Here is a 57,671-nt window from a genome sequence, read left to right as displayed (position 1 = left end):
CTGCGGAATTGTCTGCTAAATATATTAATGATCGGTTCTTGCCGGATAAAGCGATTGATGTCGTTGACGAGGCAGGGGCATACCAAAACCTTCTTACAGCCAACAAACGCAGAAAAATTATCAGTGTTACTGAAATTGAGAATGTGGTTGCGAAAATTGCCCGTATTCCGGTGAAAAAAGTTTCTGCAAGAGATAAAGATACTTTGCGAAATCTCGAGCGTGATCTCAAATTACTGGTTTATGGTCAGGATATTGCAATTACCGCTCTGGCTTCTGCAATCAAACTGGCGCGCTCTGGCTTAAGAGAGCCGCAAAAACCAGTAGGCTGTTTCCTTTTTGCAGGACCTACCGGAGTAGGTAAAACCGAGGTGACTCGCCAGTTGGCTAATGTACTGGGTATTGAGCTCTTACGTTTCGATATGTCTGAATACATGGAGAAGCATACTGTATCTCGCTTAATTGGAGCACCTCCTGGATATGTAGGCTATGATCAAGGCGGATTATTAACTGAAACAGTGACTAAAAATCCTCATTCGGTACTGCTGCTTGATGAAATTGAAAAAGCGCACCCTGATGTATTCAACCTGCTGCTTCAAATCATGGATCATGGCACGCTGACCGATACCAATGGACGTCAGGCTGATTTCCGTCATGTGATTATGGTGATGACCAGTAATGCCGGTGCTACTGAAATTTCTCGAAGCTCTATCGGCTTTGCCATGCAGGACAATAGTCTGGATGGACTCGATGCCATCAAGCGTCAATTTAGTCCGGAGTTCAGAAACCGTCTGGATGCTATCATTAACTTCGCACCATTGGATAATGTCACTATTGGTTTGGTAGTTGATAAATTTATCATGGAGCTGGATGAGCAATTAAGTGCCAAGGGAGTGACCTTTAAGGTGGATAAGGCGGCCCGAGAGTGGTTGATTGAACATGGCTATGATAAGGCAATGGGTGCAAGACCAATGGCCCGTCTGATTCAGGAAAATGTCAAGAAGCCTTTAGCGGATGAGCTGCTGTTTGGTAAATTAACGAATGGCGGTCATGTGATTCTGAAAGTCAAGGAAGGCAAGCTGCATTTTGAAAGCCATGATTACCGCGAAGGCGTTTTCTAGCCAGAGGTTGATAGTCAAATCCTGGAAAATCCCGCTTAGGCGGGATTTTTTATTCTAGGCTACGATTGAATGCGTTTCTGGAGTTTCCTGAGGAACTATCAAATTCATATTCAAGTTAATTTCAACTGATTTGGCTAAACTTTCACCCTCTGTATTTCCACTGTAAACTGCATCCATCATTTTCTTACGCTCCATCGCTAAGGATTTTCTATCGATATTATCCACAGCAGCATTGCTAAAGAGACGTAATTTGTAAAAGTTATGGGTATAACTCATATTGGGCAAAACATGAAAGCGAGATTCTTTTTTATCAACATGGATTAATTCGCAATATCCTTTAATCACTACCGCACGTGTTATGTGCGGATTTGCTTTAATGCTCTCCATAACTTCCTTCAACAATGAAGTTCGTAGCTTGAAAAATGCTTCTGTTTCTGAAATGGTGAATCCACGAAGGAAAGGCAGATTGCTTTTGTGCACTTTATAATTTGCATGAGATTTACTAAAGGGACTCCGGCCTGATAATTCCTCCAGCAGTTCGAGTTCAGCCACTCTAAGCGGGTTCTTTTTATTTTTCAATGTCGCTATATTCAAGCCTTTTCCAAAGGCTGTATTTAAATCATTTTTGCGCGTAAACTGATTTTGCAAAAGAGTAACGTTATCCTTCGATAGAAATGCAGATGTCTGAGCATTCCCTGTGTCGATATTGCTTTTTGACAGGTAGAGCAATTTATATTGATACCCTTCATTCGTCTGGTGCTGAACAATAACATAAGTTTCATCAAGCCCTGATGCACGTAAAAGTTTGGCATAATTTTCTACAGAAGCTGATTTGGATATGGCAGCGATTAATCCGCAAGCGGGAGTAGTTTGTGGCTTTTTTTCGGCTTTGGCTTTTTGAATAATAGCTTTTTCCTCTTCCAGCTTCTCGATTTGAGCGCTTTTACAGCCAAATAAAGTGACCTTGGTAAGACAAGAATATTTTTCCACTATTTCGGTGATTTGACTGGCATCCAGGCCCGCGATTTTCTTAACAAAGGAGTTAGCATGTCCAAGAATCATCAGGTGAATGCCTTTCAGATCAAGCGACTGTAAATCCTTCATCAGATGATCCATGTGATCAGTAGTCACACAGGTGACTCGTTCCTCACGTGACTGTTTACGTTTATAAACCTCCATTACATCCACGAGTTCCTGATCATAGAGATCTTGCTTATTAATCAAAATGACATGCTGTATTTGCTTTAGAAATTCTTTAACAAAACTGGCTTTATCTCCAGGAAAATACTGGTGAGACATGTAATTTCTTTCGAGATAGACACGTCGGTTCTGGGTGCATAGCAATTTACGAATCGTTTCATCGACAAATTCCATTGCGTAGATGTTTTGATCGATGGCAGTTTTACACACATCGTAATTGTCCTGCGCTTCAAAAATATATTCCAGGGCTAACCCATTGATTGACACGGCAGCAAGGTAGAGCGCTTTTTTAATGTCTTCTGGTAAGGATCTTGGTACAAATTGTACGCTTTCCGGATTTTTCTGTATTGCTTGAAAGCAAATTGAAACATAGTCTTCAACTTCTTTTGGCACATGCTCCAGCAGGAAACCATCGGCGGCAACCGCTTTAATATAGAACTGCGTATCATCAGGATAAATTTCCTCAACGTAGGTTAGTGCAAACGGATCATAACTTATCGCTTTGGCGTAAAAAGTTTTCCTGTACCCTGGTTGAGAGAGAGAAGCATTATCTATAGAGTTCTGCAGTGCTTTTTTTAACAACAAGTCATCATTATTTGTAATGGCTCGATATAACTGAGTAATTTCTTCGGCTGTGAAAATGTCACCTAGCCTTTCCGTTATTTCTTCCAGTGAAAGATTTGAGTTGATAATCTTTTTAACAAGAATGCATGCATTTGTAATAATCATATCAATATGGGTTTATATTGTACAGAAAATGCAATTTTATTAAATTATTCTTATGAGAAAATTAAGACACTCTGAAAAAAAGGAATTATTTTGATTAATCCAGCCATTTTTACTCACAAACAGGCCCCGTCCCCCGTCATCTCGAACGTAGTGAGAGATCTCCCAAATCCTGGTTTGTGCCAGCATTAGGAGATCTCTCACTACGTTCGAGATGACGGGGTATGTCATAGTTTTGATTTCATATTATTCTCACTGTATAATAGTTCATCATTTTGTGGGTTGTTTGTTTTTGGTGATTCATGCAAGAGAAGAAAGAAAATCGTCCGGTACGTTGGAAACGTGTATTTATAGACAGGGCCGCATTAGCCAAGTATACGAAGGGTCCTAAGCTAGTGAAGAACCTGGCGCAAAAGCTGCTGAATAGTCCCGGCTCAGCCGGCTATGAGAAGTTATTCGGTGAGAAATTATTACTCGATGAGTTGGCGAGCGGTCGTATAACCGGAGCTGATCGAGCGCTGATTATTGATTTTGAAGTGGACGGCGAATGGACTGCCGTGATAGCGGACATTGCAGAAAATCATGATTATAACAAATCCCCTCTTTACTCAGATAAGCACGGGGTCGAAAAGTATCGCGCCAAGTATGGTCCCTCGATAATCCAGCGTATCCGCGAACAAATGGCAGAGGAGCGTGCCGCTGCTGCCCGTCAGGCAGCCGGGGAGGCAATTGTTCCGCCCCATCCGGTGGTTACGCTGGATTATTACAACCAGAATTTCATTCGCTTGAATAGCCAGCAGGAGTCGGTATTGGAGACAAGGCTTCCTGCCTTGATCAGTGGAGCGCCTGGTTCTGGAAAATCCTGTGTGGCGATATCGCTGATTACAGAGTTGCTAAGCCGCCTGTCGGATAATCCTGAGACGCACATCCTCTATGTGACCAAATCCCCTGAATTAATCGAGGCGATGCAAGCGATCTGGGATGCGCTGTTACTTCCTGAGGAGCTGAAAAATCGAGTTGAGTTTAAAACCTATGAAACGGTAGCCCGCGAACAGCAAGGACAAGCCTTTGTTGGGAAAGAGCTTGCTCAGAAGGCTGATTTTGAGTTGTGGTTAAAGAAGTACCGAAAAACTGGTTTTTTAGAGGATGCAGCTCAGATTTATGAAGAGTTTCGACTGCGATCGGGTTATTCCCCAAGTGAATACCTGGGGCTCGGAGAAAAGCAAAGCCTGTACCCCAATAAAGAGGATAAGCAATGGATCTTAAGGGCGTACCAGTCCTATCTGGCCTATCTGGATAATCAGCACAAGGTAGCTATCGATTTTCTTGATCTGAAACAGCAGGGCAAATATGACCTGGTTCTGAGCGATGAGGCCCAGGATCTGTCGGGTCAGGAACTGGTAAATCTGCTGAATCTTGCTAAAAATGGGCAGATTTGCTTTTGCATGGATTCGCATCAAAGTCTTTTTGATAGTAAATCCAAGCGTCCATTTATTTTTGAAATGATGAACCGCATAGAGTTAAAGCTTGAGTATATTGAATTGCCGCATTCTTACCGTTGCCCTGCCGATGTGGTGCATTTCGCGAACACAGTGATTAGTATAAAAAACAGAGTGGTGGGCGGCAGTTCAGACAAACTGGAAAAGCCTGAAATAAAGATGTCTCCTGAACAGGCGAATACGCCGGGCATGGTCCATTGGTTAACGCAGGATGAAAAAGAACTGGCCAAGTTAAGGGAGATGGCCAAGCAAAGTAATTTTGCCATTATCACCCTGCCTCAGTATGTAAAGGAAGCCCGGGAAAAATACCCCGAGGCGGTAATGATATTTACTCCGGAGCAGATCAAAGGTCTGGAGTATGAGAATGTGATCCTGTATCGGATGCTGGATGATCCACTTTGCCATGAGGCGAGCCGTGAACTGGATCCGAATGCAAAAGTGCCTGTTAACCAGGCCAGAAGGGGTTGCAGCAAAGATCGCCTGGGTCCGCCCTTAAATAAATTTTTCACGAGTTGTACACGTGCTACGCGCCGCTTATTTATTGACCAGGGTAAAGGTCATCCATTAACCAGGCTTTGCAATGAGCTGGAGAAAGGAATAACAACTCCGGACACGGCCTTCTTAAACGAGGTGATTCTTAAGCAAACCAAGGAAGAATCTCTCGCGGGATGGCAGGCAGAAACCTGCAGGTTGTATCGGAATGGCAAGAAAGACATGGCAGAGAATGCTTTTAATCGCTGGCTTAAGGGGAAGTTGCCTCACGCTGACTATACCAGCTTCCTGTTGGCCAATGAGCTAATTAAGATAGAAGAGCCAGTTAAGTCAAGTGAAACAGCTCCTAATCAAGAGCCGGAAAAGCTACTGGAAGCTGCTTCTTCTGCAAATGAAAAGGAAGACACTGCGCCTGATTTAAATACAGTAAGAGGAAAACGAAATTCTAATAAAGGAAGACGAGGCAGACAGCGTATGAACCCCGCTGGAGGGAAACCTCCCGCAGCCATAACTACCGCGAGTCTCTCAAAAAATACTGTTTCGGGCGGTTTGGCAGGGCTGTTGCCTAATTTTTTTAACAGTAACCAGAAAAGTCAAGAGAAGTTGCCGATCAGCACTGGTGGTAATTTAGGCGTATCCAGGCTGATAGATACAATTAAAACGGATCTTTCCATCAATGAGCAGACTAAGTTGATGAGTTTATTTGAAGCAGCGCCGCTTCCGTCGGTTGCATCTTCAGTGCAGTCTTCAACTCCTTTAACAAAAGAGGAGAAAGTTCAGTCGGATTTGAATGGATGGTTCGCGCTTTTTTCCGATGACTGGCTTGAGCGTCTAGGCGTAGAGAAACCACAGCCAGAGGTAATTCTTGAATTACTATTGCTTATCAAGAATGCGGGTTATGACAGTTTCCTAAGCAGGTTAAAATCCGATAATGATAAGTGGATGGCGCTTAAACGTTCTTTTACTAAAAACCCCCAACTGACCGAATTCTATTTTTCATTAAATGAATTAATCAAAAAAGAACCTGTGAGTGGAAAAAGCTATTTTGAAATTCTATGCCGGAAACAGCATGGCCTTGATTTTTTGAAGGAGGTCCTGGAATCACTCCCAGTCCCTGAAATGCTTGATAAAGGTCCTCTCCTTGTATTGTCGGTTATTTTTTTTGGTGCGACCGCAAACACTGAGTGGGATAAGCTTTGCGATGAGAACAATTTGTTAATGTTCCTGCTAAACAGTCCAACAGGCCGCCAGATATTTAAGCTTCTTTTCACCAGCCAATTGTTTTCAGGCTTAGTCTGGAAAGACAAAGCAAATGAGACACTTTTGCATTGGGCGGTCAGAAACCAGCGCATCAATGTGATTGTTTTAATCATGGCTGCAAGGGACAGCGTATTGCGTGATGGTCTTTTAAAGCCTGAATGCGATGTATGGAGCATAAAAAATAAGGATGGGCTTACGCCTTTCGAATTGGCTAAAAAGGATAATCTAAGTAATGTAATCAAAGCGCTTGACCCTGCTCTTTATGCAAGATCTTCCGCTAAAAAGGCTGCCTCCACCTCGCATGAACCAGATAATAGTGAGGAGTCTCTTATGAAAAGGATGAAAAACGTTGTTGGAACAAGAGGGGCTTTTCTTCTTCCTGACGCTAGGAAACTGAGAAATGAAATTAATGAGTTGAAGCAGGAGGTTGCCACCATACGAAATAAAATAGCATCGGCCAAATTGCAAATGCAAAAGAGCAAAGAAAGGAAAATCCTGCTTCAATTGAAAACAAAGGAGCAACGTGTCGTTGCAAAACAGGACGCGCTCGATGAACTCTGTAACAAGGCTAAAATTAATGCACTTTTCGACTTATTGACTACTACACTGCACTCAGAAGAAATCTATGCTAATTTTGATCTATTGATGATAGGCACAGTTCCGAGTTTATTGTACTCGTTTCTAGCGAGCCCCTTGGAAGACATGCCGTCCCTGCTTAAGTATTTATATGAAAAGAATCTTAAAACCGGAGAGGAGGAAAACCTCTGGCGTTGTCTTGAAAATTATTTGGCAGAGAATCCTGAGCTGGTCAATTTCAGTTTCTCCTTAAAAGAGTTGTTCAAGCCCTTTGAAGAAACTAGTAAATCCTGCTTTGAAAAGCTGGCTCGTACAGAAGAAGGTCTTGAGTTTCTGGTATTAATTTTCAAAAATCTGGCTATATCCGATACTATAAAATCAGATCTGGAAGATGCTATCGGATTAAGTTTTTATCATGATATAACAAGAAAAAGCTGGGATGGATTGACGGAATCTGATTCTCTCTTGCTTTATTTACTCAATCGTCCGCAGGGTCGTTATCTGCTTTCAAGGTTGCCTGTAAATATTTTTTACAATTTAATTAGGCAACAGGATTCGCAATCGAATAGTTTTTTGCACTGGGCTGCTGCTACGCAGCGAACGGATCTGATCTCTATGGTACTTGAGCTTCAACCAAGACTTAAGGATGGCGCTACAATACAAGTGTTTGCCGGCATAAAAAACAAAGAGGGGCAGACTGCACTGGATATCGCAAAAGCGAATCAGTTTGAAGACGGGATCGATTTATTCACCCAGCTGGAAGCAAATCAGACCGTTCAACCTGGACTGGCGGCGTTTTCCTCCCTGTTTCATCCTGCAGAGAGGCTATCCGCAGAAACGGAAAGCAGGGACGGCCCAGCATTAACCCTTCCATTCGGCTCTCCCAGTCAAAGAAGTTAAAGCTGGCGTCAGGGCAGGCTAGGGTACAAAAAAAGTCTTTGCGAGCCTTGGCGAAGCAATCCAGATCGAGGCTCTTGTCGGGCACTGCTCTGGATTGCTTCACTTTGTTCGCAAAGAAGGCTGGTACGATACTAAAAATGAATCACAAACCGGACTACGCCCACTTTGGCCTGCGCTCTGTTCCTTGCATCCTGTTCTGCATAATAGTTAAGGAAGAGAAAATGGTTTTTTGTAATGTTATATAATAAACCGGGCCCAATGGACCAGAGTTTTTCACGCCTTCCCTGTACATCCGCTCCGTTCACTTTGGTATCGGTGAACTGGTTGAACCAATAGCCATTGATACCCGCAAAGAACTTGTCTGTAAACTGATAGCTGCCAGCAAAATTGGCATAAACCGCCTGACCTGCCTGTGTGGTTCTTGCGTATGGGCCAAAGGCGACATTGGGATCATGATTTTTAGCGTTCCATAAATAATGGAGGCGAAATGAGGCCGCTATTTTGGGGGTAAACCAAAATGTTCCTGCCCAGTAAGGGTTAATTGACCAGAAATTGCTTCCCGGGTTAATCGCATAGTTGCGGTTATACTCACCAGTGGGGACGACAATATCAAGATCAAGACGATGTACCCACAGGGGACCTTGTCCGTCTTTTCGAATTACCGGGTCAAACTGCAGGGCAGGGCCAATGAATAAATCCCCTTGCCCCACCTGACCATATAGGGCTGTGTTGCTCAAGCCATCATCCACACTGGTGTTGACTACCCAAGGGAGTAAAGCAGACATTCCCAGACTGGCGCCGAGAACTCTAATTTTCGAAAGATAAATCAATTGAGTAATATTGACGGTGACATCAACATCTGTTTTTGGCAGAGGCAGACGATCCCCATTTTTATCTTTTAGCTGATCGGTAGTGAAATATTGGAAATAATCCTGAAAATACACTCCTGGTCCAGCAGGCGGCCCGCCATCGAAGAAGCTTGTAAATCCCAGATTGACATAAGGTTCATCATAGGCAAGTGCTGTGGAAAAATTTAACAGTAATAATAAACCTGCAATATAAATCCTTTTCATTTTACTCCTGATAAGATCTGGGTTTGAATAGACAATCTGCTATATTATGCTCTTTTGCCGGCCTAGGAAAGAGGCAAAAAATAAATGCTGCAAAAATGGTCCAACAGCTTGTGATTTTCAAAACTGTGCCATACTTAATTTATCAGGATGTAAGATCTGCTTTGCAATTCCCGTAGTAAACCGAAAGGTTTTACATCGCGTGAACTTCATTGTGTTTAATTGCTGCTCATTATTGTGAATGGGGAATTGTTATGTTTATATATACGGCTAAGATTTACGTCGGAGCACAAGAAGTTCTAAATAATACAAGCGATGATCTTGAGCAACTGTTCATTTGGATGTTAACCCAGGTGCAAGGTAAAACGGGTGATTATCATGGTCATATTGTTAATAACTCCACCAATGAAATCATAAGAAACTTTCGTAAATGTCATGATGAATAATTTTACTTATGCCAGACATAAGTCCGCTCGCTATCAAACTGTGTCATGCCATGTCATGTCATCTCGAACGCAGTGAGAGATCTCTGGATGCTGGCACAAACCAGGATTTAGGAGATCTCTCACTGCGTTCGAGATGACGGCATGCCCATGAGTAATGACACAGTTTAATAAACACTCTCAATTTACTTCTTTAAAATATCTCTTCTTAGTTACAAGCTCAGGCATTCTCGTTAAAATAAGGCCAAGTTAACTATCGGGTCAATTTAATGCTCAGTGTTATTATTATTACCAAAAATGAAGAAGCGAATATAAAAAGATGTCTAGACTCGATTGATTGGGCCGATGAGATTATTGTACTCGATTCCGGAAGTACCGATAAAACGGTTTCCATTGCTCAGGAATACACAGAGCATGTGTATATCAGCGATGATTGGCAGGGCTACGGTATTCAGAAGCAGCGCGCACTGGCATTGGCCTCAGGAGACTGGGTTTTAAATCTGGATGCGGATGAGTCGGTTAGTGACGATTTAAAATCAGAAATCGAGTCTGCCATGCAGTCGGGAAAAGCCCAGGCTTTCCGTGTTCCTATTCGCATGAATTTTTATGGGAAAGTATTACGCTATTCTGCCAGCCCCAAGCGTCATATTCGCTTGTTTAAGCGAGACGGAGCTCGATATAGTGATGATATAGTTCATGAGAAAATCATTCTTCCCGATAATCGTGTTATAGGTAAGATCTCTAACCCGATTATGCATCATTCCTTTCTCGATGTGACGCATGCCCTCGCTAAAATTAATCGTTATTCGTCTTACAGCGCAAGAGTCCGCATTAAACAAGGTAAAGCGCCTTCGTTTCTGTCGGTAATAATGAGTACCGGCTGGATGTTTTTCCGCTGTCTGATTTTGCAGCGTGGTATATTAGATGGTAAGGCTGGTGTCCTAATGGCAGCTTTCAGCGCTCAGGGAACCTTCTACAGAGGAGTGAAGCAGATTTATCCCGACAGGCAATTGCATAAATTGCCTGAGAGTAAAAATACGGAGTGAGAAGTAAGGTGCTTCTAAACCCCTCTCTCTAGCTCTCTCCCCAAAGGGGCGAGAGGACTTTGAGGAAGACTCCTTCAGAAAAGTCCCCTCTCCCAAGCTGGGAGAGGGCTAGGGAGAGGGTTGATTACTAAAACGCCAGCTTAAGCTGTTCCCAGTACTGGTTATATATTAACAGGGTATCTTCTCCCACATCTCTTTGAAAATGTCCTTGCTTCAAAACATCCGCCGGCGGGTAAATCAGCGTGTTTTCCTGAAGTGAGGGAGGCAGTAATTTTCGTCCTGACAAATTGGTGATTGCATGGCCTTCTTTTAATGCAATCTGGCTGGCGACGTCGGGGCGTAGAATGAAGTTGATAAAAGCATAGGCTTCTTCGGGGTGGGGTGGATTGAGCGGCATTGCCAGACAGTCCACCCAAATCACAAAACCATCCCGCGGAAAGTTAAAACGGATGTTTGTATTTTCCGCCTGCGCCTTAAATGCATCACCATTCCAGGTGCTTCCGAGCGAGGCATCTTCATCAATCATGATGGCCTGAATACTGTCGCTGGCAAAGAGTTTGATATTGGGAACCAGCTTTAAAAGATGTTCATAAGCTAACTGAATATGTTTTACATCCGTATCATTGGGATCAAAGCCGAGACTCATCAGGGCAATCGCAAACACTTCCCGGGAATCATCAAGAAGCATTAACTGGTTTTTCCATTGCTTTCCCCAAAGTTCTGCCCAGCTTAGGGGTGGATTTTTTATGTTGCTCTGATTGTAAAAAATACCGGTTAATCCCCAAATCATAGGAACGCTGAACTGATTACCCGGATCGAAGGCATTATTGGTGAAAACAGGATCAAGATTTTTAAGATTAGGTAGTTTTTGCGGATCGATAGGATGAAGCATATTCTGTTTTTTCATTCGTTCAACAAAATAGCCTGAAGGTAGAATTACATCATAAATGGTTCTGCTGCTTGCCTTTAATTTGGCATACATGGTTTCATTGCTGTCATAGGTGGAAAAATTCACCTTAATCCCTGTTTCACTTTCAAATTGCTGAACAACTGATTTGGGAATTTCACCGCCCCAGACATAGACATTCACTACAGCAGAAAACCCGGTTACTGAATAGAATACAAACCAGAATACAAGCATCAGCCTTTTCATAGTGAACGCCTGGATAATAAATGAGAAATGATGACCAGAATCATCGAAAAGCCAAATGTGATAGAACAAAGCGCATTGAGCTCAGGAGTAACTCCTGCGCGAACGAGCGAATAGATGGTCAGAGGAAGAATATTGAAATCAGGCCCGGCCACAAAATAACTGATAATCACATCATCGAGAGACAGGGTAAAGCAAAGCAGAAAGGCGCTAAGAACGGCAGGCCAAAGCAGGGGCAGCAAGATTTTTCTTAATGCGGTAAAACGGCTAGCCCCTAAGTCCAGCGCACTGAAATAGATATTGGGATTTAGGGTATTGATGCGTGCATTAATCGTTAAAATAACAAAAGGCAGGCAAAAGGTAATGTGTGCAATCAAGAGACTAAAAAATCCCAGGGGTAGTCCCGTGATATTAAAGAATATTAATAATGAAACGCCTAAGACCAAATCGGGAATAATCACCAGCAATAAAAGCATTACAGCCAGAACTTGTCGATGTCTTGTTTTGAAGAGGAAGAGGTGTACGGCAGTTAATAAACCCATAACCGTAGCGATTAATGCCGAACTGACTCCTAATATTAATGAGTTGCTAAATGCGGCCCACAATCCGCGATCATGGAAAAGTTCAGTGTACCATTTTATTGAAAAACCATGCCATTGCAGGGAAAACTTGGCATTATTAACTGAGTAAAGCACCAGAATGAGAATAGGAAAATATAGGAGAGTGTAAACAAAGAAAAGAAAAAAACGCTGAGCGAATTGTTTCATGCGCTCACCTCAGTATTCTGACGTCGATAAAACATAAGAATTAAAAGCAATAGCAAAGTAAGCACAATACTGGTCGCTGAGCCCTGTGGCCAATTCTCAAGAACTAAAAACTGATTCTGAATTAAATTACCAAGAAGAATGGAACGCGCCCCTCCCAATACGTTAGGAATATAAAACAGGGTCATAGCCGGAAGCATGACTAAAAGAGAGCCTGCAATGATACCCGGGGCTGTGTTGGGCAGAAAAACACGATTGAATATCGCCCATTTACTTGCCCCCAAATCTCTGGCCGCCTCAATTAAGCGAAAATCAAAGCGCTCCATATTATTGAAAATAGGCAATACCATAAAGGGAAAAAGATTATAGACAAGGCCGATAATGACTGCGAAATTGGAGTAAAGCAGAGATAAAGGTTCATGAATAATATGAAGCTTTAAAAGTACAGCGTTGATAATACCTTTATATTTCAGCATGGCTATGAGGGAATAGGTTCGTACCAGCGAGCTGGTCCAAAAGGGTATGATAATCAGGAGAATCAAAATGGATTGATGACGAGACTTCACCAGCAGATAGCTGAATGGATAGGCAATTAAGAGACATAGGAAGGTCGTAATCGCCGCAATCAGCAATGAGCGAAAGAAGATTTTTATAAATACCCAGTTTAACAGAGCTGAATAATTTTCAAGCGTAAAGGGCAGAGCCATCAGATTTACGGGATCCCTGGAGAGAAAACTGGTTATCAGCACAAAGCAAAGCGGCAGGAAACTGAAGATAATCAGCCAGCTGTAAAGAAAATAAAGTGAGAGTGCCTTAGCTTTCATCGCGTAAAAGCACCTCCCATCCTGATAACCATTCTACCCAGACTGTTTCATTCGCATTGTATTCCAGCTTGTCATCATCCTCATCAAAAAATTCAGATGCATTAATTATTTTTCCTGAGTCAAGACTGACTTTTAAATCAACGGTCGAGCCTTTATAAACAATTTCATTAATTTGTCCTGGCAGCATATCGTGGCTGTCTTTTACCTCGTGCAAATCCCACACACGAATATCTTCAGGCCGTACAATCAGATGAACCTTCTCTCCAGGTTTGAAATTGGAGGTGTTTTTGCAGGTGAGCTCCACTCCCTCAATCTCAACAGTCAGATTCTGTTCCCTGACTTCCTTAATTGTGGTTTGAAAGATATTGGCTTCGCCGATAAAACTGGCTACATGCAAATTCACCGGGGTTTCATAGACTTCACGTGGAGTGCCAATCTGCTCAATCTGGCCGTGATTAAAAATGACGATTCGATCAGACATTGACAAAGCTTCTTCCTGATCATGGGTGACAAAGACGAAGGTCATATTTAATTTTTGCTGCAGCTGCTTCAATTCAGATTGCATGGCCTTTCTCAGACGATAATCCAATGAGCTTAGCGGCTCGTCGAGTAGCAAAACCTGGGGGCGGTTAATTATTGCTCTGGCAATAGCAACCCGCTGTTGCTGGCCCCCGCTCAACTGCTTGATATTACGCTCGGCGAAGGGTTCCAGCTGCACAAGCCGTAATGCATCCAAAACCCGCTCTCGAATCTCCTCTTCTCTGATTTTGCGGCAGCGTAGTGCAAAAGCCACATTTTCAAATACAGTCAGATGAGGGAATAATGCATAGCTTTGAAATACTGTATGCACATCGCGTTTTTGCGGAGGCAAATTATTTACACAGATACCGTTAATAAAAATTTCCCCCTTCGTCGGCTGTTCAAAACCGGAAATCAGACGAAGAAGCGTCGTCTTTCCGCAACCCGAGGGGCCAAGTAATGTTAAAAACTCGCCATCAAGGACAGATAGGGAAATATCGGTCAGAATTTCATTCTGGCCATAGGATTTAAAAACGTTTTTAATTTCTATCAGAGGTGTCGTCATTGATTTTTGCTGAGCAAAACCTTAATTATGATTGTTGCAGGGAAAGTTGTCCAGTAATAGATTTTTTTTATGACAGAATGCTCGGTTATAAGCACCGAGCAAACTCTGTAAATTAGAACTGGATTACCAGGTTACTATATTCTGAGTAATATCAAGGCTGCATGATTCTGAAACCTGGCCGCTATTGCAAATGACCGCGCCAGTAATGTCGTCCACTTTTAAAACGCCTCCCTGCCAAAGGCAGCAACCCTGGATTTTCTGCAGATCCATAATCGCATGACGGGTACAATAACAGGCGGAATAGTAGCCGTTGTTACATACGAAGCGTCCAGCCGATGAGTCGCAGTATGAAATACCGCCCATATTGCCACAGCACTGATCACAGCAAGTTGGACAGGCTGTGGAAGTATTTCCTAAACAGCGTCCGGCATGTGCCAGAGACAGACTGAATAACAGAAATGTAAACAGGACGAGACGCGAAACATTATACATGAGTAGTTCCCTCAGAGCTGATTAAGTCAGCATATCAAATTGCGGGTTTGAAAAGAAGTTCTTTGAACTCAATCGTTTATTCCGTTGATTCCTCGGTGATCAGCAAATCAACCGATTCAATGCGCTGGAAACGCTGGGTGATTTTTCTTGCTGAAGTAGAGACTTCGTCGACATCCTGATGCGCCTGATCGATATGCTTCGACAATTTATCCATCCTTTTTTCAAAGCGCTGGAAGTCATCCGCCAGAGCATGTAAATGTTTTTGAATGATATGAACCTGTTTGCGAGTCGCGTCATCTTTAAGTACCGCCTTCGCCGTAGTCAAAACAGCCATCAGTGTAGAGGGGGAAACCAGCCACACTTTGAGTCGTTGTGATAAGGCAACCACCTCCGGGTAATTGGCATGAATTTCAGCGAAAATAGCTTCAGCCGGTATAAACATCATCGCACCATCGCTGGTTTCACCTGCAATAATATACTTTTCCGCAATATCTTTAATATGCTTGCTGACATCCTGACGAAATTGCTGCTGTAGTATTTTTTTATCTGTCAATGAGCAGTTGCTGTTAATCAGTTTTTGATAGGTTTCCAGCGGAAATTTAGCATCGATGACCACTTGTCCAGTAGGTTCGGGGAGAAATAGTATACAATCAGCACGTTTTTGATTACTTAAGGTGTATTGCATTTGATAGTGGGTGGAGGGAAGCATATTGGCGATTAAGGCATTTAACTGGACTTCACCAAAGGCGCCTCTTGAGCGTTTATCCTGCAGTACATCCTGAAGGCTGACGACATGAGTGGAAAGCTCGGTTATTTTTTTCTGTGCTTCATCGATAATAGTCAGGCGCCTGACCACATCCGTAAAGGTGCTGGAGGTTTTTTCAAAGCCTTCGGCCAGCTTATGATTGACTTGTTGAGTAAGTTGTTGCAGGTGATTGCGGATTTCCTCTGTCAAAGAGTGGAGATGAGAGGTGAGCCCATTAGCATGCTGTTTAAAACTGAAGTTGATTTGCTCTCTGATATCCGTCATTTGCTGTTGTATATTTTTAGTAATCATCTCCTGACCGCTTAACTGGTTTTGGATGATCAGTTCATAAAGGCGTTGCTGGCTGTTTGAAGCATTTTCACTGATCAGCATTTCCAACTGATGAATCTGCTCTATAAACAGCTCTCTTAACTCAGTGATTTCCAAAGAGGCGCTTCTCTGTAATTTTCCCCGTTGGGCAATCAGCAGAAAGAGAAACAGCAACTGCAGCAGGTTGGTGTAAACCAACCCCTGCAGCGAAAAAAGATAGGATAAATCAGGCATTAAATAAATTTTAAGAAATGAGAATAGGGTTATTGTACTCAAAAACTGACTTGATTTGACCATAGTCAATCAATTGAATAGCGGTTAAATAAAAAGGTCCGCTATAACGGCTGGCTAAATCAGGAGAAAAACTAATAGTTAAGCTTGTTTTTCCAGCGTCCAGCCAGTTTGCAGATTGTGCTGTTTCCACTGGAATCTTATGGCCTTGTTTATCTGTGGCCAACAAGACTGCCTGCAAGGCATAACGGCTTGACATGGCGACATTTAATCTGGCGCTATATTCAAAAGCCTGTTTGCCGGATGGCTTTATCTCAAGCAGGGCCGCCGAGGGCAGTGAATAGGAGAATGCTGTGTGAGCCTGGTACTTAAGCTCCTGACTTCCTAAAAGAATGCATTCCTCGGCTTCCACATACCAATTTTCACCCAGAGAATTGATCTCTTCTGTTAACCGGGTTTTTCCCTGGTAAACGCCTTCACTGATTTCTTTAAGGGTAAGAAGATATTGCGTACCGCCAGGACTAAACAGGGTTGCTTCAATCCGATCCGCGTTATAGTCAGTTGTACGAATGGTGGCAATCAGCATGTCTCCATAGCGATAGCTGCTTTTATCCGTGCCTACACTGAAATAGGCACTGGAGCCTATATCGTTCACATGAATAATGAATTCATCTGAAGGAGAATTATTTCCTGATGCGGCTGTCAGCAAAAACATGCCGCTGCCCAGTGAGGGGCTGAGTTGCATCACCACTCCATTCCTGGGAAAGGGGGTATCGATAAGGGCCTCATCTTTCGCCATCAGCTCAGCCGCCTCTTTCAATGTGTATTGAAGCCTGTCTTTTTGAATCAATAACTGCGGCATTTCAGGAAGAGCGGAGGATTTTTTTTGAACAGGGTTTATTCTAAGAATCGCACCGGCTGCCTTTGTCGGCAGCTGGATCCCTTTCTGCAACTGCGCAAAACTCACCTTGATGTGGTAAGACTTTGTCTGCTGTTCGCGCAGAGGGCTTGTTTTTTTCAGCAGGCGGCTATCGGTAAATGCCCAGTGAGTGCTAAGCGCTGCACGAGGCAATGAGGCGCAATTCTCACAGGGATAAGTGTGAACGGCCTGTTCCGGAAATGTAGCTGCTATAGCCTGTGAGGCGCCAAGCGCCAGAAGAATACTGTATTTTGCTCTCATGGCTATACTCCTTGTTGCGCCAGATCGGTAATGAGAATTTGTTCCAGACCGAAACAACTGTGTCTGCTTTGGCTATGACTTAAAGGCGTCTTATCGATTGTTTTCTCTGTATCAAAAAACCAAAGGCTTCCGGCAATGACCTGTGAGCTGCAATTAAGGAAACCGTCTGAGCATCGTTCCAGGTATAGTTTGGTTAGCTTTAAACCGGTGCTAAGTAAATAGCCATTGCAATAGCTTGCGCTGGAAAAAGGGGACGCGGTGACATCTGTACCTACTACCACTCTGAACGGTACGGGCAGGTTGCTTCTTCCTGCACTTCCCAGGAGAAGTTCATTATTAAACAGGGCCATATCCCCGACACGCTGTTGTTTGACTGAATTATTTCGATAGCCAAGCAGCCATCCCACTGATTCTGTAAAAATATTTCCGCTGATCACTTCATCAGCAAGCGGAGTTCCGCCGCTTGAAGGGGCAAGTGCGACGACCCGGCGAATGATTTTACCTAATTTGAAGAATCGCTCGTCATATGTGGGGTGCGACAAGATCCAGCGCATGACGTTTGCACCATTGGAATGAGTATATACTACCAGCTTGTCAATATTCTTATTCGTTACAAAATCCAGAATCTGATCGGCTGTGCAGCCAGAGGCCTCTTCTTCCCACATGTATTTACTGTAGTCACAGGCTATAACCAGAGCATTGCCAGGTTTAGGCAGACTTTGGCTCATCTGGCTGATAAAATCCTTTTTCCAGTAACCGCCATCAGCGTCATCCCGGTGATCATTGGTACCATGAATAAAAATAATACCCAGATTGTCTGCGGCCGTTGAAGAATAGGCTATCGTTGAAACAATAATCAAAAAAAGACTAAGTATTAAGCGGGAAAAGTCCATTTCTTTTAAGTCCTGTTTAAAAGTCTAGCAGTATCTATATCACAGGTTATGAGAGAACGACAAGCGGGTCTTTAAAAAAATAAAATCCTGCCGGCTATAATAATCCCGCGGTTTTGATTATGATTGATCACAAAATTATTGCATTATCCAGGGTTAAAAATGAGTCTCGAAGCAGTCAGAATAAGACTTGAGTCATTGCGTGAAACAATCAGATTGTATGATTATCAGTATTACGTCCTGGATAATCCCAGCGTTCCTGATGTTGAATACGATCGCTGTTTTCGAGATTTGCAGGCTCTTGAAAGAGAATACCCGGAATTAATGACGGTGGACTCTCCCACACAAAGAGTCTCAGGAAGTGCGGCGCATGTCTTTGAGCCGGTGAGGCACCGCCAGCCCATGTTATCACTTTCCAATGTGTTTAGTCCTGAAGAGCTGCAGGCTTTTATCAAGCGGGTGGCGGATAGACTCGACACTGCTGACGACGAGTTATTATTTAGCTGCGAGCCCAAGCTGGATGGTCTGGCGGTTAGTCTTACTTATGAAAACGGCATCCTGGTAACGGCTGCCACGCGTGGGGATGGAAGCGTTGGGGAAAATATTACTGCTAACATTAAAACAATTGCCGCGGTTCCTTTAAAACTGATGCTTGATACTCCACCTTCCTTAATCGAGATTCGTGGCGAAGTGTATATGCCAAAAGCCGGATTTGAAGCTTTAAACCAGCGGGCAATTGAGCGCGGTGAGAAAACCTATGTGAATCCTCGCAATGCGGCTGCGGGAAGCTTAAGACAGCTTAACCCGCAGATAACGGCTACCCGTCCTTTGGCTATTTTTTGCTATGGTGTTGGGGCTCGTGAAGGTGTTGAGCTGCCTGACAGTCATTTTCAGCAATTGCAATGGCTTCGTCAGTGGGGATTTAGGGTGTTTGCCGACAATCGTCAGGTTCGCGGGTTAAGCGGGTGTCTCGATTACTACCATGAAATGCAAAAAAGGCGAGACAGTCTGCCTTTTGAAATCGATGGGGTAGTCTATAAGCTGGATAGTATTGCTTTGCAGAATGAGCTGGGTTTTGTAGCACGTGCACCGCGCTTTGCCTGTGCGCATAAATACCCTGCAAGTGAAGAAATGACAGAAATATATGCTGTTGATTTTCAGGTTGGCCGCACCGGCGCTTTAACTCCTGTCGCACGTCTGAAACCTGTTTTTGTAGGCGGAGTCACGGTCAGCAATGCGACCTTGCATAATATGGATGAAATCAGACGCAAGGGGATCTTGATTGGCGATACTGTGGTGGTACGCCGGGCTGGTGATGTGATTCCTGAAGTAGTGAGTGTGGTGCTTGAAAAAAGGCCTGAGACAGCCAGGGAAATCACCTTGCCTTCTACCTGTCCGGTTTGTGATGCGGAGGTCGTGCACGAAGAGGGTGAGGCTGTGGCACGCTGTATGGGAGGATTATTCTGTCAGGCTCAGTTGAAAGGAATGATTTGGCATTTTGCCTCACGCCGGGCCATGTCCATTGATGGATTGGGTGATGTATTAATTGAACAGTTAGTGAATCAGCAGTTAGTAAAGGATGTTGCGGATCTTTATGCTGTAACTCTGGATCAATTGATGGCCTTGCCGCGTATGGGCAGGAAATCGGCCGAAAATTTATTGAATGCAATAGAACAGAGTAAGAAAACAACCTTCAAACGCTTTTTATATGCTTTGGGGATCCGTGAAGTTGGAGAGGTCAGCGCAGGCGTTTTAGCTGATCATTTTAAGGATTTGGTCGAGCTTAAAAACGCCAGTATCGAGCAGTTGATGGAGCTGAAGGACATTGGGCCTGTCGCTTCGCATTATATTGTTCATTTTTTCTCTCAGGATCATAATTGTGAAGTCATTAATAAACTGGTGCTTTATGGGGTTCACTGGCCGCAGGTAGAAAAAAAACAAATCGACACAACAAACCCTTTTTATAATAAAACGCTGGTCCTAACGGGTACTTTGAACACGATGGGCAGGGATGTGGCGAAAGCCAGACTGGAGGCGCTTGGTGCCAAGGTAACTGGCAGTGTTTCAAGTAAAACCGATTTTTTAATCGCAGGTACCGAGGCTGGCTCGAAGTTAGAAAAAGCAGCTAAGTTAAAAGTAATGATTTTAGATGAAGAACAGTTTCTTCAAATGCTGGATCAGTAAGTCAGGATGTCATTTTGAAACTAACAGGGAATATTCAATTACGAGTTGCAGTGCTGCTGCTAGCCAGCAACTCGAGCTATGGTCTGGTTTTAAATGATCCTTATCCTGAAAGCGATTCTGGAAAAAAAATCTACTATTCCTCATTTAACGAGCAACCCAAAACACTGGATCCGGCTCGTTCATATTCCAGTAATGAATATGTTTTTATCATGCAAATTTATGAGCCCTTATTGCAATATGATTATTATAAGCGGCCTTATGAACTGGAACCTTTAATTGCGGCGAGCATGCCGCAGGTGACTTATCTCGACAAATCACTGCTGCCTCTGCCTGATTCTCTTTCAGAAAACGTGGCATTCAGTCTTTACAGAATTGATATCAAACCTGGAATTCTGTATCAACCTCACCCGGCATTTGCTATGGATCATGAGGGAAAATATCGCTATTTACCTCTTCCGGATAACTATCTTGAAGACAATGATATTAATCAGCTGGCAGATTTTAAATTTACCGGAACCCGGGAACTGGTCGCTGATGATTTTATTTATCAAATCAAACGCCTGGCTGATCCGGATGTCAGTTCACCAATCAGAGAATTAATGAGTGAACACATCGTGGGTTTCAGAGAGTTTGCCAATCAGTTGCCTCCAATAAGAACGCATCATTTTGTGGATCTGAGACAATATCCCCTAAGTGGTGTCAAAAAGTTAGACGATTACAGTTTTGAAATTCTGGTGAAAGGTTCCTATTCACAGTTTCTTTTTTGGCTGGCAATGCCTTTTTTTGCACCAGTTCCCTGGGAAGTCGACCAGTTTTATTCACAGCCTGATATGGATGATAAAAATTTAAGCTTTGACTGGTATCCCGTTGGAACGGGGCCTTTTATGCTGAGTGAAAATAATCCTAACCGAAAAATGATTCTGTTGAAAAATCCCAATTACCGTCAGGATTTTTATCCGGATTCTACAGATCCGGAGGATATGAAAAAAGGATATACCATCAATGCGGGGAAACGACTACCTCTGATTGATGAGGCTTATTTTACTTTGGAAAAAGAGTCAATCCCGCGCTGGAATAAATTTTTGCAGGGCTATTATGATGCCTCTGCGATCAGTAATGAGAATTTCGATCAGACTATCCGTCTGGATACAAAAGGCGTGCCTCATTTGAGTGGCGAAATGAAAGCACGAAATTTACAGTTGCAACAAACAACCGATCCTTCAATTTATTATCTAGGCTTTAATATGCTTGATCCAGTGGTCGGAGGAAACAGTAAGCGTGCCCGGAAACTTCGTCAGGCGATTTCTATCGCTGTGAATTATGATGAGTTTATTACTATTTTTTTTAATGGCAGAGGCCAGTCTGCCCAAGGTCCGATACCGCCAGGCATATTTGGCTACAAAGAGGGCAAGGCTGGAATAAATCCCATTGTGTATCGCTGGAACGCTGCTGATAGTAAAATGCTGCGCCGAGATATTAATGAAGCACGGAAACTTATGGCAGAAGCAGGTTATCCCAGGGGACGAGACCCTTCAACTGGCAAAGCCCTGATATTGCATTACGACAGCGCTGTAACGGGCGGCCCTGATGACAAGGCGCAATTGGATTGGATGAGAAAACAATTTGCCCGAATTGGCATTGATTTGAATATCCGGGCGACCCAATACAATCGGTTTCAGGAAAAAATGCGGGCGGGCAATACGCAAATTTTTTATTGGGGATGGAATGCGGATTATCCAGATCCGGAAAACTTTCTTTTTCAGCTTTATGGCATTAACGGGAAAGTTCGCTATGGCGGCGAGAATGCCGCCAATTACAATAATCCTCTCTATGACCGATTGTTTGATCAAATGAAGAATCGTACAAATGATCCAAAACGTCAGGAACTAATTGACAAAATGCTGGCCATAGTACGGGAAGATGCTCCCTGGGTGTGGGGGGTCAATACGGAAAGCCTTATTCTGGCACAGCAGTGGGCTAATCTGGCAAAGCCGAATACGATTAGCCTCGGGCATTTAAAGTATGCCAGTATTGATGTCGCGCTGCGTGAAAAACTGAGAAGTCTTTGGAATCAGCCGGTGTTATGGCCTGTCGCTCTGATAGTACTTATCCTGTGTCTTTTGATCCTACCCTTGCTGTTTGCCTATCACCGTAAGGAAAAAAGTCCTGCCAGGAGATTGCACTCATGTTAATTTATCTCGTAAAAAGAATAGCGTATGCATTACCCATACTTTTTGGAATCAATTTAATTACCTTCGCACTTTTTTTTATGATTAATTCACCGGACGACATGGCACGTATGCAGTTAGGACAGAAGCATGTCAAGCCGGAGGCGATTGTACATTGGAAAGCAAAACATGGTTACGATCTGCCTTTGTTTTTCAATGAACAGGCCCCAGGAATGGAGAAACTCAGCCAGACACTGTTTTTTCAGAAATCACTGAAGCTTTTTGCTTTTGATTTTGGTATGTCGGACGCTGGCCGCGATATCAGTTTTGATATCTCACATCGAATGTGGCCAAGTCTTGCGATTGCGATACCTATTCTTTTATTCAGTATGTTGGTGAATATTATTTTTGCAATGGCGATGGCATTTTTCCGTTCGACTTATCTGGATATCAGCGGGGCAGTTTTCTGTATTATTTTAATGTCAATATCCAGCCTGTTTTATATTATTGGCGGGCAGTATTTATTTGGTAAAGTGCTGAAACTGGTTCCCATCTCAGGTTATGACGGTGGCTTTGAAAGTATCAAATTCATTATATTGCCTGTGGTGGTGGCTGTAATTAGTGGAATAGGTTCGGGAGCACGCTGGTATCGAACGCTGTTTCTCGAAGAAATGAATCGTGACTATGTCAAAACCGCACGCGCCAAAGGGGTTTCAGAAACCGGCATTTTATTCAGGCATGTGCTGTGGAATGCTATGCTGCCTATTCTAACAGGAGTGGTGGTACTGATTCCTTCGCTATTTATGGGAAGTCTGGTTCTTGAGTCTTTTTTTGGCGTGCCAGGGCTTGGAAGCTATATTATTGATGCGATTCAACAACAGGATTTTGCGATTGTGAGGGCTATGGTTTTTCTGGGATCAGTTTTATATATTCTTGGCTTAATTTTAACGGATATTTCCTACACCTGGGCAGATCCGCGAGTAAGGTTGGGTTAATCAATGCTTTGGACGGATATTTTTTTTCTTGGCATGCTGGTTTTTGTTTTTGCCGGCCTCTTGTTCAGTTTAAGGAAGGAGCCAGCACGAGTGGTGCTGTTGAAGCTTTTTCAGCGGCCCATCGCCATCGCTTCAGGGATTATTCTCATATTTTTTTTAAGCATAGCCATTCTTGATTCCTTCCATATTGAAGTTTCAGAGGGTAAAGACACTGCTGCTCTTGAATCTAAAACCTTGCTCGATGCCATGCTAGCCCCTTTGGATGAGGTGTATGAAAATACTTATTCTGCGCCAATGGCCTTAAAGCTTTATACCACCGAAACAGCTATCCTCGGCGGTAAAATTCAGCAAATTTATCCTCGTCTTTCCTATCCACCAGCGACGATTCAAACCAGTCATGATAAAAACAAGCTGATCCTGGGTACGTTTTTTAAAGCGGGGGTTTATGGGATATTAGGGACAGCGGGCTTGGTATTAGTGTTTATCTTAATCGCTTATTTATCAGGCCATAGGCATTTCAAATATTCCCCTCAGCTTGCCGTTGCTCTGGGAACTGTTTTTATCTGTATTTTTCTTGGCATTCTGGCGTTTCAGCTCTCCCGTTACTTCCACGTATTTGGCACTGGAAAAATTGGGCAGGATATTTTCTATTACACCGTAAAAAGTATTCGCACCGGTCTTGTTATTGGAACCTTAACGACATTATTCATGCTTCCTTTAGGAATTATTCTAGGCATTGCAGCAGGTTATTTTGGCGGGGTTGTCGATGATATTATTCAGTATATTTATACTGTTTTAAGCTCCATTCCGGGGGTGCTTCTTATCACGGCTTCTGTATTATCGATGCAAACTTATATTGCCAATCATCCTCAGCAATTTCCAACGCTTGAAAAAAGTGCTGATGCGAGATTATTTGCTTTATGCCTTATTCTCGGAATTACCAGCTGGACCAGCTTGTGTCGTTTACTGCGCGCAGAGGCTTTGAAGTTTCGTGAAATCGACTTTGTATTAGCCGCTAAAGTAATGGGAACCCGAACTTCACGAATTATCTGGAAACATTTATTGCCTAATATGATGCCGATTGTGCTTATTTCACTGGTTCTCGATTTCAGTTTTCTGGTGCTGGCTGAAGCGGTGCTTTCCTATGTGGGGGTAGGGGTATCTCCAATGACCATCAGCTGGGGAAATATGATCAACGGAGCCAGGCTCGAGCTGGCCAGGGAGCCGCTGGTATGGTGGCCTATCATGGCGGCATTCCTGTTCATGTTTATACTGGTACTGGCGAGTAATTTATTTGCGGATGCGGTACGAGATGCCCTGGATCCTCATCAGGCTTGATAGTGTATTCAACTTAAGAGAGATCCTCTCTCCCTCAGGGAGAGTTAGAGAGAGGGGTTTAAAATCAACCCTCACCCTAGCCCTCACTGCCATTAAGTTAAGCTCAATTGTATATTAAACTGTCATCCCCGCGAAAGGCGGGGATCCATCTCTGAGCTAATTAAAATGCCAACTGAGGAATAGATTCCCGCCTTTCGCGGGAATGACAGAAGTCCTTAACTTAATGGCAGTGACCCTGGCTTTCTCCCAGCTTGGGAGAGGGGATTTTCTCTTAAGTGGATTCCTGCTAAAACAGGTTCTCACTTTCTTCCGATGATGAAGAGGAAGAGCTGCCGGCAGTTACAGGCGCCCCTTCTTCTGTGGGCACATCCTGTTCCCTGAAATACTCCACTATCGCATTGCTTTGATTTTCATTGGCCAGAAGACCCGTTTTGGGATCAATGCGAACTGCGACCACATTTTCAGGTTTGGTCAGGCTTTGTTCTGCGACATTTTTGAGGGCTGTCTTCATGAATTCAATCCACATGGGCAGTGCAACGGTTGCGCCATATTCGTGAAGCGATTGCGGCGTATCATAGCCGACCCAGGCTGTCGCAACCAGATTGGGAGTAAATCCGGCAAACCAGGCGTCGACCTGATCATTGGTGGTTCCTGTTTTACCAGCCAGATCTTGTCGATTCAAAACGCGAGCGGCACGAGCAGTTCCCTGCTGAACAACGTCTTTTAATGCAGTATTCATTAGAAAGGCGATATCGGCTGGGATAACCCGTGGTGCGAAAGAGTCTGAGTCCGACTTGGCTTGCGCACAATTGTCACAGACCACAGCAGGTTTTGCGCGAAGTAAAATATTCCCGTCTTCATCGCTGATATGGTCAATGAGATAAGGTTCCACGCGATAGCCGCCATTGGCAAACACTGCATAGGCTGCGGTGAGCTCAAGAGGACTGACGGACAAACTTCCCAAGGCCAGAGACAATGCGCGGGGAAGCTGCTGCTTGCGAAAGCCGAAACGGGATACAAAATCAATCGTATAATCAAAGCCCAAATCATCCAGTACACGAATGGAAACCAGATTGCGAGAACGAATCAGAGCTTCTTTTAAGCGCATGGGGCCGTTAAACGTCTGGTTGTCATTATGCGGACGCCACAAGGTAGGCTGACTGGGATCATCAACAACAATCGGCGAGTCATTGACCAGAGTCGCCAGCGTATAATCTTTATTGAGGGCTGCGGCATAGACAAAAGGTTTGAAACTTGAGCCAGGTTGTCTGCTGGATTGCGTTACCCGGTTAAACTTGCTTTTCTCAAAATTAAAGCCGCCAACCAGGGCCTCGATAGCGCCATTTTGCGGATTCAATGCAATAAGCGCTGCTTCGGCCTGCGGTACCTGGTTTAACATCCAGTTGTTTTCTTTCTGGTTGACATAGACAATATCACCAATTTTAAAAACCTGATGCGCGTTCTGGGGCGCTTTACCCATCCATCCTTTTCTTAGCGCGGGCCTGGCCCAGGACATTCCTTCCCATTTGATAGTAATGCTATTGCCATCACGCATTAGCGCGGTTGCTTCTTTATCTTTAAGGCTTAAAATAACCACAGGCTGGAGATCGTTCACCGTGGGATAAGAAGCCAGCAATTTACGGGCGGCAGCAGGGGACTGATCATTGACAGGGCCTGCATTGGCCACGGCTCCCCGATAGCCATGTCGATGGTCATAGGCCATCAGTTGACTAAATACGGCCTGATTAGCTGCGAGCTGCAGGTTACTATTGATTGTGGTATAAACTTTATAGCCCTTGGTATAGGCGTTTTCACCATAATGATCATAAAGTGATTGGCGAATCATTTCTGCAACATAGGGAGCGCTTACTTCAATATTGGGTCCATGATATTTGGCAGTTATTGGTTGCTGGATAGCTTCGTTATATTGTTCCTGAGTAATGTACTTTTCTTCGAGTAATCGTTCCAGCACGTGGTCGCGTCGTTTCTTGGCAGCAGCCGGATTAATAATAGGATTTTGTGTGGAGGGGGCCTGTGGTAAACCGGCGATGGTTGCCAATTCGGCCAGGTTCAGGTCTTTCAGCTGCTTTCCATAATACACTTTAGCCGCGGCTCCCACGCCGTAAGCGCGATTCCCCAGATAGATTTTATTCAGATACAGCTCAAGAATTTTTTCCTTGCTTAACTCACGATCAATTTTGATAGCCAGCAGGATCTCATTGAATTTTCTTAAAAAAGTCTTTTTGCGGCTCAAGAAAAAATTACGGGCTACCTGCATGGTAATCGTACTTCCGCCCTGTGATTTGCTGCCTGTCTGGATCATATTTACCATGGCGCGGCCAAGCCCCATGACATCGACTCCGGGATGTTCAAAAAAGCGCTGGTCCTCAGTTGCCAATAGTGCAAAGACCAGGGTTTTGGGAATCTCGTCATAAGTCAGTGGAATGCGTCGCTTCTCCCCGTATTCCTGGATTAGCTTGCCATCCTGCGTATAAACGCGCAGTGGTACCTGAAGGTGGACAGTTTTTAATGAATCCACATTCGGAAGCTGGCTTTCCAGATAAAGATAGAGAAAACTGACTCCAACGACACCAACAAAGAAAAGGCTTAAAAGCGCCCAGAGCCCTTTACGCCAAAAGTAAATCATTTTTTTCATGTTGTGTGGAGCTTTAGAAATTGAAATGCGATGATTATAACGCGATTTTGCGCTTTATTGCGAATAATAAAGCGCAAAGAAAGGTATTTGCTGTTTAATCGACCAGTGAGCCGTTAAAACCACCTAATTGCAATCCAGGATACTCATCGCTGTCTTTTGCGGTCTTGGTTTTCTTTTCGTCTTCTGGTCTCGGGGTCATATTTCGCATGAGGATATGACGATTTGTTCCGTATAGATTTGTTCCGTATAATTGAGATGTCAATGAAAAAGGAGCGCCGAAGGCTCGTACCGCAGAAAGTTCAGTCTGAAGCTTTTCATAGGCCTCATCTTTATTCCGGCTGCTTTGCTCCAATGCTGCAATTTTTTTCTGCATAAGGGCCAGTTGCTGATCTTTTTCTTCCAATTGCTGATCTTTCGCTTCGAGTTGTTTGTCTTTCGCTTCGAGTTGTTTGTCTTTCGCTGCCAGTTCAAAATCCTTAGCGGCAATTATTTTCTCTTTTCCGGCGTTCTCTTGTCTTAATTCTCTATTTTCGGCAACCAGATTTTCCTGAGCTTTTTGAGATTCCTCCAGGCGCTGCCTGGCTAATTCTTCACTCTTTTTCAACGCCTCAATCATCATGTCTTTTTCACGAACTAGTTCCTCAACCTGCGAGCGCAGATTTTTCTCTTCTTCACTGGCTTGCAGGATTGCGGCAAGTTTTTTTTCCAGGTCTTTTATTTGAAGTTCAAGAACATGGATAAGTGGTGGGGCGAAGCAATTCTCCGCTTCTTCCTTACATCGGTCTTTTGAAGATTTATCGTCAAGTGCTAACAGGGAAAAGAGCTTTTTGGGGTTGCAGAATAGATCACCAGTATAACAATAGGAGCTGTAAAGGTTTCCTCGACGCAGCAAACCTGGCATTTTGATTTTTTGCTCGTTATAGCTTATCTCTATCAATGTGGATTGTGAGGTTTTAAGAAGGGTAATCACATTCCATAAAAATCCCTCAAAGTCATTTCGAGCCTTCAGAACCTGTGCTTTGGTTAATCCGGGCTTTAGACTAAACTTTTCAGTGGATTCATTAATCTCATGCAGTGAGTGCATACTCGAAATGATATATAGCACATAGGTATAAAAAGTTTCTCTTTCGCTGTAACCTGACTCCATCGCGGTTTCAAGCAAAGCTTTCAAGCGTTTTGATTTGCCTTCAATGGAGTCGCGGCTGTAAGCCTCCATGTTAAAAGAAACATCTTGCCCGGCGCAGTATTCCACGACAATAGTTTCTAAGGCACCGATGACGTCTATTATCTTCATTACAACTCCTTGTACTGTATCTGAAAACTGTTAGCAGATTATTCACTATATTTTAAGCGAACTAAGAGTGCAAGGGTTGAACAAGTGGTTAGCAAAAAATAAATACGGACAGTTTTAGGGCGATTAGACAAGTTTTATCATTCTCTGGCGAGCAAATAGAAAATTAGATGAGCGATTATCAATCGAATAGCTTCAGGATTGGTAGTATTAAAGAAAAAGTTCCTTTTTTTAGATGCTTACGTTAGGATATACAGGGAAACAACCTCAAGATCCGCATAGTTTACACGTTAGCTTTCATTGCATGGTGCACCTGAAGGGAGATTATACGCGTGCTTAAATTGTTTAAACCAAGACGTCAGTCCTTGCTTGGAATTGATATCAGCTCGACTTCGATCAAGATTATAGAGATTTCAGGATCAGGTCAGCAGCACTGCGTAAATGGCTATGCGTCTCAATTATTACCCCTTAATGCGGTTGAAGGAAATACAGTTAAAGATATAGATGCTATTGCCTACTCTATTAAGCAGATGATCTCCTCGGAAAATCTGACTAGTAAGAATGCTGTACTCGCAGTTCCTGACTCAGCGGTTATCAGTAAGACCATTCAAATTAATGAAGGTTTAAACGATTCGGAAATGGAAGAGTTCATCACCATGGAAGCTGAGAAATATATTCCATACCCTGTTAATGAAGTCAATCTTGATTTTGAAGTGATAGGGCCTGCTGCAAAAAATGCGTCTCTTCTCGATGTGCTAATCGTTGCGTCCAGAAGCGAAAATGTAAATAGTCGTGTAGAGGCTGTAAAAAGGGCAGGATTAGAGGTTCTGGTGGTCGATGTTGAGTCTTTTGCTGTAGAGCGAACCGCCCAACTGGTCAGCCGCGCCTTGCCAGCCCAGGGGAAGGATAAAGTGATCGCTATCATCGACATAGGAGCGCTGTATTCCCATTTTTTCGTACTTCACGGAATGAAAATGATTTTTACCCGCGAAGAGGAGTTTGGTGGAAAACAGCTTATTGACGCAACGTCCATGCATTATGGAGTGTCTTTTCATGAGGCGATGAAAATGAACTCAAATGGCAGTATGCCGGCCGATTATATGGAACATATTTTAAGTCCATTCCGCGAAATGCTGCAGGTACAGATTAAACGGGCGTTACAATTTTTCTTTTCAACCAGCCATTACGGATTTATCGATCATATTCTCCTTGCCGGGGGCGTTGCAAAATTGACTGGCCTGGCGGAAAAGCTGGAGGAAAGCACCGGAATTCCCGTTTCAATTGCCAATCCGTTTGACCAGATTGATATTGCTAAAACAGTCAATCGCGATCAACTAATTGCAGAAGCTCCCTCCTTGATAGTGGCCTGCGGATTAGCCTTGAGGGAAGTTTATTAGCAATGACGACTATTAATCTTTTACCATGGCGTGAAATCAAGCGGGAGCGTGAAAAAAAAGAATTCACCATGCTATTGCTTATGGCTCTTATTTTAGGAAGTGCCATTGCTTTCGCTATGTATTATTATGCCTCGGACCTGGTTAGCGGCCAAAAGCATCGAAATCAGCTGTTGCAGGAAGAAATAAACACGTTCAACGGACAGATCGCGGAAATCAAACAGTTAAAGGATTTAAGGGCACGTTTAATTTCAAGAATGACCGTCGTGCAGAATCTTCAGGCCACTCGCAGCTTAACAGTTCATTTATTGGATGAGCTTATTAAAATACTCCCTGATGGTGTATACCTTACTCAAATGAAGCGCGAGGGTAACCGCATAACCTTGCTCGGTTATTCTGAATCCAATAGCAATGTATCCATTCTGATGCGCAATATAGAGCAAAATCCCTGGATTCAAAATCCTGAATTAACAGAGATCAAAAAAAGCAAAGACGCCCTGGATCCTAATGATACCAATGCACCTGCTCCAGAAACCGGTGAAAATGAATTCAAATTAAGCTTCATACTTAAACTCAAAAACAGTGCATTATTGACATTATGAATACTATAAACTTAAGTGATCTGACGCTCGAAAATGCTGGACAGTGGCCCTTGGCTGTTAAGTATATGGCCGCCCTCGTATTGGCTGTTTTAGTCATAGGTCTTGGCTATTGGCTGATTATCAAATCCTATTTTGAAGAATATGATAACTTAAAATCCGCAGAGACAGGTTTAAAAACTGAATTTGAGCAAAAACAAAAACAAGCCGCAAACTTACAGGCTTATCGGCAGCAAATGCAGACCATGTCTGAACGGTTTGGAAAAATGCTAAAACAATTACCGGCACAAAATGAAATGCCTGGTCTTCTGGAGGATATTTCCAAAACCGGTACTAGCAGCGGCTTAACCTTTCAATTGTTCGCCCCGGCTCCTGAGGTGATTCATGATTTTTATATCGAAGTTCCGATTAATATTATAGTTATTGGAAATTACCATCAGTTAGCTGTTTTTTTGAGTCGTGTGGCGCAGATGGGGCGCATTGTGACTTTACATGATTTTGAAATCAACACGGTGAAAGAAGATAAGCAAAAAGCAGCCTCCGGTGAATTACTGGAAATGAAATTAACCGCAAAAATTTATCGATACAAATCATGACAGCATTCAATTTCAGATATTTAATAATGCTTCTGACTGGCTGTTTATTGTCAGGCTGCGATACCTCAGCAGATCTTGAACTCTCTCGCTATATCAATGAAGTCAAATCGCGCAAGGCACAACCCATCGAGCCGATTCCAACGATTAAGCCTCTTGCCAAGTTTATCTATCCCGAAAACGAAAGCCGCCGCAGCCCGTTTAAACCTAAAACCGTCAAGCAATTTCAGGATAAACTCGCTCCCAATACCAAAAGGCCCAAACAGCCATTGGAGGAGTATCCCCTGGATTCCTTAAAATTTGTTGGAATTCTTAAACAGGATAATATGATATGGGGATTAATCAGCAAACCCGGCGGTGAAATAGTCAGAGTAAGACCAGGCGATTATATGGGGCAAAATTACGGTAAGATAATCCAGATTACCAATAACGCGCTAAAACTGGAAGAGTCAGTTCAAATTGACGGAAAATGGGAAAAAAAAGTGACTAGCTTCGATCTAAGTGCAAAAGAACAATAGGAGTTGATGTTGCGTAAACTAATTTTAATCGCCTTATTTATGTTTGTCGCGCTAGGTAAGGGAATAGCTGAAACTAACACGATGACAGGTATTAAGGTAATTCCTTTACCAGATGAGCGAGTTCGGGTGGATTTTTGCTTTGCAAGCCCATTAAACAACTTGCCCGCCAGCTTCATCACTCAAAAGCCCCCGCGTCTAGTTCTGGATTTTATTCAGACAAAAATGGTGATTAATGAGAAGGATAAAGCAAGAAAAATAGAAATAGGTTCACTAACGAACTATAATATAGTGGCAGTAGGCGATCGAGTCAGAGCTATTCTTGATCTTACAGACTCTATTTCCTATTCAGGTCAAATAGCAGGAAATACCTATTCCCTGACATTAAGTGGAAAAAGTCATCAGATATTTCAGCAGCGCAGAGAAATTTTTGTAAGCAATCGACCTGTTAATGCTCGTCACGGCATCACCAATCTTGATTTTCGCGGAACAGGCGCAGAAGGCGGCCGCGTGGTTATTGATGTAACTGATGCCAGTATACCCATTGATGTAACCCAGACTGGAAAGGAGGTTGTGGTTAACTTCATGAGTACCCAAATTCCCCCGCGTTTAATAAAACGCTTTGATGTGGCTGATTTCCAGAGCCCTGCACAACTCTTAAGCCTTCAGCAGGATGGGAAGGATGCGCGCCTGACTATTATCAGTAAAGGGGATTATGGTCACTATGCCTATCAGGTTAACAAACAATTTATTGTCGAAATCTATCCTTTGAGTGCGGAAGAGGCAAAACAGGCCAAACTTAAGAAAATGGTCTTTACAGGTAAACGGATTTCGCTGAATTTTCAGAATATCCAGATTCGAGCTGTTTTACAGTTATTGGCCGAGTTCACCGGTATTAATATCGTGGTGAGTGATGAGGTAAAGGGGAATATTACTTTGAGATTAAATGATATTCCCTGGGATCAGGCCCTGGATATTATTCTTAAAACTAATGCTCTGGATAAGCGAAAAACCGGAAATGTGTTACTAATTGATACAGCGTCAAAACTACTGGAGCAGGAAAAAAATGCGCTAAAGGCTCAGCAGGCTGTTACCAACCTGGCCCCCTTGCGCTCTCAACTGATTCAAATCAATTATGCTAAAGCCGCGGATATTGCTGTACTGCTCAAGGATAAAAATAATTCTCTGCTGTCCAAACGAGGCACTCTAAGCGTTGATGCCCGCACAAATACAATATGGATTCAGGATACTGGCGTCCAGATTGAAGAAATCAGAGAGTTAGTCAAGCAACTGGATATTCCGGTCAAACAGGTGCTCATAGAGGCAAGGATTGTGAATGTGACCAAGGATTTTGCTCGTGATCTGGGTATTCGCTTTGGTATTTCGCGTCCTACGCATCTTAGCGGAACATTGAGTGGTGCGAACCAATTGGCCCAAAATGTCGCCCCAGCGGATGTAGTACCGCTTTCCGATCGTCTTAACGTGGATTTGGCGGCAACCCCTGTTTCTGCATCGCCTGCCTCCGTTGGTTTGGCCTTGGCAAAACTGGGTGATGGTATTCTCTTGGATTTGGAGTTGTCGGCACTGGAAAGTGAGGGGCGGGGTGAAGTAATCTCAAGCCCGCGTTTGATAACCACCAATCAGCAATCAGCGGTAATTGAATCGGGTGAGGAAATTCCTTATCAGGAGGCGACTTCAAGCGGTGCGACTGCGGTTGCGTTTAAAAAAGCGGTCTTAAGTTTAAAGGTGACTCCGCAGATTACACCTGATAACAAAATTATGATGGACTTGCAGATTAATCAGGATACCCCTTCGCCGCAAACTTTTAACGGCGTTCCTGCTATCCTGACCAAAGAAATCCAAACCAACGTCCTGGTTAACAATGGACAGACCATTGTTTTGGGGGGAATTTATAAACAAGATAAAAACAACTCGATTAATCGAGTGCCATTTCTTGGAAACCTGCCCGTAGTTGGCGTATTATTCAGAAATCAGTCCACAGAAATTAAAAATGAGGAGTTGCTCATTTTCATTACTCCTAGGATAATAACCAATACGCTTTCAATTACCACCGTTGAAGGTAAAGGGGTTGAACTGAATAAATTCGGAAGGCCTGCTCCCTGGAAATAGGGAAACAGGCATCTCGTTAAACAACAGGACTAAGTTCCTGTTCAGATGAAGAGGTATGTAATAAAAAATGAGCATAGTTAAAGTACGCAACATTTTTCTAATTGGGCCAATGGGAGCAGGAAAAAGCACGATAGGCCGTACTTTGGCAAAGGAGCTCAAACTTGAGTTCTATGATTCAGATGAAGTAATAGAAGAACGTGCCGGTGCTGATATTTCCTGGATATTCGATATTGAGGGTGAAGAGGGTTTTCGTAAACGGGAACAGAAAGTCATTGATGAGTTAACCCAGAAAACCAATATTGTGCTTGCGACTGGCGGTGGCGTAGTGATGACCCCCGAGAATCGAAATGCCCTGGCAGGACGAGGAACCGTTATTTATCTGAAGACTTCCTTGCAACAGCAATTTGAGCGAACCAAAAGAGATACGAAAAGACCGCTTTTGCAAACGGAAGATTTGGAAAGCCGTCTGGAAATGCTGCGTGATGAGAGAGAGCCTTTTTATGACGAACTTGCGGACATCAGTTTTGAAACCGACAAATTAACCGTGAAAGCAGTCGCTAATAATATTATCAAATATATATATGGCGAAGTCTGAGTTATACAAACAGATTTTAGTAAGCTTGCCTGACCAGGGTTATCCAATCCATATTGGAGAAAATCTCTTGGCAGATCCTCATTTTTTGAGGAGTGTCGTTAAATCCAGGCAAGTTTTAATTGTAAGCAATGAAACGGTGGCTCCACTCTATATCGGGCCTTTGGAGTCAGTGTTTGCTGACAGACAATGCGATGTTGTTCTTTTGAGAGATGGCGAGCAATATAAGAATCAGGAAAGCCTGACGCAGATTTATGACAAGCTTATCAGCGCATCGCACCACCGGGATACCTGCCTCATCGGTCTGGGGGGCGGAGTGGTTGGCGATATCACCGGGTTTGCCGCCTCCACTTATCAGCGAGGGGTTGGTTTTGTGCTGATTCCCACAACGCTGCTGGCACAGGTTGATGCCTCCGTAGGCGGGAAAACTGCTATTAATCATCCGCTTGGGAAAAATATGATAGGCAGCTTCTACCAGCCAGATGCGGTCATTATCGATGTGAAAACCCTTGCCAGTCTACCAAAGCGAGAACGCCAGGCGGGATTTGCAGAAGTGATTAAATATGCCATTCTTAAGGCCGGCGATTTATCGATTGAAATCAAAAACTTACTAGAAGCTCCTTTTTCTGAGACTGATTTGTTGCCTGTCATTGCTCAATGCTGTGAAATCAAGGTGAGTTATGTTCAGGAGGATGAAAAAGAGCAGGGCCGGCGGGCTTTGCTTAATCTGGGACATACCATCGGGCATGCACTGGAAGCTTATACTCGTTATGAGCGCTGGCTGCATGGCGAGGCGGTAGCCATTGGTTTATACTGTATCGCGTTATTATCGCGGGAGATGGGTTATCTCGATCAGTCCGGGGTCGAGCAGGTGGATGAGCTTTTAAAATTGGCAGAATTGCCGCGCCGCATTCCAAAAGATATCAATCAGGACAGTTTGATTCTGTTAATGGCGAAAGATAAAAAAATTAAGAATAATAAATTGCGCTTTATACTGATTAAAAAAATAGGCGAATGCTATATTGAGGACAAGGTTCCAGCCGATTTGCTACAGAAGGTATTAAAGCTCGCAGTCGAAGGAGAGTAATTCGTGTTAAATGATTCCATGGATAAAGACCACCGTGAACCAACGATGGAAACACCTCCCTTTAAACCCGCAGCCTGGCTTAACAAGATTGATTTTATTAATCATCTGGTTTTGTTGAATAATGTGTTAATCACTGTGCTTGCAGAAAAAGGGGGAGGGAAAAGTACTTTTGCCCGGATTTTAAAATCATCCCTCGACTCCGGAGTCAAGGCTGGATTGATTAATGCCGAAGCTCCACTTAATGTGCAGCAGGTATTGTCTAAACTGTATGAAGCATTTCATTTGCGAATCGATGCCGAACAAAGCTTGTCTAACTTTGTACAGCAAGTGAATGAAAGAAAGGTGCATGTGCTGGTTATTATCGATAATGCGCAACTTTTACCTGATCTTTTTATCAAAGAGGCTTTACTTGAAATCAAAAAGCAGGGCAATATCGGCTTTTTCCACTTATGCCTTGTTTCCGATTTTAGTCTGGCAGCAAGTATTAATAGTTTGGATAAAGATTTATTTGATAATTTAATTCATAGCATCGAGCTTGGCGGGTTATCAGAAAGCGAGACAAAGACCTATCTGTTAAAGTTTCTCCCCTCTCCAAGACGCCTTGATAAAACGATGACTGATAAACGCCTGGCGCAGTTTTACCAATTGACTGGCGGCTATATTGGACGAATTAACACTCAGATGCAGGATTTCTTCAACCCGGACACCTTAAAAGCCAGCCGCCCCCATCGTGCAGGCGTCAAAGCCTATGGTCTTCTGGGGGCTGCTTTGGTAGGTTTGGGATTTGCTTATACATCCACTCAGAATCAAACCCTGGCAGTGGCTGAGCCTGTAGTTGAGCCTGCACCCGCTCCAATACCCGCGCCTCAGTTTCAAGAGGTGGCTTCATTGATGGAGTTGCCCGCGCCTTCGGTCTTTTTGACTGTTCCACAAGTAAAGCTTGTGTCAAGCCTGCCTAACCTGGCAAGCAACTCCATTCAACTTTTACGCTCCCATATTGAGCCGGCACTGGTTACCGAAATTCCTTCCTGGACTGTGGCATCGTCTTCTCAGGAGCTGCAACCGCCGCCAATGAGACGAGTAATCGAGTTTAATACGGATGAAGACGAGGAGCTGAATAATCTGGTGGTGATGGACAAGGTGGTTGTGATTCCAAAAACGGTTAATAAAGTTAACCCTCATACCGTTCCTGCAAAATCACTCGTTAGTAATAAACCAACGAAGACTTTGCCTGTGCGTCCAGCTGAAACGAGCAAGCCTGCTGTCATTCAGACAGCGAAAACCAGCAAGCGGGCGGCCGCACAGTTTACCATTCAAATTCTCGCCAGCCGTAATGCCGATGATTTAAAACGCTTTGTTGCGCGCCATATCGAAGCTAAAAATGGAAAGATTTATCGCACGCTTCGTGAAGGCAGCGAGTGGTTTGTATTAACGCTGGGTAATTTTCCTGATTTAAGTAAAGCGCAACTGGCTGTTAAAGCTTTGCCCGAGGAGCTTGCTCAGCGTAAACCCTGGGTGAGGTCCACGAGCAGTTTGAAGGCAATTGGATAAATGAAGGGAGAGGGCTAGGGGCACTGCCATTAAGTTAAGGACTTCTGTCATTCCCGCGAAAGGCGGGAATCTATCCTCAGTCGGCATTGTGGCTAGCTCAGAGATGGATCCCCGCCTTTCGCGGGGATGACAGTTTAATATACAATTGAGCTTAACTTAATGGCAGTGAGGGTGAGGGTTGATTTTAACCATTTAGTGTGAGAGCACAGACTGATGCTCTTGTGAGAGGCCATAGGTATTTTCAATCACTTCCTCTAGCTGTTCTCGCAGCATGATTACCAAATCATAACGTTTACTGGTTTTGGCATTTTTTCCATCAAGCCAGGTATTGATAGCCTCTAAAAGTGTTCTATCATTTGCTTCATTAGGCTCTTTCCTGGCATGCTCTTGAATGGCCCTTTCAAGTATTCTCGTGGCATCGGTTCTGAAATAAGAAGCCGGGCTGATTGACTTCTTCCACTCATTCTCAAAATAGTTTGTGTTTCGTAAATTCTCGCGGTTAATTTGAGCAAGCTCTGTTTTATCGACGTTCATATCAACTAGTTTAACCTGGAGATGGTGGCGCAGAGACTCGACCTGAGCATATCGGGAGGAGGCTGAGTTTGCTTTTAAAATTAGCCATTGATCCGCCAATTTAAAAAGACGTTTAACATCATCTGAATCATTATACTTTGTACAATGAATTAGCATGGCCAAACCTTTAGTTAATTCAGTAGAAAAACGTGACGCTTTTTTATCCTGTCTATCCCACCAATCCATAATCGACTCATCTTTCAAAAGTCCGTAGCCTGAACGAATACCTGCCTGGGGGTGTAATTTGTCCACATAACGGTAGGCATCCCTGGCACGCAGGCCAAAGAAACTTTGCAATTGCTTAGCCGGTGGAAATTGTGCTGGAGGTAGTGTTTCATTCACGGCATAAGTTTTTTGGGCTTCCTGTGTTTTTCGTGCCACTTCCTCTTTGCTGACGTAACCACGCTTTTCCAGTGATTTGGCTATTGCCATATTTAAATGCTCTTCACCATCGGCTGCATTGAGTCTGACCTGATGATGGCTTTCACGAGGAATAATAATTAATTCACGTTTTGCTGTAGAAGGAAGGCTAGGTACTATTTGTGAGAAAAAAGCGCGGTGGATATTGGAGTTATCCTCATAAAACAATTCTGTATGAAGATGCTCTGGTTTTACTAAATCGGCTAAGTGCTCTGAATGAATAGGGTGCCTACCTGCACTTAGACCCGCTTGTAGTCTGATACCGTCAGGTGTCGCCTTAGTAATCTCAGCACTCTCATTTACAAAATAAATATCACGAGCTATAACTACGTATTGATTTTTATAAGCGTTGTAATTTTGCGGAACTTTATTTAGAACATGGAGATCGACGAATTGCTTGGCACCTGTATAAGCTCCAAGAATGATTGTCGCATTTTTTATATTTGAGCAATCACTGCAATCGGCCATGTTGGCCGCGTTACTTCCAGGGATTTGATAGGAATTACCCGGTACAGGCTGGTCGGCAACGACATCGACTTCAACATTCGGTGCGAATGTTTTAAATTGTTGCGCCTCGAGAAAAGCGGTTACACCGCCGCGGCTAAAGCCTGCGAAAGTGACAGAAGTTATTTCTTTTTCCTCATCTCCAGCGGCAACTGTGGAGTGAGGATTACTGATTCCTACCTTTTTGGATGCTAAATCAGAGGTCGATAAATATAATTTACCATCCCTCATTTCAAACACCTCATGGGTAAAGCGCTCAGTAAAGCCTTTTAAATCCGGGAAAATACCCGCATTACACACTTCGCGGTCATGACAGCCTTTAACGAAGATGGTCTTAACATTGGGATTATCGACATAATCATAGCCATTTAAAAAATCGGCGCCAGGATTTCCTGTGCCACAAAAATAAATAACTAAATGCATATTTGTTCCTCGATTATATTTATGTGCTAATTATAGTCATGAAAGCTTAATGTAATGTTAAGAAATGCAGGCTATTCGAGAACGCCATGCGCCGCTCTGACAGCCTCTTCCAGTTGCTCACGAATGATAATGACTAAATCAAAGCGTTTATTGGATTGAGCATTTTCCTGATTTAACCATTGATCAAGAATGCCCAGTAATTTCTCCGCATTTTCTCTGGTAGGCAATTCACCTGCATAATCATGAATAGCTTCTTCCAGATCCCTTGTTTGTTTAGTGCGAAAATAATTGGCGTTTTTAACAGTTTTATTCCATTCAGAAAGAAAATAATTGGTTTCGTGCAGGTTTTCCCAGACGATGGTTGCCAGTTCATTCGGCTCAACTCTCAAGGCGATTAATTTCATACCTATATGGTGACGAAGTGCTTCGACCATCGCGTATCGTGACGAGGCAAAGTTAGTTTTCAGGATAAGCCAGGTGTCGGATTCTTTATATAACTCCTTGAGGGAATCTTTGTCAGATAAATCCACTGATTTTAAATTTTTCACTAGTAATTGGGTTAAAAGGGTGGAGTAATGCGACACTTTTTTGTCTTGTCGTTCCCACCAGTCAACCAGACTTTCTTCGTGACGAAGTTCATAGCCTTTTCTAAGTCTCATATTTCCATGGGATTTGTGTTGAACTGGTTCCTTTTTAATGCCGAAATAATTCGATAGATCGGCATCAATCAGTGGAGGAATACTTGGATTTAATTGCTGATAGAGAAATGATGCAGCTCTGCGGCAAGTCAGCGTTTTTTTAACCACGATTTCCTGAGTAAGAAACCCTCTTTTTCTTAAAGATTTTGCCAACTCCATATTTAAATGCTCTTCACCATCGGCGGAGTTTTCACGTACCTGATGACTCTCTCTGGGAATCACAATCAGATTTTTGATAGCACTATCTGGAAGCAGAGGGGTAATCTGTGTAAAGAAAACGCGGTGATATGGCTCATCTGCGTCCGGGATGGCAAGTGACTCCGCATAGGCTTCAACAATCACACTCACGTGACGTATATTGTTGCAATGACTGCAGTCCCTAATGTTCGCCGCCTGGCTGCCCGGAAGTTGATAAGCATTTCCTGACACCGGTTGATTGGCAATGATGTCTATTTCCACTTTAGGAGCAAGGTTTTCAAGGAGCGGGGCAACCTCAAAGGCGGTTAAGGCGCCGCGATTAAAACCGGCCAGGCTAATTGAGGTAATATCTTCTCTGGCATCTTCCGCTGTTACCGTCGTTTTCTTCCGTGTGACAGGTTCCCCGTTATGAGTATAGGTATATTCCTCATGCGTATTGATACCCAGTTTAAGACGGGCCAAATCGACATGTTTTAATCCAGGATAATCGCCTCGGCTTTCAAAAAGAGTATGAACAAATCGTTCGGCAAAGGATTTTAAATTGGGAAACAGGATTGAATTACATACTTCAGAATGATGACAGCCCTCAACGAAAATAGTTTTAATGCTGGGGTCGTTTATATCATAACCATTTAAGAAATCATTTCCGGAGTTTCGGGCTCCACAAAAATAAATCACTAAATGCATACCTGCCCCACAACTTTGCTATTTGTTAGTATAGTGAGTATAGTGGTCAAATATTGGTCTGACAAAGAAAAAAGAACTTTTTATTGAAGGATCAGTGACACCAGCGAATAATCGCTCGTGCGGTAAACAGCAAAACCCTCTGGGCCTAGATTTCTTCGAGGGCTTCTTCAGGCATGGTTACATTGAGTTCCAATACAGCACTATCTCCCATTCGCTCTAAGTTGACACTGACTTTATCGCGGGTAATCGGGATGTATTTCGCAATTACCGCCAAAATTTCTTCCTGAAGCTTTGGCAGATAATCAGGGGTGTTTCGCTGAGTACGTTCATGCGAAATGATGATTTGCAATCGTTCTTTGGCAACTGAGGCAGTACTGTTTCGTCTTCTCAAATAATTGAATATACTCATGCTGTGACATCCTCTCTGTTCTTACCAAATAATCTGCGCAGAATTCCTTTCCGTTCACTTTGGATAAAACGCATGGGTCTGCTTTCGCCAAGAAAGCGGGCAATCGCATCCTGATAAGCCAATCCTGCATCACTGTGCTCATCCAGAATAACAGGTGTTCCTGTATTGGATGCTTTTAAAACAGCTTTGGATTCAGGAATGACTCCAATCAATGGAATAGCCAGAATTTCTTTTACATCTTCAACGGAGAGCATTTCTCCTTTTTCCACTCGTTCAGGATCATAGCGAGTCAATAATAAATGTTCCTGTACAGGACTGTTATTATCAATTGCACGCTTGGTTTTGCTGGCTAAAATTCCAAGAATTCGGTCAGAATCTCTTACTGATGACACCTCCGGATTAGTTACTACGATGGCATGATCAGCAAAATGCATAGCCATTAAGGCGCCAGTTTCAATTCCAGCCGGAGAATCGCATACAATATATTCAAATTCAGCGGATAAATCTTTTAAAACCCGCTCAACTCCTTCAAGAGTTAATGCGTCTTTATCCCGTGTTTGTGAGGCAGGCAGGATATAAAGGTCTGAAATACGTTTGTCTTTAATCAATGCCTGATTCAGGCTGGCTTCACCGTTGATGACATTCACAAAATCATACACCACACGACGTTCACAACCCATGATAATATCAAGATTACGAAGTCCGATATCGAAATCAACAACAACAGTTTTGTGACCCTTTAATGCGAGACCAGAAGAAATTGCAGCGGATGTAGTAGTTTTACCCACGCCCCCTTTGCCTGAAGTGACGACAATTATTTTAGCCAAAACGATACCCTTCCTGTAACACAAAAATTTTGGTCCAGTTTACACGGGTTTGATTGTATTATTCAAGCTCAAGTTTTTAGGAAAATGAAATAATTTATTGACAATCATTGATTAAATCAATGAGTTTCCGATTCAACGCAGGATCTTGTTGTCTCTGCTTGCAAACAGCCCTAAAATGAAGCGCTATTATTAATCAAAAGACAGTTGTATTTAAAGAGGAAAAAATGAACCAGCGCAGAATGTTAAAATCTAAAATTCACCGAGCCACTGTAACCCATGCGGATCTGGATTATGAGGGAAGCATCACCATCTCTCCCGAGCTGCTTAAAGCCGCCGATATTTTGCCTTTTGAAGCAGTGCATGTCTGGAATGTGACTGCCGGCACACGCTTTGAAACCTATGCGATTACAGGTGAAGCGAATTCACGGGCGATTTGCGTTAATGGAGCGGCAGCTCATTTGGTCACACCGGGCGATATTATCATCATTGCTTCCTTTGTGCAGATGGATGAGCAATCCTGTCGAAATTATCAACCAACAGTTGTATTTGTTGATGAACAGAATCAATATAAGGAAGTAAGGGCAGAAATTGCCGCTCTATTGGATTAATTATGAAGAAAAAACTATGGTTTGGTTGGGTATTATCGCTTTGCAGTTTCTCGCTAATGGCCGGCGAATGCAAAACCAGCCGGGAAAATTATTTCGAAAATGAGGATGCAAAAGCCTGGATAACGACGCTTTGCCCTGAGGATATTCTGGCTTACCATAGCCATCAGTTTCCAAGGGTTATTGTGCCCCAGGAAGACGGCAGTCTTCAGGTGGTTTATCGTTCGGGAGAAAAGCGGATTATTCAATTGAAAAAATCGATACCTCTGTTTCTCGATACCGCCCAGGGACAGGAATTACATCAGGATATCAACATAGGCAAAACAGCACTGCATATTCTGGTAATTGAGCTCAGAAAAAAATCATAAACTGCAAAAATACAACTCCCGCACTCGGCGGGAGCTGTAGTTTTCGAGATTACCAGCTGGCTGAAGTGCAACAGCTTGTGGTATATCCGCAACAGCCTGAGGTTGTCGTATATTGAACGGCTGAATAATTGGCGCATCCACCGCCACAATTATTAAATCCACAACCTGAAACGAGTACAGCAGCAGTAGCGATGATTACAGCAGATACTATTTTTTTCATGATAGCGTCCTTGCAGGATGGTTTAGTATAACTATATACCATAAAATCATGGTGTACAAATATTGGCTAAATATTTAATAATTTTTCTTGAATAATCATAGTCCGTCTATTAGGCTAACGCTTTAAAAAACTAAAAAAAGGATATTTATGAAACTGTATTTCAGTAAAGGCGCCTGTTCATTAGGGGTTCGTATTCTAATCAATGAGTTGGGTCTGGATGTTGAATATGAGTCAGTGAATCTGAGAAGCAAGACGACTGAAAAGGGAGATAATTTTCTTGATATAAATCCCAAGGGTGCAGTGCCGGTACTTGAGATTACTCCGGAGAAGAGATTGACGGAAAATGTAGTAATCCTTCAGTATCTTGCTGACACTCATAATGCCGCAAGTTTATTACCGGCGGTTGGCGATTTGAAAAGGTATCGAATTCTTGAAATATGCAACTATCTTTCATCAGAAGCGCATAAAACAATCGGTATACTTTTCAATCCGGCAGTAACAGATGACATGAAAGAAAAAATTATCATGCCGGCAATTCATCAAAAATTAAATTATCTTAACTCCATCGTAAAAGATAACTCCTTTGCGGCCGGCTCTCATTTTACCATTGCAGACGGCTATTTTTACGTCATATTAAGCTGGTTGCCCCATTTTAAAATTGATTTAAATCACTGGCCTGCCTTGTATGCTTATTTTCAAAGAATGAGCGAATATCCGGCTGTTGTGAAATCTTTGAAAGAAGAGCAATAAGTTTATTGCAGACAGCGGATTGCAGCCTGGGTTCTTTGAAAACGGGCTGCAATCGTTTATTATCGCCAATTATTAATTTCTGCTCTTTGTCCGGAGATTATCAATGCTGATAAAAAAATTGATTTCAATTGCAGTCGTTTCTGCAGCACTTGCCTTAACTGCATGTACAAAAGAACTTGAGCCGGGAGATTATGACTCCGCTGAAGTGGGTAAAATCAAAAAAGTGGTTCCTGGCACCATTATTTCAATGCGTCCTGTTCGTTTGCATAATAAAAATGCGGAAGCCGGCATTGTAAGCCCCGCCAATGAGAATTCAGATAATGTTGATACAGGCACTAACCGTTCTCATGGTTATGAATACGTTATCAGGCTAAACAGCGGCAGTATCATTTCTGTGGTTCAGGCTGAAAATATCAAGTTAAAAACCAAGCAACATATTCTGGTCATTTATGGCCGCAATACAAGAGTAGTGCCTGATAACGGCAGTGATGATTATTAGTTGATAGTCTGGTTACGCTTTTGTTTATCGTGCAGGTGAAATAGATTCCCATCTGCACAGGAATGACAGAGTATAACTTGCATTGATCTCTCGACGTCTTTGCGAACAAAGTGAAGCAATCCAAATCGAGCGTTGAACAAAGGGAGGAGCTGGATTGCTTCGCTAACGCTCGCAAAGACGATTCTTTGTGTAGCTATCCTTATTCACCCAACAGCGCCATAGTTGACGGCACTATGCGCCTGGGCCTACTCCACAAACTCCCGAATAGCCTTCAAAAAATGCAGCCCATAGTGATTTAACTTATGCTGTCCCACACCGGTGACGTTCAAGAGCTCTTCCGCAGTCTGGGGATTTTTCCTGACCATGTCATGTAAGGTACTGTCGCTAAAGATCATAAAGGGCGGTTTGTTTTCCTGCTCTGCAAGCTTCCTTCGCAATGCACGCAAAGCCACAAATAAGGGATCGTTGTCCTTAGAGAAATATTGCTCTTTTATTCTTGCAATAATCCCTTTGGGCTTTTCGCTGGGAAGCACCAGCATGACTTTTTCTTCTCCCTTTAAGACCGCTTTGGCCTTTTCCGATAAGCGCAGCACATTGAAATGATGGGTATCCTGATAGCAATAATCTCTATGAATCAACTGCCAGGTCAAAAGTTTCCAGAATTTGCCGGATTTGTCTTTCCCTATTCCATAAGTGGACAGTTTTTCATGGCCATTCTGTAATATCTTCTCAGCATTACTGCCGCGAAGCACATCAATTACATAGGATATACCGTAACTTTGCTTTAAGCGATAAATACAGGAGAGAATCTTTTGCGCTTCCAGGGTTGCATCCTGGGTTACAGGAGGGGAGTCGCAAATATCGCAATACTGACATTGGGGCTCGCTGCTTTCATCAAAATAATGTAACAGAATATGACGGCGACAGTGGCTGGCTTCGGCAAAGGCCATCATATGATTTAATTTATTAAGTTCAACCCGGTGTTTCTGTTCATCCTCAATTTCGGCAATCCAGCCTCTCAGACGAGCACTGTCAGCTGGATCATAGAGTAGAAATGCCTGGGAGGGTAATCCGTCGCGTCCGGCCCGACCGGTTTCCTGATAGTAACTTTCAATGGTTTTAGGCAAATCATAATGGACCACATAGCGCACATTAGGCTTATCAATACCCATCCCGAAAGCCAGTGTCGCTACCACAATATCGATGTGATCGTGGCGAAAGAGCGATTGAACTTCCCGCCGTTCGGCATGCGATAGCCCTGCATGGTAAGCGCGCGCTTTATGACCCTGACTTTGAAGTCTTTCAGCCAGTTGGGTAACGGCATTGCGCGTTCCGCAGTAAATAATACCGGCTTGAGATTCCTGTTCTTTTAAAAAATGGGCCAACTGTTTTCCTGGATTATCTTTGTATTCAACCCGGTAGTGGATATTAGGGCGATTGAATGAATCGACATAGGATAGAGGCTGATAATTTAATTTGTCGATGATGTCCTGACGTGTCTGCTGGTCTGCGGTTGCGGTGAGCGCGATAACGGGTACATCAGGGAAATACGTCTTCAATTTACCCAGTTCAGCATACTCAGGACGAAAATCATGCCCCCATTGTGAAATACAATGAGCCTCATCAATGGCAAATAAAGCCAGTTCGCAATCCTCAAGGCGCTGCAGAAAAGAAAGACTTACCAGCCGTTCCGGAGCAATATACAGTAAATCCAGTTCCTGCTGATGCAGTTGAGCCAGCACTTGCCGCGATTCTTCGCTATTAAGTGAAGAATTATAATAAGCGGCCCGGATACCCTGTAACTTCAGGGCAGCCACCTGATCTTCCATTAAAGCGATTAAGGGCGAAACGACGATAGCTACACCCGGTCGAATCAGTGCAGGAACCTGATAGCAAAGGGATTTCCCACCACCGGTAGGCATCAGTACGAGTAAGTCCTTGCCAGCTAGCAAGTCGCTAATGACCTGTTGCTGCAAACCGCGAAAAGAGTCATAACCAAAATAATCTTTCAAAATTTTGGTTGCTTGATGGGATGTGCGTTCCAGGACTTGTTCCATGATTTTTCTTTTTTTTATTTCATAGACAGCAAAAATTGGCAATAATATCATTTTATTGATTCAATAAAAATGACAGATTAGCGTGTCTGATAAATTAGTCACTACAACTTAAGGACAAACAATGGATTTCACTTATAGTGAAGAGCATCAGGCTTTTCGGGAGATGGCTGCTGATTTCGCACGCGAAAAGCTAATGCCTTATGCTGAAAAATGGGATCAGGAACATTATTTTCCAATTGAAGTGCTGAAGGAAGCGGCAGCGCTTGGAATGGCGGGTTTGGTAGTGTCTGAAGACATTGGCGGAACCGGAATGACCCGCCTGGATGCTTCTCTGATTTTCGAGCAATTGGCATCCGGTTGTGTAAGCACCAGCGCTTTTCTGTCTATTCATAACATGGTGGTTTCTTTAATCGACCGCTACGGCTCAGAATCTTTGCGCCAGCAGTGGGGGCCTCGCCTTACTGGAATGCAGGTGGTAGGCAGCTATTGTCTGACTGAACCCGATTCTGGCTCCGATGCCGCTTCCTTAAAGACCCGAGCAGTGAGAGAAGGTGATTATTATACGCTGAACGGCGCTAAATCATTTATTTCCGGCGGCAGTGTCAGTGATGTGTATTTATGTATGGTTCGTACCGGGGATGAGTCACATCATGGTATTTCCTGTCTTCTAATCGAGAAAGATACGCCGGGATTAAGTTTTGGAAAACTGGAAAGAAAAATGGGATGGCATAGCCAGCCCACATCCATGTTATTTTTTGAAAATTGTAAAGTACCAGTCAGCAATCGAGTCGGTGATGAAGGGATGGGGTTCAAGATTGCTCTAAATGCCTTAAATGGAGGGCGCGTCAATATCGCTTCCTGTTCATTGGGCGGTGCGCTTGCCTGTTTAAGACTGGCTCAGTCTTATTTGCACGAACGCAAGCAATTTGGTAAATCATTATCCCAAATGCAGGCCTTGCGTTTTTATTTTGCAGATATGTTAACTGATTTTGAAGCCGCTCGGCTGATGGTTTACCGCGCGGCAGATGCTTTGGATAAAAATAATCCTAAAGCACCAATGTATTGTGCAATGGCCAAACGCCTGGCAACAGATGTTGCATTTCGTATCAGTGATCGAGCGATGCAGATGCACGGAGGCTATGGGTATTTGCAGGATTATCAGGTTGAAAGAATATTCAGAGATCTGCGTGTGCACCAAATCCTTGAAGGAACGAATGAAATCATGCGCGAAATTGTTGCTAAATCAGTTCTTGATGAAGAATATTTTATTGATTAAGGTTTTATCTAACGGCGCAGCGCGCTATTAACAGGAGTTAGTAATGGATGTTATTGAACAGGAATTAAATCAGGACGGCATTTTCACTATTACTTTAAATCGACCTGATAAGTTAAATTCCCTAAGTACAGAGGTTTTGCAGGCACTGTCGGAATTATTTCACGAGGCCAGAACCAATGACAGAATTAAAGCTGTATTAATAACTGGTGCGGGTAAGGCGTTTTGTGCCGGCGCAGATATTTCTCGATTGGCTGAGTGCAATGCGCAGACAGGTTATCAGTTCGCCTGCGAAGGTCAGGATATTTTTCGCCAGCTAGAAACACTGGGCAAGCCTTCTCTGGCTGCCATTAATGGTTTCGCTTTTGGCGGGGGCTGCGAACTGGCAATGGCTGCTACCTTGCGCATAGCCTCAACCAAGGCCCAATTTGGGCAACCGGAAGTGAAACTGGGTGTCATTCCGGGTTATGGAGGAACACAGCGTCTGGGCCGATTGGTTGGAAAGGGCAGAGCATTAGACCTGTGTCTGACCGGGCGCTTTATCAGTGCCGAAACGGCGTATACCTGGGGATTGGTTACTGATGTGGTTGAGCCGGAGCAATTGCTTGAGCAGGCTAATAAGACCTTAAAAACTATCTTGTCGATGGCCCCTTTAGCCATTCAGGGCGTTATGGAAGTTATTGATCATGGTTTTGACCTCTCTCTAACTGATGCCTTGCATCTTGAAGCGGTTCATTTCGCAAAAGTTTGTGCATCGCAGGATAAACAGGAAGGCGTGCAGGCATTTCTTGCCAAACGGCAGGCAGTATTCCAAGGGAAATAATAAATATGAGCAGCAATATTCTTTTTGAAAAGAAGGAGCAGTTGGGTGTCATTACACTCAATCGACCCAATGCGCTGAATGCTTTGACTTTAGAGATGATTAAATCCTTACAGGAGCAATTAATCGAGTGGGAACATGACCGCCATATTCATGCGGTGCTCATTCAGGCAACTCCCGGAAAAGCATTTTGTGCCGGGGGGGATGTGCGCTGGCTCTATGAAAGTGGTTTGCATAAAGAAAAAGAGCAGATGGAGTTTTTCTGGCATGAATATCGATTAAATCATTATATTCATCACTATTCAAAACCTTATATTGCATTAATGAACGGCATTACCATGGGTGGCGGCGTCGGTATTTCTCTTCATGGTTCACATCCTGTTGCTACCGAGAATTTTGTATTTGCCATGCCTGAAACAGGAATTGGTTTTTTTCCTGACATTGGTGCCAGCTATCTTCTGGCAAGATTACCTCATTATCTTGGGGTTTATCTTGGCTTGACGGGTAATCGCTTAACGAGCCAGGACGCTTTGGCAGCAGGTTTAATTAGAAAAATTATTCCAGCCGAGCATTCGACCGGGCTTATTGAACTACTCAACAAGACTGATCTTGCTGTCAACGCCGCTCAGAAAGTGGATGATTGCCTTACACAGCTGCCGTTAGCCGATACTCACCACTCCATAGCAAATGCAGGCCAGATTGAAAAGCACTTCAAGTTCAATACAATTGAGGAGATTCTGGTTTCATTAAATGCCGCTCAGGATGAATGGTCGAAAGCCTGCCTGGCTAATTTACAGCAGAAAGCGCCCCTAAGTTTAAAGATAACCCTGACACAGATCCACAAAGCCCGATTTTTATCAATGGCTGATTGCATCAAAATGGATTACTGTCTGGTGCGGCATTTCATGAACGATTCCGATTTTTACGAGGGCGTGCGCGCCTTGCTGGTAGATAAAGATAAATCTCCTCATTGGGATCCGAAACAGCTGGAAGGGGTTTCTGAAGCTAAAGTGGCGGATTATTTTGAATGCGAGCAGGAACTGGAGCTTTTGGATTAAGGCCTTGATGCGCTCGCATCAAGGTTTATTATGAATACAATTATTCAACCAAAAATCGGCAATATCAATTCGCCTTGCTATCCATACATCCTTAAACTGCCTGATGTAAGCAATAAACTGTTGAATAGCCAGGCATCTTCCCGGACGTCCGCTAATCCGGGGATGCAAGCCAATAGTCATTAAGGCCATCCGCTGCTCCTGATAAAGATAATCGAAGCTGGCTTTCAGGTGGGAATAAAAGTCCTGCCACAGGGCAAAGCCTGGACTGGTCGTATAACGAAAATCATTGCAGTCGAGCGTGTAGGGAATTATCAGGTGCTCATCTAGTAAATAGGGCAAATCATCGGCATAACTTTCGGAATCATATTTAAATCCGCCAATCTCTAAAAGCAATTCACGGGTATTGCTGCTTCGCCGACCAGTATACCAACCTTCAGGCCGGCGGCCAGTGGCCTCTTTAATCGCATTAATGCATTGAGTAATATGCAGTTTTTCTTCATTCCTGGGCATTTGTCCATAATCAATCCATCGCCAGCCATGACCTGCCGCTTCATGGCTTGTGTTTCGTAAATAAGATCCCAGTTCGGGGTTTAAACGGATGGCCAGGCCAGTGATAAAAAAAGTCAGTGGAATTTTTTCTCGCTCAAACAGACGCACGAGACGCCAAATGCCGCAGCGGCTGCCGTATTCAAATAAAGACTCCATGCTTAAATTGCGCATACCTAAAGGTTTGGCTGCCAAGGGAAACTCTCCACCATAGGTTTCGGCTATTAAGTCACCATTGACAGGCGATAATTCAGCACCTTCTTCATAATTGATGACGAAATTAATGGCAAGTTTGGTATTTCCCGGCCAGCAGTTGAGTGGAGGATTGGGGCCATAGCCGACCATGTCGCGCATCATTTTCTACCCCAACTCGAAGGAGGTGATACCGTAGATTGATTGGATTTTCACATCCGGCTCCCCTTTTAAATACATACGGGCGGTAGTGAACACTTTTTCCATTTCATATTGCTTTACCAGATTTATCGCATGAGGGTTATTTTCAGGAATATCTAAAAAAACCAAATGACTTTTAGCCTGTTTACACAATTGAAGAAATAAATCATTGGCGATAGCAGGGTTGTCAGCGAATAATGGCCCGATTCGATAGCCTTCATGTGCGGGACGAATGACCCCATACCCACATAATTCCCCTTGGTGAAGACAGGCAAGGCTTATACTGTCTGGTTGATTAATCCAGCAGTTCAGAAATGATTCGCGCCGCGCCGGAAAATGCTGACGGTCATAATCACTCAGGCGCTTTAAATCGACTTGTTTTAAATCAATAAAAGAAGGGTCTGCGGCAATAGCGATTGAATGGGTCTCCCAGCGATAACGAGCATTGGCATGAGCCTGTCGATAACCGAGACGGCTGTATTTCTCGAGCATTTGCGGAACACCATCAATGCCCGCATTGCGGCTGCCTACATACTCCAGGCGTTTTCGCGTTAACGCCAGGCCATAACCTCCGCCACGATAGGCCTTATCGACAATATAAAAACCGCAGAACGCAAAATGCTCGTCATAACGAACAGCGGAACCGATCGCAATCGTCTTGCCGTCAAGCTTTCCAGCAAAAAAACCATCAGGGTCTGTCTGATAATAACAATTGATATCATGCAAACCAGGATTCCAGCCTTCCCTGGCTGCCCATTCAAAGGCTATATTCGCTTCCTGCCGACTCATTCTCTCAATGACATAATTCATCGCAGTCCTTGCTAAATTGAAATCTCATCTGATTATTATAGCATTCTGAGGTATTTAAGGCATTGAAGTATTGCGTTTTTCAGTGTCCACCGTAACCGGTTCTACCTTTTCACGACTTAAAACGTCCTTGGCTTTCTCTGCAAACAGTTGCCCTGCAGTTTTAGGAATATAATGAGAAATAAGTTCTTTTAATTTGCGAAATAAACTATTGAAAATACCCTGATGACGATGCTCCTTAAGCAGAGTCGTACTTTTATTCAGCTCGCGTCCCAAATTGCCTAAGGTGGCTGGTTCAGGCTTTTGAAGAGTTATTTCGCGCAGCCTGTTTACTGCATCCAGCTTATTCTTTAATAATGGTGGATTTTTTTCGGAATGCTCATTTTCATTAACACAGTCTTTTAATAAATGGCTTTTATACTGATGAGTCAAGTGACTAAATTTAAGCAGGGTTTCAGCCGTTTTTAAAAGCGCTGCTGGTTTTTCGGTTTGTTTTAATTCCAAAGCGGCATTGCCGACTATTGAAATGATATCAAGACGCTCTTCTTCACTGCCGGCCTTTTTTAAATAGTTTATTTGTAAGGATTCAAGCGCCTGTTGATGGACATGAACAATTGCAATCTTATCCAGTCCTGCCCGGCCATCAGGAAATGTGGAATTATATTCAAACCAGATTGGATTATTCTTGAATAAACTTTGCTTAAGTTTATCGGCGTTTGGAGAGGACTTTAGTTGGTTCCATAATTCCAGTTTTTCATGATGTTGTTGGAGTTGGGTCTGCATCATTCCTTGCGGGCTCAGATAATATTCATGCAGTTTTAAAAGGTAGCGGCGGTTGTCATCTGTATCGCTAAAATCACCATCCAGAATATGTGCCGCAATCTCAGGAGCAGCATAAATAAGCGAACAAGCCAGATAATCTCTTACTTTGAAAAAGGACGGCTGTTTTTGCACCACCACAGGATGACTGCCAATGACCGAATGATCGCGGGCTGAATTCTGTTCCGGGGCAATCTTCACGGCAGCTTTTAACACTGGCTGGATGCCCTGTGGAGTACTGCGCTGGTGTATCTGCTGTTTAGCCAGCTCGGCATCGTTTACACTGACAATATCAAGCATTCCGCCTTTCGCAAAACCGGGACGTTTTTTATCAGCAGTTAATGGCATACCCTTTAAGTTATTTTTATAGGTGGAAGTCCTGGATTGCTGCTGATTTCCAAGAGGCGCCATGACAAGTTCCTGCATCCCCGGTTCTGCATTATATTGCCAGGGATTGGTGGAACCTGATCCTCCATCGCTCTCAGATAAGTAATTGCGCGTATTGGCATCATAGCCATTCGCCACCATATCAGGGGTTTTCCTGCATAAGTCATCCCAGGTCTCCGCATGAAACTTGCGAGTCTTGTGAAGATTTATCCAGTCCTTGGCTCTGGCTGCTTCGTTAAATGCATCAAGATGCGCATTGCTGAGGCTTAAATAAAATTCCTGGTCCTCTTTGCGGATTTGAAGTGCGGTGTGGGTTCCCCCTTTATTATACCCTTTGTCCATCCTGCCTTCTCCGCGGCGAGCCAGCCGCGTTTCACTATGGACTATCTCTACCTGGGGCTTGCGAACAATTATGGTCGCCATACCCGTTTGACTGTGAAACTGCGTGTCCAGCTTGGTGTGAGTAACCATCTTTTCAGCGAAATCAATTTCAAGAGGAGCGGGAAAGGCCTGACGAAGCTGCTGGTAGGTTTTGTCAAAATTAAGCTCCTGGCAGTGCAAGACAAGCAGGTCAACATCGGACATTTCTCTAGTCAATTGTTCAACCGCAAGTCTGCCTGGCGTATCGTTTCCGCAATTGAGCGTAAAGGTTTTCAGAGTTAAGGACATGGCGATTCATTGATTGGAAGATCATTTTAATTATAGTGTACGCAGTCCCTCGCGTATTCTATTACTTACTTTCTGATAATGATGCGATTTTCTACGGTTTTAACGCCATTGACTCTTGAAGCAATTTGCTCAGCTACATCGGCCTGGCGTATTTTTTTAACATATCCACTTAAAGTTACCACGCCGTGATCACTGCTTACCTGAATAGGTGCATCAGCCAGAATTTCATTTTCGCTAAAGGAGGTTCTTACAGCATTGCTGATTTGTTCATCACCATTGACAGCAAACGACTGGCCGTAACTGTTAAAACCAGACATGGACTGACAACCTGCCAGCAGACTGAGAGACAATAAGGGGATACAGAGTTTTTTCATGGAATTCTCCTGTTACAGACTTAATCTGTGCGTTTTCAGCTCAGATTATTAATAAATGCGCTACTATAGTAACAGAATAGGGGCGTTGACAAGCTTTTATTGAAACAGATTAAATTGTCTGTTTGCTTAATTTCTTTTAAAATACCGCTTTATATTTTTGAGCAACTCATGTCCGATTTTTACGAAGACTTCAATAAACGCCGAACTTTTGCAATCATTTCGCATCCTGACGCTGGAAAAACAACGGTTACTGAAAAACTGTTGTTATTCGGAGGTGCTATTCAGCTTGCGGGAACAGTCAAGGGACGCAAGGCTGATCGCCATGCCACGTCTGACTGGATGGAAATGGAAAAGGAGAGGGGGATTTCGATTACTACCTCGGTCATGCAATTTGTCCATAATGAACATGTAATCAACCTGCTTGATACGCCAGGACACGAGGATTTCTCTGAGGATACGTATCGAACCCTGACTGCTGTTGACTCGGCCTTAATGGTAATCGATGTGGCCAAGGGGGTTGAGGATCGCACGGTAAAATTAATGGAAGTTTGCCGTCTTCGTGATACGCCGATTATGACCTTTATCAATAAACTGGACCGTGAAGGACGAGAACCCATTTCTTTACTGGATGAGGTGGAATCTGTTCTTGGGATTCAGTGTGCTCCTGTCACCTGGCCTGTCGGTATGGGTAAGCGCTTTAAAGGCATTTACCATTTATATGAAGATGCAGTGTATCTCTATCAGTCAGGAAAAAATGCCCAGAAACAAGAGGCGACACGCATTCAGGGACTCGACAATCCTGAACTGGATGAAGTATTAGGAAGTGTTGCTCAGGAGCTGCGAGATGAAATTGAATTGGTTAAAGGCGCTTCTCATGAGTTTGATTTGCAAAAATACCTTGCTGGCCGCCTGACGCCTGTTTATTTTGGTTCAGCCATTAACAATTTTGGTATTAAAGAATTACTGGACGATTTTGCAGCCAATGCGCCGGGTCCTCGCCCACGAGAGGCTCTGGAACGGGAAGTGTCGCCTGACGAGGAAGCCTTCAGCGGATTTGTATTTAAAATTCAGGCGAATATGGATCCTAAACATCGGGATCGCATTGCCTTTTTACGAATTTGCTCCGGTCAATTCAATAAAGGAATGAAATTAAGTCATTTGCGCATTGGCAAGGAAATTCAGATTTCCAATGCTCTAACGTTTATGGCGGGTGACCGATCTCATGCTGAACTAGCAATGGCTGGTGATATTATCGGCTTGCATAATCATGGCACAATAAGGATTGGCGATACCTTTACGCAGGGTGAGCAATTAAAATTTACCGGCATTCCCAATTTCGCTCCCGAGCTGTTTCGTCTGGTACGTTTAAAAGATCCTTTAAAAAGCAAGGCCCTGCTGAAAGGATTGATTGAGTTGTCCGAAGAGGGGGCGACCCAGGTATTCCGACCGTTAAACAGCAATCAATTGATTCTTGGTGCAGTCGGTATACTTCAGTTTGATGTGGTCGCTCATCGGCTGAAAAATGAATATAAAGTCGACTGCGTATATGAATCCGTCAATGTGAGCTGTGCCCGCTGGGTTTATTCAGATGACGATAAGGCTATGGCTGAATTTAAAACAAAAGCCTATGATTATCTGGCGCTGGATGGCAGCGATTCATTGATGTATCTGGCTCCTACTCGAGTCAACCTGACTATGGCGCAGGAGCGCTACCCCAAAATTCAATTCACGGCAACCCGAGAACATTAATAGTCCTGATGCGCTGCACAAACACAGCGCATCAGGTTTTAACCCGCACTTAAATGCCTTCCGATTTGCCATACAAGCAAAATAACTGTATCTTAGTTTCCAATTTTATCACTGTGGAGATTTTTAATGTTTCAAAAAATTGGTATGTTCTGTGTTGGTGCCTTACTTGGTGCTCAGGCTTTCGCTGCTAATTATCCTCTGGCTCCCTTCACCACTATCGAATACGATTTAGTACCGAACAAACCTGAAGTTCTTACTAATTTTACTTTATTCACTATCAAAGCAGAATGTGAATTACAAACCGCTGAACCAGCCGCTATCCTTCGTGTCTTTATGAAAAAGCGCTCTGGCACCATTAATGACATGCCAATTAGTGAAGGCGATGAAACAGCGCTGCTCGTTGAAAATGGAAAAACCCTGCGCTTGACCGCTGTCTCAGCTGCTGTAGTGGAACTGGAAAATAAAGGGAATGAAATAGTTCATGCCAAATGTAGAACGGTGAAGTAAAGCACCGTAATCTAGGTACTGTGGCTTAGCCCCAGTATCTGGTGATGCTCTACGTGCTACGGTTATCCGGCGTTATTGCGTAAATAGAACCAAGCACCTAGCCTGTCGTCTTTGCGAGCGAAGTGAAGCAATCCAGATCGGAGCTTGAACGAAGTACGGAACTGGATTGCTTCGCTAACGCTCGCAAAGACGGTTTTGTGACCACCTATCTTCATTTACGCAACAACTCCGGTTTATCCGGGGCATCCAGATCGATGCTGGTTGATAATAATTACACTGTTACAAGCATTTCTGGATACCGCGAACAAGTCGCGGTACGTAGGTATTTCTAAAGCGGTAAGTAAGCATTGTAAGCACTAAGCAGACGATTAAACCTCCGCCAGCGATTTGGCAATCGATTCCGTCATCACTTTAGCATCTCCGAAGAGCATATAGGTATTGTCACGGAAGAAGAGATCATTTTCCACGCCCGCATAGCCAGCATTTAAGCTTCTTTTCACGAACAACACCGTTTTGGCTTTTTCAACTTCCAATACCGGCATGCCATAAATCGGTGAACTGGGATCAGTTTTAGCCGCCGGATTGGTAATATCATTGGCACCAATCACAAATGCGACATCCGCTGTTCCAAAATCACGATTGATTTCGCTTTGCTCAAACACGCGATCATAGGGAATATTAGCTTCTGCCAATAACACATTCATATGACCAGGCATACGACCTGCGACAGGGTGAATCGCAAACCGAACGCGAATGTCTTTCTTTTCGAGCGCATCAACCAGCTCCTTCACCGCATGTTGCGCATGCGCTACGGCCATACCATATCCGGGAACGATAATAACGTCCTTGGCATTGCTAAGCAGGAAGGCGGCATCTTCACCATTGGCCTGATGAACTTGCTGATTGCCGTTTAATCCACTGGCATGAGCTACCGCACTGCTTCCCTGAATCCCGCCAAAGATGACATTGATGATCGAACGATTCATGCCTACGCACATGATATAACTCAGGATGGCCCCGCTGGCACCTACCAGTGCGCCGGTAATTACCAGCAGATGATTACTCAAGGTAAATCCAATTCCTGCCGCAGCCCATCCGGAATAAGAATTTAACATGGAGATAACTACAGGCATATCGGCGCCGCCAATGGGCATTATCAATAAAAATCCCAGTGCAAAAGATAATAAGGCGAGCAGGCTAAATACCCAGAATGCCTGAGTCATCACGAAATGGATTAATAAGGCAAGAATGGCAATTCCAAGTAAGAGATTCACTAATTTCTGGCCGGGATATTTCAAGGGTTGGCCGGACATTAAGCCCTGAAGCTTGAGAAATGCGATAATCGAACCGGAAAAAGTAATCGCTCCAATGATTAGCCCAAGGCTCATTTCGATAAGGCTTGAGGTATGAATTTCTCCCGGCTCTCCGATATTAAAAGCAGCTGGAGACAAAAAGGCGCAGAATGCGACCAGAACCGCGGCCAAACCCACCAGAGAGTGAAAACCGGCCACTAACTGAGGTATCGCAGTCATGTTAATCTTGAGCGCGATAAAGGTTCCGACTATTCCGCCCGCAATAATCAGGCCGAGAAGCAAGAGGTGATGATTTATAACAGGCATCATCAGAGTCGCGCCAATTGCCAGCGCCATCCCGAATATACCCAGTAAGTTACCTCGGCGGGAAGTTGACGGACTAGCCAGACCCTTTAAGGCCAGAATAAAACAGACAGCGGCAATCAAATAGAAAAATGAAATCATTGTCGTCATGACGGTACCATCCATTAAATTATTTTTTATACATACGCAGCATGCGTTGCGTAACTACGAAACCGCCAAAAATATTGATTGCGGTGATGAAAATACCCAGACCTCCCAGCCAGCCGACACTTCCGCCAAGATGTGTTCCAGTGGCTATAAGC

General features: G+C 43.6%; 49 protein-coding genes (2 of these 49 cut by a window edge). 25 read left to right on the top strand and 24 right to left on the bottom strand.

Annotated features, from left to right (window positions below; translation table 11 throughout):
- Positions 1 to 1,118, top strand: the 3' portion of a protein-coding gene (gene clpA / locus E1O89_RS02950; protein WP_133138870.1) for an ATP-dependent Clp protease ATP-binding subunit ClpA. The gene continues 1,150 nt to the left of window position 1, outside the view; the window shows 1,118 of its 2,268 coding nt (coding positions 1,151-2,268); its start codon lies beyond the left edge, outside the window; its stop codon occupies positions 1,116 to 1,118.
- Between the two features lie 54 nt (positions 1,119 to 1,172).
- On the opposite strand, the gene E1O89_RS02945 is transcribed toward clpA, so the two are convergent.
- A complete protein-coding gene (locus tag E1O89_RS02945) occupies positions 1,173 to 3,047 on the bottom strand; it encodes a DUF4116 domain-containing protein (protein WP_133138869.1) in 1,875 nt (624 codons plus the stop codon).
- Between the two features lie 299 nt (positions 3,048 to 3,346).
- Here E1O89_RS02945 and E1O89_RS02940 point away from each other — a divergent pair, with 299 nt between their 5' ends.
- Positions 3,347 to 7,771 carry a DNA/RNA helicase domain-containing protein gene (locus tag E1O89_RS02940; RefSeq protein ID WP_133138868.1) on the top strand — a complete coding sequence of 1,475 codons (4,425 nt, stop codon included), beginning with the start codon at positions 3,347 to 3,349 and terminating at the stop codon, positions 7,769 to 7,771.
- Between the two features lie 131 nt (positions 7,772 to 7,902).
- Here E1O89_RS02940 and E1O89_RS02935 read toward each other — a convergent pair whose 3' ends face one another.
- Positions 7,903 to 8,844: a transporter gene (locus tag E1O89_RS02935; RefSeq protein ID WP_133138867.1), complete on the bottom strand. Its 942-nt coding sequence runs from the start codon at positions 8,842 to 8,844 to the stop codon at positions 7,903 to 7,905.
- 709 nt (positions 8,845 to 9,553) lie between these two features.
- Here E1O89_RS02935 and E1O89_RS02930 point away from each other — a divergent pair.
- Positions 9,554 to 10,330, top strand: a complete 777-nt coding sequence (locus E1O89_RS02930) for a glycosyltransferase family 2 protein (RefSeq protein WP_133138866.1) — start codon at positions 9,554 to 9,556, stop codon at positions 10,328 to 10,330.
- Between the two features lie 127 nt (positions 10,331 to 10,457).
- Here the strand turns inward: E1O89_RS02930 and E1O89_RS02925 are convergent, their stop codons facing one another.
- The 8 genes from E1O89_RS02925 to E1O89_RS02890 all read right to left on the bottom strand — a co-directional run bounded on the left by E1O89_RS02925 (position 10,458) and on the right by E1O89_RS02890 (position 18,023).
- Positions 10,458 to 11,483, bottom strand: coding sequence for a PotD/PotF family extracellular solute-binding protein (locus E1O89_RS02925; protein WP_133138865.1), 1,026 nt, complete (start codon positions 11,481 to 11,483; stop codon positions 10,458 to 10,460).
- Positions 11,480 to 12,247: an ABC transporter permease subunit gene (locus tag E1O89_RS02920; RefSeq protein ID WP_112218195.1), complete on the bottom strand. Its 768-nt coding sequence runs from the start codon at positions 12,245 to 12,247 to the stop codon at positions 11,480 to 11,482. The genes E1O89_RS02925 and E1O89_RS02920 overlap by 4 nt, the downstream gene beginning before the upstream one ends.
- On the bottom strand, positions 12,244 to 13,068 hold the full coding sequence (locus E1O89_RS02915; protein WP_133138864.1) for an ABC transporter permease: 825 nt from the start codon (positions 13,066 to 13,068) through the stop codon (positions 12,244 to 12,246). Before E1O89_RS02915 ends, E1O89_RS02920 begins: the two co-directional genes overlap by 4 nt.
- On the bottom strand, positions 13,058 to 14,152 hold the full coding sequence (potA, locus tag E1O89_RS02910; protein WP_133138863.1) for a spermidine/putrescine ABC transporter ATP-binding protein PotA: 1,095 nt from the start codon (positions 14,150 to 14,152) through the stop codon (positions 13,058 to 13,060). Before potA ends, E1O89_RS02915 begins: the two co-directional genes overlap by 11 nt.
- Positions 14,153 to 14,275: 123 nt before the next feature.
- Positions 14,276 to 14,644 (bottom strand): hypothetical protein, encoded by a 369-nt coding sequence (locus E1O89_RS02905; protein ID WP_058507343.1) that lies wholly within the window; start codon positions 14,642 to 14,644, stop codon positions 14,276 to 14,278.
- Positions 14,645 to 14,720: 76 nt separating this feature from the next.
- Positions 14,721 to 15,953 (bottom strand): DNA recombination protein RmuC, encoded by a 1,233-nt coding sequence (locus E1O89_RS02900; RefSeq protein WP_133139020.1) that lies wholly within the window; start codon positions 15,951 to 15,953, stop codon positions 14,721 to 14,723.
- Positions 15,954 to 15,963: 10 nt separating this feature from the next.
- Positions 15,964 to 17,130, bottom strand: coding sequence for a DUF4785 domain-containing protein (locus E1O89_RS02895; RefSeq protein WP_133138862.1), 1,167 nt, complete (start codon positions 17,128 to 17,130; stop codon positions 15,964 to 15,966).
- Positions 17,131 to 17,132: 2 nt separating this feature from the next.
- Positions 17,133 to 18,023: a hypothetical protein gene (locus E1O89_RS02890; protein WP_133138861.1), complete on the bottom strand. Its 891-nt coding sequence runs from the start codon at positions 18,021 to 18,023 to the stop codon at positions 17,133 to 17,135.
- 159 nt (positions 18,024 to 18,182) lie between these two features.
- Between E1O89_RS02890 and ligA the strand changes: the two genes are divergently transcribed.
- The 4 genes from ligA to E1O89_RS02870 are packed head-to-tail and all read left to right on the top strand — an operon-like array spanning position 18,183 to position 24,705.
- Positions 18,183 to 20,204 carry an NAD-dependent DNA ligase LigA gene (gene ligA, locus E1O89_RS02885; RefSeq protein ID WP_133138860.1) on the top strand — a complete coding sequence of 674 codons (2,022 nt, stop codon included), beginning with the start codon at positions 18,183 to 18,185 and terminating at the stop codon, positions 20,202 to 20,204.
- Between the two features lie 32 nt (positions 20,205 to 20,236).
- Positions 20,237 to 22,396, top strand: a complete 2,160-nt coding sequence (locus tag E1O89_RS02880) for an ABC transporter substrate-binding protein (RefSeq protein ID WP_133139019.1) — start codon at positions 20,237 to 20,239, stop codon at positions 22,394 to 22,396.
- Positions 22,390 to 23,367, top strand: coding sequence for an ABC transporter permease (locus E1O89_RS02875; protein ID WP_133138859.1), 978 nt, complete (start codon positions 22,390 to 22,392; stop codon positions 23,365 to 23,367). The genes E1O89_RS02880 and E1O89_RS02875 overlap by 7 nt, the downstream gene beginning before the upstream one ends.
- 3 nt (positions 23,368 to 23,370) lie before the next feature.
- Complete coding sequence (locus E1O89_RS02870) at positions 23,371 to 24,705, top strand: ABC transporter permease (RefSeq protein ID WP_133138858.1); 1,335 nt, start codon at positions 23,371 to 23,373, stop codon at positions 24,703 to 24,705.
- A gap of 286 nt (positions 24,706 to 24,991) precedes the next feature.
- Here E1O89_RS02870 and E1O89_RS02865 read toward each other — a convergent pair whose 3' ends face one another.
- Complete coding sequence (locus E1O89_RS02865; RefSeq protein ID WP_133138857.1) at positions 24,992 to 27,361, bottom strand: penicillin-binding protein 1A; 2,370 nt, start codon at positions 27,359 to 27,361, stop codon at positions 24,992 to 24,994.
- A gap of 94 nt (positions 27,362 to 27,455) precedes the next feature.
- Complete coding sequence (locus tag E1O89_RS02860; RefSeq protein ID WP_133138856.1) at positions 27,456 to 28,655, bottom strand: hypothetical protein; 1,200 nt, start codon at positions 28,653 to 28,655, stop codon at positions 27,456 to 27,458.
- A gap of 329 nt (positions 28,656 to 28,984) precedes the next feature.
- Here E1O89_RS02860 and pilM point away from each other — a divergent pair, with 329 nt between their 5' ends.
- The 8 genes from pilM (at position 28,985) to E1O89_RS02820 (ending at position 37,113) form a co-directional block, all read left to right on the top strand.
- Positions 28,985 to 30,049 carry a type IV pilus assembly protein PilM gene (gene pilM / locus E1O89_RS02855; protein ID WP_133138855.1) on the top strand — a complete coding sequence of 355 codons (1,065 nt, stop codon included), beginning with the start codon at positions 28,985 to 28,987 and terminating at the stop codon, positions 30,047 to 30,049.
- Between the two features lie 2 nt (positions 30,050 to 30,051).
- On the top strand, positions 30,052 to 30,648 hold the full coding sequence (locus E1O89_RS02850) for a PilN domain-containing protein (RefSeq protein WP_133138854.1): 597 nt from the start codon (positions 30,052 to 30,054) through the stop codon (positions 30,646 to 30,648).
- On the top strand, positions 30,645 to 31,241 hold the full coding sequence (locus tag E1O89_RS02845) for a type 4a pilus biogenesis protein PilO (RefSeq protein WP_133138853.1): 597 nt from the start codon (positions 30,645 to 30,647) through the stop codon (positions 31,239 to 31,241). The genes E1O89_RS02850 and E1O89_RS02845 overlap by 4 nt, the downstream gene beginning before the upstream one ends.
- On the top strand, positions 31,238 to 31,756 hold the full coding sequence (locus tag E1O89_RS02840; protein ID WP_133138852.1) for a pilus assembly protein PilP: 519 nt from the start codon (positions 31,238 to 31,240) through the stop codon (positions 31,754 to 31,756). Before E1O89_RS02845 ends, E1O89_RS02840 begins: the two co-directional genes overlap by 4 nt.
- Positions 31,757 to 31,795: 39 nt before the next feature.
- The gene (locus E1O89_RS02835; protein ID WP_410054755.1) at positions 31,796 to 33,883 is read left to right on the top strand and encodes a type IV pilus secretin PilQ; all 2,088 of its coding nucleotides are present in this window, start codon (positions 31,796 to 31,798) and stop codon (positions 33,881 to 33,883) included.
- A 67-nt stretch (positions 33,884 to 33,950) separates the two neighbouring features.
- Positions 33,951 to 34,478, top strand: coding sequence for a shikimate kinase AroK (aroK, locus tag E1O89_RS02830; RefSeq protein WP_058507330.1), 528 nt, complete (start codon positions 33,951 to 33,953; stop codon positions 34,476 to 34,478).
- Positions 34,465 to 35,562, top strand: a complete 1,098-nt coding sequence (gene aroB / locus E1O89_RS02825) for a 3-dehydroquinate synthase (protein ID WP_133138851.1) — start codon at positions 34,465 to 34,467, stop codon at positions 35,560 to 35,562. The genes aroK and aroB overlap by 14 nt, the downstream gene beginning before the upstream one ends.
- Positions 35,563 to 35,565: 3 nt before the next feature.
- Positions 35,566 to 37,113: an AAA family ATPase gene (locus tag E1O89_RS02820; protein ID WP_133138850.1), complete on the top strand. Its 1,548-nt coding sequence runs from the start codon at positions 35,566 to 35,568 to the stop codon at positions 37,111 to 37,113.
- 192 nt (positions 37,114 to 37,305) lie between these two features.
- Here E1O89_RS02820 and E1O89_RS02815 read toward each other — a convergent pair whose 3' ends face one another.
- The 4 genes from E1O89_RS02815 to minD form a co-directional block, all read right to left on the bottom strand.
- Positions 37,306 to 39,033, bottom strand: coding sequence for a hypothetical protein (locus E1O89_RS02815; RefSeq protein ID WP_133138849.1), 1,728 nt, complete (start codon positions 39,031 to 39,033; stop codon positions 37,306 to 37,308).
- Positions 39,034 to 39,104: 71 nt separating this feature from the next.
- On the bottom strand, positions 39,105 to 40,616 hold the full coding sequence (locus E1O89_RS02810) for a hypothetical protein (RefSeq protein WP_133138848.1): 1,512 nt from the start codon (positions 40,614 to 40,616) through the stop codon (positions 39,105 to 39,107).
- 145 nt (positions 40,617 to 40,761) lie between these two features.
- The gene (gene minE / locus E1O89_RS02805) at positions 40,762 to 41,025 is read right to left on the bottom strand and encodes a cell division topological specificity factor MinE (RefSeq protein ID WP_058509002.1); all 264 of its coding nucleotides are present in this window, start codon (positions 41,023 to 41,025) and stop codon (positions 40,762 to 40,764) included.
- A complete protein-coding gene (gene minD, locus E1O89_RS02800) occupies positions 41,022 to 41,852 on the bottom strand; it encodes a septum site-determining protein MinD (protein ID WP_133138847.1) in 831 nt (276 codons plus the stop codon). The genes minE and minD overlap by 4 nt, the downstream gene beginning before the upstream one ends.
- A gap of 224 nt (positions 41,853 to 42,076) precedes the next feature.
- Here minD and panD point away from each other — a divergent pair, with 224 nt between their 5' ends.
- Positions 42,077 to 42,460, top strand: coding sequence for an aspartate 1-decarboxylase (gene panD / locus E1O89_RS02795; RefSeq protein ID WP_058509004.1), 384 nt, complete (start codon positions 42,077 to 42,079; stop codon positions 42,458 to 42,460).
- Positions 42,461 to 42,462: 2 nt separating this feature from the next.
- Positions 42,463 to 42,825, top strand: coding sequence for a hypothetical protein (locus tag E1O89_RS02790; protein WP_112218175.1), 363 nt, complete (start codon positions 42,463 to 42,465; stop codon positions 42,823 to 42,825).
- A 49-nt stretch (positions 42,826 to 42,874) separates the two neighbouring features.
- Here the strand turns inward: E1O89_RS02790 and E1O89_RS15380 are convergent, their stop codons facing one another.
- Entirely contained in the window at positions 42,875 to 43,045 is a 171-nt protein-coding gene (locus E1O89_RS15380) for a hypothetical protein (RefSeq protein WP_157072315.1), read from the bottom strand.
- A gap of 147 nt (positions 43,046 to 43,192) precedes the next feature.
- Here E1O89_RS15380 and E1O89_RS02785 point away from each other — a divergent pair, with 147 nt between their 5' ends.
- Complete coding sequence (locus E1O89_RS02785; RefSeq protein ID WP_133138846.1) at positions 43,193 to 43,795, top strand: glutathione S-transferase N-terminal domain-containing protein; 603 nt, start codon at positions 43,193 to 43,195, stop codon at positions 43,793 to 43,795.
- A gap of 103 nt (positions 43,796 to 43,898) precedes the next feature.
- Complete coding sequence (locus E1O89_RS02780; RefSeq protein WP_112218173.1) at positions 43,899 to 44,294, top strand: hypothetical protein; 396 nt, start codon at positions 43,899 to 43,901, stop codon at positions 44,292 to 44,294.
- A 245-nt stretch (positions 44,295 to 44,539) separates the two neighbouring features.
- On the opposite strand, the gene recQ is transcribed toward E1O89_RS02780, so the two are convergent.
- Complete coding sequence (gene recQ, locus E1O89_RS02775; RefSeq protein ID WP_112218329.1) at positions 44,540 to 46,351, bottom strand: DNA helicase RecQ; 1,812 nt, start codon at positions 46,349 to 46,351, stop codon at positions 44,540 to 44,542.
- Positions 46,352 to 46,472: 121 nt separating this feature from the next.
- Here recQ and E1O89_RS02770 point away from each other — a divergent pair, with 121 nt between their 5' ends.
- From E1O89_RS02770 to E1O89_RS02760, 3 genes are read left to right on the top strand one after another with little or no spacing between them, the layout of a single operon-like run.
- On the top strand, positions 46,473 to 47,627 hold the full coding sequence (locus tag E1O89_RS02770) for an acyl-CoA dehydrogenase family protein (protein WP_133138845.1): 1,155 nt from the start codon (positions 46,473 to 46,475) through the stop codon (positions 47,625 to 47,627).
- A 43-nt stretch (positions 47,628 to 47,670) separates the two neighbouring features.
- Positions 47,671 to 48,447, top strand: coding sequence for an enoyl-CoA hydratase/isomerase family protein (locus E1O89_RS02765; RefSeq protein ID WP_133138844.1), 777 nt, complete (start codon positions 47,671 to 47,673; stop codon positions 48,445 to 48,447).
- A gap of 5 nt (positions 48,448 to 48,452) precedes the next feature.
- Positions 48,453 to 49,502 carry an enoyl-CoA hydratase/isomerase family protein gene (locus E1O89_RS02760; RefSeq protein WP_133138843.1) on the top strand — a complete coding sequence of 350 codons (1,050 nt, stop codon included), beginning with the start codon at positions 48,453 to 48,455 and terminating at the stop codon, positions 49,500 to 49,502.
- A gap of 18 nt (positions 49,503 to 49,520) precedes the next feature.
- Here the strand turns inward: E1O89_RS02760 and E1O89_RS02755 are convergent, their stop codons facing one another.
- The 4 genes from E1O89_RS02755 to E1O89_RS02740 form a co-directional block, all read right to left on the bottom strand.
- Complete coding sequence (locus E1O89_RS02755) at positions 49,521 to 50,405, bottom strand: polysaccharide deacetylase family protein (protein WP_133138842.1); 885 nt, start codon at positions 50,403 to 50,405, stop codon at positions 49,521 to 49,523.
- Positions 50,406 to 50,408: 3 nt separating this feature from the next.
- A complete protein-coding gene (locus E1O89_RS02750; RefSeq protein WP_262337379.1) occupies positions 50,409 to 51,251 on the bottom strand; it encodes a GNAT family N-acetyltransferase in 843 nt (280 codons plus the stop codon).
- 54 nt (positions 51,252 to 51,305) lie between these two features.
- A complete protein-coding gene (locus tag E1O89_RS02745; protein ID WP_133138841.1) occupies positions 51,306 to 53,123 on the bottom strand; it encodes a hypothetical protein in 1,818 nt (605 codons plus the stop codon).
- 65 nt (positions 53,124 to 53,188) lie between these two features.
- Positions 53,189 to 53,497: a BON domain-containing protein gene (locus E1O89_RS02740; protein ID WP_112218167.1), complete on the bottom strand. Its 309-nt coding sequence runs from the start codon at positions 53,495 to 53,497 to the stop codon at positions 53,189 to 53,191.
- 168 nt (positions 53,498 to 53,665) lie between these two features.
- On the opposite strand from E1O89_RS02740, the gene E1O89_RS02735 reads away from it, so the two are divergent.
- From E1O89_RS02735 to E1O89_RS02725, 3 genes are all read left to right on the top strand, one after another.
- Positions 53,666 to 55,246, top strand: coding sequence for a peptide chain release factor 3 (locus E1O89_RS02735; RefSeq protein WP_112218166.1), 1,581 nt, complete (start codon positions 53,666 to 53,668; stop codon positions 55,244 to 55,246).
- Between the two features lie 126 nt (positions 55,247 to 55,372).
- Positions 55,373 to 55,753: a hypothetical protein gene (locus E1O89_RS02730; RefSeq protein ID WP_112218165.1), complete on the top strand. Its 381-nt coding sequence runs from the start codon at positions 55,373 to 55,375 to the stop codon at positions 55,751 to 55,753.
- 122 nt (positions 55,754 to 55,875) lie between these two features.
- Entirely contained in the window at positions 55,876 to 56,085 is a 210-nt protein-coding gene (locus tag E1O89_RS02725) for a hypothetical protein (RefSeq protein ID WP_133138840.1), read from the top strand.
- A gap of 36 nt (positions 56,086 to 56,121) precedes the next feature.
- On the opposite strand, the gene E1O89_RS02720 is transcribed toward E1O89_RS02725, so the two are convergent.
- Both E1O89_RS02720 and E1O89_RS02715 read right to left on the bottom strand, forming a co-directional pair.
- Positions 56,122 to 57,519 carry an NAD(P)(+) transhydrogenase (Re/Si-specific) subunit beta gene (locus E1O89_RS02720; RefSeq protein WP_133138839.1) on the bottom strand — a complete coding sequence of 466 codons (1,398 nt, stop codon included), beginning with the start codon at positions 57,517 to 57,519 and terminating at the stop codon, positions 56,122 to 56,124.
- Positions 57,520 to 57,538: 19 nt separating this feature from the next.
- Positions 57,539 to 57,671, bottom strand: the final stretch of a protein-coding gene (locus E1O89_RS02715; RefSeq protein WP_058509017.1) for a proton-translocating transhydrogenase family protein. It continues 164 nt past the right edge of the window; only the last 133 of its 297 coding nucleotides appear in the window; its start codon lies beyond the right edge, outside the window — the gene reads right to left on this strand; it ends in the stop codon at positions 57,539 to 57,541.

Origin of the sequence: Legionella genomosp. 1, assembly GCF_900640215.1 — a bacterium.
GTDB lineage: Bacteria > Pseudomonadota > Gammaproteobacteria > Legionellales > Legionellaceae > Legionella_C > Legionella_C quinlivanii_A.
This window is presented reverse-complemented; position numbering and strand designations above follow the sequence as displayed.

Bases quoted from the DNA above. Each gene is read 5' to 3' on its own strand.
- E1O89_RS02770 (WP_133138845.1), top strand. From the start codon at position 46,473: ATGGATTTCACTTATAGTGAAGAGCATCAGGCTTTTCGGGAGATGGCT.
- aroK (WP_058507330.1), top strand. From the start codon at position 33,951: ATGAGCATAGTTAAAGTACGCAACATTTTTCTAATTGGGCCAATGGGA.
- E1O89_RS02750 (WP_262337379.1), bottom strand. From the start codon at position 51,251: ATGAATTATGTCATTGAGAGAATGAGTCGGCAGGAAGCGAATATAGCC.
- E1O89_RS02925 (WP_133138865.1), bottom strand. From the start codon at position 11,483: ATGAAAAGGCTGATGCTTGTATTCTGGTTTGTATTCTATTCAGTAACC.
- E1O89_RS15380 (WP_157072315.1), bottom strand. From the start codon at position 43,045: ATGAAAAAAATAGTATCTGCTGTAATCATCGCTACTGCTGCTGTACTC.
- E1O89_RS02900 (WP_133139020.1), bottom strand. From the start codon at position 15,953: ATGCCTGATTTATCCTATCTTTTTTCGCTGCAGGGGTTGGTTTACACC.
- aroB (WP_133138851.1), top strand. From the start codon at position 34,465: ATGGCGAAGTCTGAGTTATACAAACAGATTTTAGTAAGCTTGCCTGAC.
- E1O89_RS02745 (WP_133138841.1), bottom strand. From the start codon at position 53,123: ATGTCCTTAACTCTGAAAACCTTTACGCTCAATTGCGGAAACGATACG.
- potA (WP_133138863.1), bottom strand. From the start codon at position 14,152: ATGACGACACCTCTGATAGAAATTAAAAACGTTTTTAAATCCTATGGC.
- E1O89_RS02720 (WP_133138839.1), bottom strand. From the start codon at position 57,519: ATGACGACAATGATTTCATTTTTCTATTTGATTGCCGCTGTCTGTTTT.
- E1O89_RS02920 (WP_112218195.1), bottom strand. From the start codon at position 12,247: ATGAAACAATTCGCTCAGCGTTTTTTTCTTTTCTTTGTTTACACTCTC.
- E1O89_RS02895 (WP_133138862.1), bottom strand. From the start codon at position 17,130: ATGAGAGCAAAATACAGTATTCTTCTGGCGCTTGGCGCCTCACAGGCT.
- E1O89_RS02760 (WP_133138843.1), top strand. From the start codon at position 48,453: ATGAGCAGCAATATTCTTTTTGAAAAGAAGGAGCAGTTGGGTGTCATT.
- E1O89_RS02815 (WP_133138849.1), bottom strand. From the start codon at position 39,033: ATGCATTTAGTTATTTATTTTTGTGGCACAGGAAATCCTGGCGCCGAT.
- E1O89_RS02930 (WP_133138866.1), top strand. From the start codon at position 9,554: ATGCTCAGTGTTATTATTATTACCAAAAATGAAGAAGCGAATATAAAA.
- E1O89_RS02840 (WP_133138852.1), top strand. From the start codon at position 31,238: ATGACAGCATTCAATTTCAGATATTTAATAATGCTTCTGACTGGCTGT.
- E1O89_RS02810 (WP_133138848.1), bottom strand. From the start codon at position 40,616: ATGCATTTAGTGATTTATTTTTGTGGAGCCCGAAACTCCGGAAATGAT.
- recQ (WP_112218329.1), bottom strand. From the start codon at position 46,351: ATGGAACAAGTCCTGGAACGCACATCCCATCAAGCAACCAAAATTTTG.
- minE (WP_058509002.1), bottom strand. From the start codon at position 41,025: ATGAGTATATTCAATTATTTGAGAAGACGAAACAGTACTGCCTCAGTT.
- E1O89_RS02740 (WP_112218167.1), bottom strand. From the start codon at position 53,497: ATGAAAAAACTCTGTATCCCCTTATTGTCTCTCAGTCTGCTGGCAGGT.
- E1O89_RS02905 (WP_058507343.1), bottom strand. From the start codon at position 14,644: ATGTATAATGTTTCGCGTCTCGTCCTGTTTACATTTCTGTTATTCAGT.
- E1O89_RS02835 (WP_410054755.1), top strand. From the start codon at position 31,796: ATGTTTGTCGCGCTAGGTAAGGGAATAGCTGAAACTAACACGATGACA.
- E1O89_RS02865 (WP_133138857.1), bottom strand. From the start codon at position 27,361: ATGAAAAAAATGATTTACTTTTGGCGTAAAGGGCTCTGGGCGCTTTTA.
- E1O89_RS02915 (WP_133138864.1), bottom strand. From the start codon at position 13,068: ATGAAAGCTAAGGCACTCTCACTTTATTTTCTTTACAGCTGGCTGATT.
- E1O89_RS02735 (WP_112218166.1), top strand. From the start codon at position 53,666: ATGTCCGATTTTTACGAAGACTTCAATAAACGCCGAACTTTTGCAATC.
- E1O89_RS02870 (WP_133138858.1), top strand. From the start codon at position 23,371: ATGCTTTGGACGGATATTTTTTTTCTTGGCATGCTGGTTTTTGTTTTT.
- E1O89_RS02945 (WP_133138869.1), bottom strand. From the start codon at position 3,047: ATGATTATTACAAATGCATGCATTCTTGTTAAAAAGATTATCAACTCA.
- E1O89_RS02850 (WP_133138854.1), top strand. From the start codon at position 30,052: ATGACGACTATTAATCTTTTACCATGGCGTGAAATCAAGCGGGAGCGT.
- E1O89_RS02890 (WP_133138861.1), bottom strand. From the start codon at position 18,023: ATGGACTTTTCCCGCTTAATACTTAGTCTTTTTTTGATTATTGTTTCA.
- E1O89_RS02845 (WP_133138853.1), top strand. From the start codon at position 30,645: ATGAATACTATAAACTTAAGTGATCTGACGCTCGAAAATGCTGGACAG.
- E1O89_RS02875 (WP_133138859.1), top strand. From the start codon at position 22,390: ATGTTAATTTATCTCGTAAAAAGAATAGCGTATGCATTACCCATACTT.
- E1O89_RS02860 (WP_133138856.1), bottom strand. From the start codon at position 28,655: ATGAAGATAATAGACGTCATCGGTGCCTTAGAAACTATTGTCGTGGAA.
- E1O89_RS02755 (WP_133138842.1), bottom strand. From the start codon at position 50,405: ATGATGCGCGACATGGTCGGCTATGGCCCCAATCCTCCACTCAACTGC.
- E1O89_RS02730 (WP_112218165.1), top strand. From the start codon at position 55,373: ATGTTTCAAAAAATTGGTATGTTCTGTGTTGGTGCCTTACTTGGTGCT.
- E1O89_RS02790 (WP_112218175.1), top strand. From the start codon at position 42,463: ATGAAGAAAAAACTATGGTTTGGTTGGGTATTATCGCTTTGCAGTTTC.
- E1O89_RS02940 (WP_133138868.1), top strand. From the start codon at position 3,347: ATGCAAGAGAAGAAAGAAAATCGTCCGGTACGTTGGAAACGTGTATTT.
- E1O89_RS02765 (WP_133138844.1), top strand. From the start codon at position 47,671: ATGGATGTTATTGAACAGGAATTAAATCAGGACGGCATTTTCACTATT.
- E1O89_RS02780 (WP_112218173.1), top strand. From the start codon at position 43,899: ATGCTGATAAAAAAATTGATTTCAATTGCAGTCGTTTCTGCAGCACTT.
- E1O89_RS02935 (WP_133138867.1), bottom strand. From the start codon at position 8,844: ATGAAAAGGATTTATATTGCAGGTTTATTATTACTGTTAAATTTTTCC.
- panD (WP_058509004.1), top strand. From the start codon at position 42,077: ATGAACCAGCGCAGAATGTTAAAATCTAAAATTCACCGAGCCACTGTA.
- ligA (WP_133138860.1), top strand. From the start codon at position 18,183: ATGAGTCTCGAAGCAGTCAGAATAAGACTTGAGTCATTGCGTGAAACA.
- E1O89_RS02785 (WP_133138846.1), top strand. From the start codon at position 43,193: ATGAAACTGTATTTCAGTAAAGGCGCCTGTTCATTAGGGGTTCGTATT.